47 protein-coding genes (1 of these 47 cut by a window edge) are annotated in these 57,523 nt (G+C 73.8%); 31 read left to right on the forward strand and 16 right to left on the reverse strand.

Annotation, left to right across the window (positions count from 1 at the left end):
• Positions 1-1,077 precede the first annotated feature (1,077 nt).
• Entirely contained in the window at positions 1,078-2,184 is a 1,107-nt protein-coding gene (locus O4J56_RS14975; protein WP_270686396.1) for an alpha/beta hydrolase family protein, read from the reverse strand.
• Positions 2,185-2,372: 188 nt separating this feature from the next.
• Positions 2,373-3,053, reverse strand: a complete 681-nt coding sequence (gene lexA, locus O4J56_RS14980; protein WP_270686441.1) for a transcriptional repressor LexA — start codon at positions 3,051-3,053, stop codon at positions 2,373-2,375.
• 323 nt (positions 3,054-3,376) lie between these two features.
• Here lexA and O4J56_RS14985 point away from each other — a divergent pair, with 323 nt between their 5' ends.
• The 6 genes from O4J56_RS14985 to O4J56_RS15010 all read left to right on the forward strand — a co-directional run bounded on the left by O4J56_RS14985 (position 3,377) and on the right by O4J56_RS15010 (position 9,411).
• The gene (locus O4J56_RS14985) at positions 3,377-4,015 is read left to right on the forward strand and encodes a LysM peptidoglycan-binding domain-containing protein (RefSeq protein WP_270686397.1); all 639 of its coding nucleotides are present in this window, start codon (positions 3,377-3,379) and stop codon (positions 4,013-4,015) included.
• 392 nt (positions 4,016-4,407) lie between these two features.
• On the forward strand, positions 4,408-4,965 hold the full coding sequence (nrdR, locus tag O4J56_RS14990) for a transcriptional regulator NrdR (RefSeq protein ID WP_270686398.1): 558 nt from the start codon (positions 4,408-4,410) through the stop codon (positions 4,963-4,965).
• 134 nt (positions 4,966-5,099) lie between these two features.
• Positions 5,100-7,904 carry a vitamin B12-dependent ribonucleotide reductase gene (locus tag O4J56_RS14995; RefSeq protein ID WP_270686399.1) on the forward strand — a complete coding sequence of 935 codons (2,805 nt, stop codon included), beginning with the start codon at positions 5,100-5,102 and terminating at the stop codon, positions 7,902-7,904.
• 135 nt (positions 7,905-8,039) lie between these two features.
• On the forward strand, positions 8,040-8,450 hold the full coding sequence (locus O4J56_RS15000; protein WP_270686400.1) for a prevent-host-death protein: 411 nt from the start codon (positions 8,040-8,042) through the stop codon (positions 8,448-8,450).
• 113 nt (positions 8,451-8,563) lie between these two features.
• Entirely contained in the window at positions 8,564-8,884 is a 321-nt protein-coding gene (locus O4J56_RS15005) for a hypothetical protein (RefSeq protein WP_270686401.1), read from the forward strand.
• 98 nt (positions 8,885-8,982) lie between these two features.
• Positions 8,983-9,411 (forward strand): CBS domain-containing protein, encoded by a 429-nt coding sequence (locus O4J56_RS15010; protein ID WP_270686402.1) that lies wholly within the window; start codon positions 8,983-8,985, stop codon positions 9,409-9,411.
• Positions 9,412-9,435: 24 nt separating this feature from the next.
• Here the strand turns inward: O4J56_RS15010 and O4J56_RS15015 are convergent, their stop codons facing one another.
• The gene (locus O4J56_RS15015) at positions 9,436-9,747 is read right to left on the reverse strand and encodes a hypothetical protein (protein WP_270686403.1); all 312 of its coding nucleotides are present in this window, start codon (positions 9,745-9,747) and stop codon (positions 9,436-9,438) included.
• A 138-nt stretch (positions 9,748-9,885) separates the two neighbouring features.
• On the opposite strand from O4J56_RS15015, the gene O4J56_RS15020 reads away from it, so the two are divergent.
• The 3 genes from O4J56_RS15020 (at position 9,886) to O4J56_RS15030 (ending at position 14,412) form a co-directional block, all read left to right on the forward strand.
• Positions 9,886-10,839 carry an ornithine cyclodeaminase family protein gene (locus O4J56_RS15020; protein ID WP_270686404.1) on the forward strand — a complete coding sequence of 318 codons (954 nt, stop codon included), beginning with the start codon at positions 9,886-9,888 and terminating at the stop codon, positions 10,837-10,839.
• A gap of 366 nt (positions 10,840-11,205) precedes the next feature.
• The gene (locus O4J56_RS15025) at positions 11,206-12,969 is read left to right on the forward strand and encodes an SPFH domain-containing protein (protein WP_270686405.1); all 1,764 of its coding nucleotides are present in this window, start codon (positions 11,206-11,208) and stop codon (positions 12,967-12,969) included.
• Positions 12,970-14,412, forward strand: coding sequence for an SPFH domain-containing protein (locus O4J56_RS15030; protein WP_270686406.1), 1,443 nt, complete (start codon positions 12,970-12,972; stop codon positions 14,410-14,412).
• Positions 14,413-14,657: 245 nt separating this feature from the next.
• On the opposite strand, the gene O4J56_RS15035 is transcribed toward O4J56_RS15030, so the two are convergent.
• The 3 genes from O4J56_RS15035 to O4J56_RS15045 all read right to left on the reverse strand — a co-directional run bounded on the left by O4J56_RS15035 (position 14,658) and on the right by O4J56_RS15045 (position 16,381).
• Positions 14,658-14,849, reverse strand: a complete 192-nt coding sequence (locus O4J56_RS15035) for a hypothetical protein (protein WP_017627238.1) — start codon at positions 14,847-14,849, stop codon at positions 14,658-14,660.
• Positions 14,850-15,033: 184 nt separating this feature from the next.
• On the reverse strand, positions 15,034-15,750 hold the full coding sequence (locus O4J56_RS15040) for a hypothetical protein (RefSeq protein ID WP_270686407.1): 717 nt from the start codon (positions 15,748-15,750) through the stop codon (positions 15,034-15,036).
• Between the two features lie 76 nt (positions 15,751-15,826).
• Entirely contained in the window at positions 15,827-16,381 is a 555-nt protein-coding gene (locus O4J56_RS15045) for a histidine kinase (RefSeq protein ID WP_270686408.1), read from the reverse strand.
• Positions 16,382-16,498: 117 nt separating this feature from the next.
• Here O4J56_RS15045 and O4J56_RS15050 point away from each other — a divergent pair, with 117 nt between their 5' ends.
• The 4 genes from O4J56_RS15050 to O4J56_RS15065 all read left to right on the forward strand — a co-directional run bounded on the left by O4J56_RS15050 (position 16,499) and on the right by O4J56_RS15065 (position 22,599).
• The gene (locus O4J56_RS15050) at positions 16,499-17,200 is read left to right on the forward strand and encodes a ribonuclease HII (RefSeq protein ID WP_270686409.1); all 702 of its coding nucleotides are present in this window, start codon (positions 16,499-16,501) and stop codon (positions 17,198-17,200) included.
• 1,314 nt (positions 17,201-18,514) lie between these two features.
• Positions 18,515-20,947 (forward strand): AAA family ATPase, encoded by a 2,433-nt coding sequence (locus O4J56_RS15055; RefSeq protein ID WP_270686410.1) that lies wholly within the window; start codon positions 18,515-18,517, stop codon positions 20,945-20,947.
• Positions 20,948-21,014: 67 nt separating this feature from the next.
• Complete coding sequence (locus O4J56_RS15060; RefSeq protein WP_270686411.1) at positions 21,015-21,737, forward strand: nucleotidyltransferase family protein; 723 nt, start codon at positions 21,015-21,017, stop codon at positions 21,735-21,737.
• A gap of 82 nt (positions 21,738-21,819) precedes the next feature.
• Entirely contained in the window at positions 21,820-22,599 is a 780-nt protein-coding gene (locus O4J56_RS15065; RefSeq protein ID WP_270686412.1) for a tyrosine-protein phosphatase, read from the forward strand.
• A 91-nt stretch (positions 22,600-22,690) separates the two neighbouring features.
• Here O4J56_RS15065 and O4J56_RS15070 read toward each other — a convergent pair whose 3' ends face one another.
• Complete coding sequence (locus O4J56_RS15070; protein WP_270686442.1) at positions 22,691-24,412, reverse strand: hypothetical protein; 1,722 nt, start codon at positions 24,410-24,412, stop codon at positions 22,691-22,693.
• 265 nt (positions 24,413-24,677) lie between these two features.
• Positions 24,678-24,935, reverse strand: a complete 258-nt coding sequence (locus O4J56_RS15075; RefSeq protein WP_270686413.1) for a hypothetical protein — start codon at positions 24,933-24,935, stop codon at positions 24,678-24,680.
• Between the two features lie 558 nt (positions 24,936-25,493).
• Between O4J56_RS15075 and O4J56_RS15080 the strand changes: the two genes are divergently transcribed.
• The gene (locus tag O4J56_RS15080) at positions 25,494-27,518 is read left to right on the forward strand and encodes a SpoIIE family protein phosphatase (protein ID WP_270686414.1); all 2,025 of its coding nucleotides are present in this window, start codon (positions 25,494-25,496) and stop codon (positions 27,516-27,518) included.
• Between the two features lie 351 nt (positions 27,519-27,869).
• Positions 27,870-29,579 (forward strand): RNA polymerase sigma factor, encoded by a 1,710-nt coding sequence (locus tag O4J56_RS15085; RefSeq protein WP_270686443.1) that lies wholly within the window; start codon positions 27,870-27,872, stop codon positions 29,577-29,579.
• Positions 29,580-29,945: 366 nt separating this feature from the next.
• On the opposite strand, the gene yaaA is transcribed toward O4J56_RS15085, so the two are convergent.
• Positions 29,946-30,743 (reverse strand): peroxide stress protein YaaA, encoded by a 798-nt coding sequence (gene yaaA, locus O4J56_RS15090; protein ID WP_270686415.1) that lies wholly within the window; start codon positions 30,741-30,743, stop codon positions 29,946-29,948.
• A gap of 414 nt (positions 30,744-31,157) precedes the next feature.
• Here yaaA and O4J56_RS15095 point away from each other — a divergent pair, with 414 nt between their 5' ends.
• Complete coding sequence (locus O4J56_RS15095; RefSeq protein WP_270686416.1) at positions 31,158-31,883, forward strand: GNAT family N-acetyltransferase; 726 nt, start codon at positions 31,158-31,160, stop codon at positions 31,881-31,883.
• Between the two features lie 114 nt (positions 31,884-31,997).
• Here the strand turns inward: O4J56_RS15095 and O4J56_RS15100 are convergent, their stop codons facing one another.
• A complete protein-coding gene (locus tag O4J56_RS15100; RefSeq protein ID WP_270686417.1) occupies positions 31,998-32,228 on the reverse strand; it encodes a DUF7455 domain-containing protein in 231 nt (76 codons plus the stop codon).
• Between the two features lie 408 nt (positions 32,229-32,636).
• On the opposite strand from O4J56_RS15100, the gene O4J56_RS15105 reads away from it, so the two are divergent.
• Both O4J56_RS15105 and O4J56_RS15110 read left to right on the forward strand, forming a co-directional pair.
• A complete protein-coding gene (locus O4J56_RS15105) occupies positions 32,637-34,742 on the forward strand; it encodes a DNA gyrase/topoisomerase IV subunit B (protein ID WP_270686418.1) in 2,106 nt (701 codons plus the stop codon).
• Positions 34,743-34,916: 174 nt separating this feature from the next.
• Positions 34,917-35,669 (forward strand): RDD family protein, encoded by a 753-nt coding sequence (locus O4J56_RS15110; protein ID WP_270686419.1) that lies wholly within the window; start codon positions 34,917-34,919, stop codon positions 35,667-35,669.
• Positions 35,670-35,787: 118 nt separating this feature from the next.
• Here the strand turns inward: O4J56_RS15110 and cds1 are convergent, their stop codons facing one another.
• The 4 genes from cds1 to O4J56_RS15130 form a co-directional block, all read right to left on the reverse strand.
• Positions 35,788-36,918: an L-cysteine desulfhydrase Cds1 gene (gene cds1, locus O4J56_RS15115; protein ID WP_270686420.1), complete on the reverse strand. Its 1,131-nt coding sequence runs from the start codon at positions 36,916-36,918 to the stop codon at positions 35,788-35,790.
• A 163-nt stretch (positions 36,919-37,081) separates the two neighbouring features.
• Positions 37,082-37,408, reverse strand: coding sequence for a tetratricopeptide repeat protein (locus tag O4J56_RS15120; RefSeq protein WP_270686421.1), 327 nt, complete (start codon positions 37,406-37,408; stop codon positions 37,082-37,084).
• Between the two features lie 208 nt (positions 37,409-37,616).
• Positions 37,617-38,120, reverse strand: coding sequence for a beta-class carbonic anhydrase (locus O4J56_RS15125; RefSeq protein ID WP_270686422.1), 504 nt, complete (start codon positions 38,118-38,120; stop codon positions 37,617-37,619).
• A gap of 62 nt (positions 38,121-38,182) precedes the next feature.
• Entirely contained in the window at positions 38,183-40,675 is a 2,493-nt protein-coding gene (locus O4J56_RS15130) for a DNA gyrase/topoisomerase IV subunit A (protein WP_270686423.1), read from the reverse strand.
• Between the two features lie 470 nt (positions 40,676-41,145).
• On the opposite strand from O4J56_RS15130, the gene mbhE reads away from it, so the two are divergent.
• The 8 genes from mbhE (at position 41,146) to O4J56_RS15170 (ending at position 49,558) form a co-directional block, all read left to right on the forward strand.
• The gene (mbhE, locus tag O4J56_RS15135) at positions 41,146-43,554 is read left to right on the forward strand and encodes a hydrogen gas-evolving membrane-bound hydrogenase subunit E (protein ID WP_270686424.1); all 2,409 of its coding nucleotides are present in this window, start codon (positions 41,146-41,148) and stop codon (positions 43,552-43,554) included.
• Positions 43,551-44,150 carry an MnhB domain-containing protein gene (locus tag O4J56_RS15140; RefSeq protein WP_270686425.1) on the forward strand — a complete coding sequence of 200 codons (600 nt, stop codon included), beginning with the start codon at positions 43,551-43,553 and terminating at the stop codon, positions 44,148-44,150. Before mbhE ends, O4J56_RS15140 begins: the two co-directional genes overlap by 4 nt.
• The gene (locus O4J56_RS15145; RefSeq protein WP_270686426.1) at positions 44,147-44,524 is read left to right on the forward strand and encodes a sodium:proton antiporter; all 378 of its coding nucleotides are present in this window, start codon (positions 44,147-44,149) and stop codon (positions 44,522-44,524) included. Before O4J56_RS15140 ends, O4J56_RS15145 begins: the two co-directional genes overlap by 4 nt.
• On the forward strand, positions 44,521-46,041 hold the full coding sequence (locus O4J56_RS15150; RefSeq protein ID WP_270686427.1) for a Na+/H+ antiporter subunit D: 1,521 nt from the start codon (positions 44,521-44,523) through the stop codon (positions 46,039-46,041). The genes O4J56_RS15145 and O4J56_RS15150 overlap by 4 nt, the downstream gene beginning before the upstream one ends.
• The gene (locus tag O4J56_RS15155; protein ID WP_270686428.1) at positions 46,038-46,628 is read left to right on the forward strand and encodes a Na+/H+ antiporter subunit E; all 591 of its coding nucleotides are present in this window, start codon (positions 46,038-46,040) and stop codon (positions 46,626-46,628) included. Before O4J56_RS15150 ends, O4J56_RS15155 begins: the two co-directional genes overlap by 4 nt.
• A complete protein-coding gene (locus O4J56_RS15160; protein WP_270686429.1) occupies positions 46,625-46,903 on the forward strand; it encodes a monovalent cation/H+ antiporter complex subunit F in 279 nt (92 codons plus the stop codon). The genes O4J56_RS15155 and O4J56_RS15160 overlap by 4 nt, the downstream gene beginning before the upstream one ends.
• Positions 46,890-47,276, forward strand: a complete 387-nt coding sequence (gene mnhG / locus O4J56_RS15165; RefSeq protein ID WP_270686430.1) for a monovalent cation/H(+) antiporter subunit G — start codon at positions 46,890-46,892, stop codon at positions 47,274-47,276. The genes O4J56_RS15160 and mnhG overlap by 14 nt, the downstream gene beginning before the upstream one ends.
• A gap of 101 nt (positions 47,277-47,377) precedes the next feature.
• Positions 47,378-49,558 carry a RecQ family ATP-dependent DNA helicase gene (locus O4J56_RS15170; protein ID WP_270686431.1) on the forward strand — a complete coding sequence of 727 codons (2,181 nt, stop codon included), beginning with the start codon at positions 47,378-47,380 and terminating at the stop codon, positions 49,556-49,558.
• 66 nt (positions 49,559-49,624) lie between these two features.
• Here the strand turns inward: O4J56_RS15170 and O4J56_RS15175 are convergent, their stop codons facing one another.
• Positions 49,625-50,122, reverse strand: a complete 498-nt coding sequence (locus O4J56_RS15175) for a hypothetical protein (RefSeq protein ID WP_270686432.1) — start codon at positions 50,120-50,122, stop codon at positions 49,625-49,627.
• Positions 50,123-50,227: 105 nt separating this feature from the next.
• On the reverse strand, positions 50,228-51,130 hold the full coding sequence (locus O4J56_RS15180) for a carbohydrate kinase family protein (protein WP_270686433.1): 903 nt from the start codon (positions 51,128-51,130) through the stop codon (positions 50,228-50,230).
• Positions 51,131-51,370: 240 nt separating this feature from the next.
• Here O4J56_RS15180 and O4J56_RS15185 point away from each other — a divergent pair, with 240 nt between their 5' ends.
• The 5 genes from O4J56_RS15185 to O4J56_RS15205 all read left to right on the forward strand — a co-directional run.
• Positions 51,371-54,088, forward strand: coding sequence for a bifunctional acetate--CoA ligase family protein/GNAT family N-acetyltransferase (locus tag O4J56_RS15185; protein ID WP_270686434.1), 2,718 nt, complete (start codon positions 51,371-51,373; stop codon positions 54,086-54,088).
• Positions 54,089-54,766: 678 nt separating this feature from the next.
• A complete protein-coding gene (locus O4J56_RS15190) occupies positions 54,767-55,360 on the forward strand; it encodes a DUF5998 family protein (RefSeq protein ID WP_270686435.1) in 594 nt (197 codons plus the stop codon).
• A gap of 31 nt (positions 55,361-55,391) precedes the next feature.
• Positions 55,392-56,525: an alkaline phosphatase family protein gene (locus O4J56_RS15195; protein ID WP_270686436.1), complete on the forward strand. Its 1,134-nt coding sequence runs from the start codon at positions 55,392-55,394 to the stop codon at positions 56,523-56,525.
• 99 nt (positions 56,526-56,624) lie between these two features.
• A complete protein-coding gene (locus tag O4J56_RS15200; RefSeq protein ID WP_270686437.1) occupies positions 56,625-57,113 on the forward strand; it encodes a peroxiredoxin in 489 nt (162 codons plus the stop codon).
• Between the two features lie 20 nt (positions 57,114-57,133).
• On the forward strand, positions 57,134-57,523 hold the 5' portion of the coding sequence (locus O4J56_RS15205) for an enoyl-CoA hydratase-related protein (RefSeq protein WP_270686438.1). The gene runs 402 nt beyond the window's last position; only the first 390 of its 792 coding nucleotides appear in the window; its start codon is at positions 57,134-57,136; the stop codon falls past the right edge of the window.

Below are 57,523 nucleotides of genomic sequence, written 5' to 3' on the forward strand. Positions count from 1 at the left end.
ATCAGGCGTCGGTTTTACGACCCAGGATGGCCCCGGGGTGCCCGAGGCGCCCGGAAGGCGGGTTCCGGTCGAGCCCATACCGGCCCGGCGCCCCGTTTGTCCGGTTCCAAGGGCGCCGAGTCCCCTGTGGCGCCCTGTTCGACGCCCGGACCGGCCTCGCGGGCGGCGCGGGTGCGCGGTCATCGCGATACCAGAACGGGATTCGGTCCCGGGAGGTCCCTAAACGGCGCACCGGGGCCGCTTGCCGGACCCGGTGTCACCGTGTGTAGCCGATATCGGCCCATGGTGGCCCGTGGGCGCGCGGCCGGAGCGGCCGGGCGGCCGTGTCGACGCCCCGGGTGGCGACCCGGTCCACGCAAACAGGGGTGAACCGGGCATCCTGTTCCCGAATCCTGTTCTGGTGTCGCCGTGTTCGTCGCCGCGGGGTCTTGGCGGGTGTCGCGGAGGGCGTTTCTCGTCCCTCTTCACCCTTAACGCGGAGTGTTTGCCCAGGTCGCGAGCCTGCTGGGGTTTGCCGTGCGGGACCGGCGGCCGCCGCGGGCGCGGGAGAGCGCGACCCCCGCCGACCGAGCCGCCCATCCGGACCATCCGGGGCCTGCCGGACGGCAGGCAGGGCCGGGGAACCACTGGCGTCCCGCCGTCGCCGCCATCAACGGTGACCACGCACACGCCCGCCGCTCGACAGCGCTGCCGTACGGGCTGCTGACCTGCGTCGTCGCCGCCCTTGCCACCCCACACTCCGGCGGGCCGCCGCCCGGCTGGGGCCCTCAAGTGGGGGACCTGCTCAGCCGCCCGCCCACCTGGACCGCGAGGGGCCGGACGGACGGCAGGCAGCGCCCGGGAACCGGCCGGCTGTCCCCGTCGCCGCCTCCCACGGTGACCGCCCGCACGCCCGGCGGACGACCACGCTGCGATGAGGGTCGCCGGCCTCTCCTCGTCGCCGCTTCGCCTGGTACTCTGCTGGCCTACCGCCCGGCTGGGGCCCCCGAGCGGGGGACCTGCTCAGCCGCCCGGCTCCCCGGACCGCGGGGGACCTGTCGCCTGGCAGGCGAGGCCCGGGAACCGCCTCTCCGGTGGCTAGCCGACCGTCTCGTCGAGGAACGACTCCACCGCCGGGGCCACCTCGTCGGCGAAGGGGCGGTCGGCGTCGGGGATCACGGCTCCCGGGCCGTCGTCGTACTCGCGGAACACGTGGTCCGCGCCCTCGATGTCCACGCGTTCGCGCTCCACGCCCGTGCGCCCGCCCGACTCCAGGCCCTCCATCAGGCGGTCCACCTCGGCCCCCTCCACCTGCGAGTCCTCGGTGCCCCACAGGACGAGGGCAGGCGTCCGCCCGGGCAGCTCCGCGGCCATCTCCTTGGGGTCCAGGGCGTCGATCTCCCGGAGGAACCGGGCGTTCTGCTCACCGAACAGGGGCGCCAGCCCCTCCGCCATGCCGCGCGGCGGGTCCTCCCCGGCGCGCAGGCGGGCGATGGCCAGGCGGGTGTCCGAGAGCAGCTCCTCGACGTCGGGCGCCGTCATCGCCCCCTGGCTCTCCGCGCGGCGCGCCTGATCGGTGATCTGCCGGTCGATCAGGTCCATGTAGCGGCTCCCGGGAGGGGCGGCCAGCACGAGCCCCGCGGGGGCGGGCCCCTCGACCGCCTCGGGCGAGCGGAGCGCGAAGAGCGCGCCCTCGCTGTGCCCGAGGACCAGCAGCCGGGACGGGTCCACCTCCGGCTGGTCGGCCAGCTCGGCGTAGGCGGCCGCCATCTGCGCCTCGAAGTCGTCGAAGCCGACGGCCCCGTCCTCGCCGCGCGACCCCGTGCCGGTCTCGCCGGAGCCGAGCTTGTCGTAGCGCAGCGAGGCCGCACCGGCCTGCGCCAGGACGCGGGCGAAGTTGAGGTTGGTGTCGGCGTCCGGGCGCCCCTCCCCGTTGCCGTCCCGGTCGGTGGGGCCGCTGCCGGAGATGATCAGGACGCCGGGCACCGGCCCGTCGGCGTCCGGCGGCAGCGCGAACGTGCCGTGCACGGTGTCCGGCCCGCTCTGGAACGACACGTCCCGCTCCACCGGCTCCGCCCCGGGAGGGGCGGCCCCCTCGCCGGAGCCGCCCGGGCCGCACCCCGCGGCCAGGAGCACGGCCGCCGCGGCGACGGCGGCGGCGCGCACGGGGGAGGAGGGCGGTGCGGCGGAGGATCGGCTCGGCATGGCCCCTACCGTATTGGCCCGCGCGGGGCGGGGCGGCCGGGGAGGGGCGCGACGGGGGCGCCCGGTGCGCCCGGGTATCCGTCGCATACCGAAACGGCGACGGCCCCGTGACGACCGGGGGAGGTCACGGGGCCGTTCCGAAGAGAGGCGAAGTCGTTATCCGGGGCCGGGGGAGCGCCCCGCGGCGGCTACATGCGCCGCATCACCGCGACCACCTTGCCCAGGATGGTGGCCTGGTCACCGTTGATCGGCTCGTAGGCGTCGTTGCGCGGCATCAGCCACACGTGGTCCTCCTCGCGCCGGAACACCTTCACCGTGGCCTCCTCGTCGAGCAGGGCCGCCACGACGTCCCCGTTCTCGGCCACCGGCTGCTGGCGCACCACGACCATGTCGCCGTCGGTGATGGCGGCGTCGATCATCGAGTCCCCGACCACGGTCAGCACGAACAGGCGGCCCTCGCCCACGAGCTGCCTGGGCAGGGAGAACACGTCCTCCACCGACTCCTCGGCGAGGATCGGCCCGCCCGCCGCGATCCGGCCGACCAGCGGCACGTGCGCGGCCCGCGCCTCATCGGCGCGGGGCTGCTCGCCCTCCAGGGCGTCCCAGGAGCGCACCGGGGGCTGGCCCGGGATGCGGATCTCGACCGCGCGGGGGCGGTTCTGGTCGCGGTGGAGGTACCCCTTGCGTTGCAACACCTTCAGTTGGTGCGCGACACTGGAGGGGCTCGACAGGCCCACGGCGTCGCCGATCTCCCGGATCGACGGCGGGTATCCGCGCTGCCGCACGTAGCGGTGGATGCAGTTGAGGACGCTCTGCTGGCGAGCCGTCAGCGCCGGCGCGTCCGCCTGCCCGCCCGCCGGGACCGGCACCGGTCCGAGCGGCTCCGCGCCGTCCCCGCCCGGTCGAGGTTCCTGGGTTCGGTGCTTCTCCTCCGGCACGGCCGGCCTCCTCGGCGGTCGGTAGTGGCGTGTTGGGCGTCGGGGGCCTGGCGTCCCGACCGTGGCACGTCGGCGCCGACGGCCGCGACCGCGTCCCCGGTGCGCCGCGCCGATGCCGAAGTGAGACACGTCCAACGGTAGTGCCTGCTCACGGCGATATCAAACAAACGTTCGAGATGGTGATGAAAAAATCCGGCCGGTGCGGTATTAGTCGAACATCAGTTCTAAGCGACTGGTGTTCGAAGGGGGCGAACATGTCCGATCCCTCGCCTGTCCCGAGAGCCGCGATCCCACGTCAGAGGAGGCCCGACGACGGGCCCGTCCTCTACGACTGGGCCGTGGAGGTCCCCGAGTGGAGACCCCGCCCGGCCCCGTCCTCCGCGCTGGCCGGGCTGCCCGAGCTGCCCCTGGGGGGTGGGGCGGCGGCCGGGCCCGACCCGGGCGCCGCCCCGGCGGGCACCCCCGGGGGCGCCCTCCCGGCCGTGCCCGGCCGGGTCGCCGTACCCTCGCGGCCCGCCGGGGCCGAACGCCCCGCGCGCCTGGCCCCGCGCACCGCCGCCGCGCTGCGCGGCCGGTGGGCCGGGCTGAGCCGCCGCGGCCGCGTGGCCGTCCTCTCACTCGCCTCGGCCGGCGCGGGCGGCGCCCTCTCGCTCGCCGTGCTCACCTCCGCGGCCGCAGGGGCTTCCGCCTCCGAGGCGGCCGCCGGGGCCGCCTTCGGCCGCGACCCGGCCCCGACGGTGGTCGTCCGGGACGGGGATACGCTGTGGGGCATCGCCGAGCAGGCGCGCCCCGGCGAGGACGTCCGCAGCACCGTGCACGCCATCGTCGAGCTCAACGACCTGCGCGAACCGGACCTGCGGCCCGGCCAGGAGCTGCGCCTGCCCGCACGGTGACCACCGCCCGGGGACCCCGCGATCGGGGTCCCCGGGTGTCGTTTCCCACGGGTCCCCGGCGCCCCCGCGGCGACACGCCCGGGGCGGCGCGCCGGTTCGCCGTCCCTGACCTGCGGATCCGACGCGACGCACCGCTGGAGGGCTTGCGTGCGGGTGCGACGCGATCGTAAGTTGACCACAAGATCTAGTGCCCGCCGCGGAAGAAGCAGCCTAGAAGTTGTGCTTTAGTAGGTGAGGCTCTTCGGGGGACCGACCCGCGCCGTTCGGGCGCTGGGGCCCCTTCGGCGAGCGTGCGCGACCCCGGCGGAGGCGCTCCGCGATCGGTGCGGCGCCCCGCGTCCGGGGCGGTGCGGGGGATGTCAGCGGGAGAGACGACTGGGAGGCGTGTCGGCATGCACTGTCCGTTCTGCCGCCATCCGGACAGCCGGGTGATCGACAGCCGGTCCACCGACGACGGATCGGCCATCCGCCGCCGCCGTTCGTGCCCCGAGTGCGAGCGCCGGTTCACCACCCAGGAGACCGTGCTGCTGATGGTGCAGAAGCGCTCGGGGGTCACCGAGCCCTTCTCCCGCAGCAAGATCGTCGCGGGCGTGCGGCGCGCCTGCCAGGGGCGCCCCGTCACCGAGGACGCCCTGGCCGTGCTGGGGCAGCGGGTCGAGGAGGAGATCCGGTGCCGCGGACTCGCCGAGATCCCCGCGCACGAGATCGGGCTGGCGATCCTCGGCCCGCTCCAGGAGCTCGACGAGGTCGCCTACATGCAGTTCGCGTCGGTCTACCGGGGCTTCGAGTCCCTGGCCGACTTCGAGAACGAGATCGCCCGGCTGCGCTCGGAGCGCACCGCGGACCCGGCGGGACCCGTGGGCCCCGGCGGCGCGGCGCGCGACGGGGGACCCGGAGCCGGCGGCGGGGGCGCGGAGGCCGAGCGCGCCGCGGAGCCCGCCGAGCGCTAGGCCGGGCCGCGGCCGCCGCCGGCGGCCGGGGTCCGCGGGGCGGCGGACGAGGCACAGAGGAAAAGGGCCCGGAGGCCCGCCGCAGGCGGCGGGGACGGGCGACCCGACATGAGGGCGAGAGCAGGGGGAGCAGAATGACCGAGACCACCGGCCCGACGACGCGCAAGGGTGGCGGAGGCCGGCGCAAGGGCCTGAAGATGCGGCGCGTCTTCACCACGCCCGGCGTCCACCCTTACGACGAGGTCGAGTGGGAGCGTCGCGATGTGGTCATGACCAACTGGCGGGACGGCTCGGTGAACTTCGAGCAGAAGGGCGTCGAGTTCCCCGCCGCCTGGTCGATGAACGCGACCCAGATCGTCGCCAGCAAGTACTTCCGCGGGGCGGTGGGCACGCCCGAGCGGGAGTGGAGCCTCAAGCAGCTCGTGGACCGCGTGGTGGGCATGTACACCGCCACCGGCCTGGAGCACGGCTACTTCGCGAGCGAGGAGGACGCCGAGGTCTTCGACCACGAGCTGAAGCACGCGCTGGTCCACCAGCTCTTCAGCTTCAACTCGCCGGTCTGGTTCAACGTGGGCACCGCCTCCAAGCAGCAGGTCTCGGCCTGCTTCATCCTGTCGGTGGACGACACCATGGAGTCGATCCTCGACTGGTACAAGGAGGAGGGGATCATCTTCAAGGGCGGCTCCGGGGCCGGGGTGAACCTGTCCCGCATCCGCTCCAGCAAGGAGCTGCTCTCCTCGGGGGGCACCGCCTCGGGCCCGGTGTCGTTCATGCGCGGCGCCGACGCCTCGGCCGGGACCATCAAGTCGGGCGGCGCCACCCGCCGCGCCGCCAAGATGGTCGTCCTCGACGTCGACCACCCCGACATCGAGGAGTTCATCGAGACCAAGTCGCGCGAGGAGCACAAGATCCGCGCGCTGCGCGACGCGGGCTTCGACGTCGACCTGGGCGGCGCCGACATGTTCAGCGTCCAGTACCAGAACGCCAACAACTCGGTGCGGGTCTCCGACGCGTTCATGCGCGCGGTGGACAACGGCACCGACTTCGGCCTGGTCTCGCGCACCACCGGTGAGGAGACCGGCAGGGTCGACGCCAAGTCGCTGTTCCGGTCGATGGCCAAGGCCGCCTGGGAGTGCGCCGACCCCGGCCTGCAGTACGACGACACCATCAACGACTGGCACACCGCCCCCGAGAGCGGCCGCATCAGCGCCAGCAACCCCTGCTCGGAGTACGTCCACCTGGACAACTCCTCCTGCAACCTGGCGTCGATCAACCTGCTCAAGTTCCTCAAGGACGACGACACCTTCGACATCGAGGGTTTCGCCCGCCTCACCGAGCTGGTGATCACGGCGATGGACATCTCGATCACCTTCGCCGACTTCCCGACCGAGAAGATCGGCGAGACCACCCGCGACTTCCGCCAGCTCGGCATCGGCTACGCCAACCTGGGCGCGCTGCTCATGGCCACCGGCCACGCCTACGACTCCGACGGCGGGCGCGCCGTGGCCGCCGCCATCACCTCGCTGATGACGGGCACCGCCTACAAGCGCAGCGCCGAGCTGGCCGGCGTGGTCGGCCCGTACGCGGGCTACGCCAAGAACGCCGACGCCCACAAGCGGGTCATGCGCAAGCACGCCGCCGCCAACGACGACCTGCGCACGGTCGGCGCGATGGACCGGTCGATCGCCGCGGCCGCCACCGAGGCCTGGCAGCAGTGCCTGAAGACCGGCGAGAAGAGCGGCTGGCGCAACGCCCAGGCCAGCCTGCTCGCCCCGACCGGCACCATCGGCTTCATGATGGACTGCGACACCACCGGCATCGAGCCGGACTTCTCGCTGGTCAAGTTCAAGAAGCTGGTGGGCGGCGGCTCCATGCAGATCGTCAACCAGGCGATCCCGCGGGCCCTGAAGAACCTGGGGTACCAGCAGGAGCAGATCGAGGCCATCGTCGAGTTCATCTCGGAGAACGGCCACGTGGTGGACGCCCCCGGCCTGCGCCCCGAGCACTACGAGGTGTTCGACTGCGCGATGGGCCGCCGGTACATCAAGCCGATGGGCCACGTGGAGATGATGGCGGCCGTCCAGCCGTTCCTGTCCGGCGCCATCTCCAAGACGGTGAACGTGCCCGAGGAGGCCACCGTCGAGGACTTCGAGCACATCTACTACGAGGGCTGGCGCCTGGGCCTGAAGGCGCTGGCGGTCTACCGCGACAACTGCAAGGTGGGCCAGCCGCTGTCCACGGCCGCCTCCGAGGACAAGGCCGCCGAGGCGCCCGAGCCGGAGATCATCGAGGTCGAGCGCCCGGTCCGGCGGCGCCTGCCCAAGAAGCGCCCGAGCCAGACGGTCTCCTTCAGCCTCGGCGGGGCCGAGGGGTACATCACCGCCGGGTCCTACCCGGACGACGGCCTCGGCGAGGTCTTCATGAAGCTCGGCAAGCAGGGCTCGACCCTGGCCGGGGTGATGGACGCCTTCTCCATCGCGATCTCCATCGCGCTGCAGTACGGGGTCCCGCTGGAGACCTACGTCGAGAAGTTCACCAACATGCGGTTCGAGCCGGCGGGCATGACCGACGACCCGGACATCCGCATGGCGCAGTCGGTGGTGGACTACATCTTCCGGCGGCTGGCCCTGGACTACCTGTCCTACGAGGAGCGCGCCGGGCTGGGCGTGCTGTCGGCCGAGGAGCGCCGCGCCCAGGCCGCGGGCGAGGACCCGGCCCAGGTGGCCGCGCAGGTGGAGTCCTACTCCCAGTCGGCCCCGCTGGCCAAGGGGCGCTCCGAGGAGCGCCCGGCCGCCCGCGAGGAGCGCGCCGAGCCGGTGAAGCCGAGCGAGGGCTTCGTCGCCGACGCACCGCTGTGCGTCACCTGCGGCACGAAGATGCGCCCGTCCGGCACCTGCTACGTCTGCGAGGGCTGCGGCTCGACCAGCGGCTGCAGCTGATGGAGCCGGTAGAGACGGCCTGATAGGCCCCATGTGCGGGGGCACCCGAGAAGGTTCGGGTGCCCCCGTTCTGCGTTCTCCGACACGTCGGCTCGGCTCGTGGCGCATGATGGCGGAGAGGACCTTGGAGGTGTCATGTCGGCCGTTCGCTTAAACGGCTTCACCGAAGCCCGCTCGCACCTGAAGGCGCTACTGGATGCCGCCGAATCCGGTAGAGCCGCCACGGTTCGGCGGGGTCTCAAGAGAACCGCGGTCGTTGATGCCGAGAGACTGCGCCACTTCCTGGGCCGAGCCCTTCCATCGCGTGCGCAGGTGGTCCCTGAGGAGGGAGGCTGGTCAGTCTGCATCGCGGGCCTCCCCGTCGCGGCCGATGCCGGCACCTTCGACGAGGCGCTGGACGAGATGGTCGATGCCCTCAGGGAGTACGCCGAGGACTGGCAGGACCACCTCCAGTCGGCTCCGAACCACAAGGAGAACTGGGGGCTGGTCCAGCTCGTCGAGCTGAGCGACGATGAGCACCTGCGGGAATGGGTGGTCGGACGATGACCTGGAGAAGGACGTGCTGCATCGGTGTCGGTGGAGAGGCGCCTTTTGAGACGGGCGTTCTCCGGTTCGAGTGTGAGCGGGAGGACACCTGCGCTTCGGTCCAGGGGGCGCCCATGCTTCGAGTCTTCAGTGCGTGCGTCCTCGCGCGACTTCAGATGGAGCAGGGAGACCAGGGGTGGCGCCTCTCCATCCGCGGTCTGCCTTACATCGGCGAGGGCACGAGCCCCCAAGAAGCGATCCTGCGCCTGGGGGACATGCTCGGTCGAGTGCCGACGGAATCCGGACCGGGACTCTGTCCCGTCGAGGCGGAGCGGGATGATGAGCGGCGCAGGCTTCAGGAACTCATGACCGTGATGGAGGCGGAACACGGCCCCGTCCCGGACGAGGTGCTCAGGGAAGCGGAGCGTGAGTGGTCGGATCTGGAAGGTCCGTGATCCGGTGACGCCGAGAACATGACCGTGCTCCACTCGTCCGCCGATTAGCCGTGGGCCTGCACGGGTAACCCACGGTCACCGATCGAAAGGTGGCCGCCATGCTGATCGCCGAGCTCCTTCGTGCCAAAGGCTCCGACGTGGTGACGGTCCGGCCCGGCACCACGGTGTCGGAACTCCTCGACCGGCTCGCCCGGCACAACATCGGCGCCGTCGTCGTCGCCGAGGCCGGCAGGGTCGCCGGCATCGTCTCCGAGCGCGACGTCGTGCGCCGCCTGGCCGAGCAGGGGGCGTCCCTGCTCGACCGGCCCGTCTCCGAGATCATGACCTCGGCCGTCATCACCTGCAAGACCTCCGACACGGTCGACGCGCTGACCGTGCTGATGACCGAGAACCGCGTCCGCCACGTGCCGGTGCTCGCCGCCGACGCGCTGGTGGGCATCGTCAGTATCGGCGACGTCGTCAAGAGCCGGATCCGCCAGCTCGAACTCGACCGCCAACAGCTCGAGGCCTACATCACCCAGGGGTGAGGCCCGCCCCCGGACGGGGCGCGCCTACTCCCCGCCGCCGGACCGCTCGCCGAAGGCCCACGCCGCGGCGGCGGTCCCGGCGGTCACCGCCAGCACCGACGGCCAGGAGCCGATCTTCTTGGCCAGCGGGTGGCTCAGCCCGAACGCGCCCAGGTACACCCCGGTCAGCGCGGCCGCCGTGCGCGGTCCCGCGCTGCGCCGCCAGGACGCGTAGGCCGCGGCGCCGCAGGCGGCCAGCACCACGCCGCCGAGCGGCCGCACCCCGGTGGCCCGGGCGGCGGTGTACCCGCCGACCAGTCCGGCGGTGGTGATCACGGGGCTGGGAACCGAGGGCATGGTGCACGCTCCTAGCTGCCGAACGGGTGCGTTCGGCGTTCACGCTATCCCTTCCGGCCGGCGCCCCCTTCCCGCCCCCGCCCGCCCGCGCGTCCCGGGTGGTTGCCTTCGCCGTCGAAAGGGGGAAACATCCTTTATGTGACACTCTTTCTCGGGCGATCGGACCTGCTGGGCGTGCTCGACCTGCACGCCTGCATCGACCGGCTCTGGGACGGCTTCACCAGCGACGCCGCCCCGGTCGACGCCCAGCGGGTGCGCACCGACCTGCCCGGCCCCGGCACCGCCACCGCGCTCATCCCCGGCCTGCTGCCGGGCGTGCCCGCCTACTCGGTCAAGGTCAACGCCAAATTCCCCGGTGCCCGTCCCGCCCTGCGCGGTGTGGTCTGCCTGCACGACCTGGGCAGCGGCGAGCTGCTGGCGCTGATGGACTCGGCCACCCTGACCGCCTGGCGCACCGGCCTGTCGGCCGCACTGGCCGCGCACACCCTGGCCCGCTTCGACGCCGAGGTGCTCGGCATCGTCGGCTGCGGCGCCCAGGCGGGCCTGTTCTCCCGCGGCATCATCGGCATGCGCCCGATCGCGCGCATGGTCGTCACCGACACCGACCGGGCCCGCGCCGAGGCGTTCGCCCAGCGGTGCGCCGAGGAGTTCGGCGTCCCCGCCGTGGTGGCGCCGGACGCACCCGCGGTGGCCGCCGAGGCCGACATCGTGCTCACCGCCACCTGGTCGCGCACCCCGCTGCTGCACGCCGCCGACGTGCGGCCGGGCACCCAGGTCACCTCGCTGGGCGCCGACGAGCCGGGCAAGGTGGAGCTGGCCGCCGACCTGCTGCGCGCCGCCCGCGTGGTGGTCGACGACGCCCGCCTGGCGCTGTCCTCGGGCGCCGTGGGCAACGCCGGGCTGGACGCCTCGGCCATCGACGCCACCCTCGGCCAGGTGCTCAGCGGCACCGAGCGCGGATCGCCCGGGCCGGACGGCGTGAGCGTGTACGCCCCCGTCGGGGTGCCCTGGCAGGATCTGGCCCTGGCCTGGTACGGCTACCGCGCCGCGGCCGACCGGGGCGCGGGGACGGCGCTGGACCTCCTGGCCTGAGAGGCCTGAGCCTGAAGGGAAGGACCGGGCGGGCGCCGGACGGCGCGGCCGTCGGGCCTCCCGTGTCGCGCCCTCGTACCGCGCCCCCCGTTCAGCGCCCCCCGTGCCACGCCTCGTGTGCCGCGCCTGTGCCGTCCCTGTGGCCCACGCCGACACGGCTCCGGCCTGCGGCGACATGGGTTTCGGACATACGGGCACAGGGCGCCCCGCGTGACCGCATTCGATATCCGATGGTCACCCTCGGGAGAGCGGCCCGTCCCCTCCCCTGTGGGAGGATGCGGCCACCTCGTATCGGACGGCGGAACCGCCGCGGCCGCCACGGCGTCGAAACCCGCAGGTCCGACAACACTTAAGGAGTCATCACCCATGTCCTTCGCACAGACGGTGCGCGGGGCCGCAGCCAGCGTCGTCCAGGGGGGCGACCCGCGCGAGGCGGTCTCCGACGCACTCCGCGAGGGGGCGGAGGGAATCGGGCTCGACCCGGGCGACTTCCTCGCCGCCCGGGACCAGGGCGCCTCCACCGGCACCCGCATCGAGCAGAACACCACGTCCCTGAACAACGCGGGCGAGGCGCTGAACCGCAGCTCCTTCGAGCGCGGCGCGAGCGGCCCCGTGCACGTCATCTGCCCGATGGTGATCCCGCGCGGCCGCACCTTCGTGGCCCTGCTGCCCTCCATCCTGCTGGCCGTGGCCGGGCTGCTGGGGCTGGGCGCCACCTCGCCGCTGTTCGGCTTCCTGCTCAACCCCTTCTTCGGCCCCCACTACTGGGTGGTCCTGGTGGCGTTCACCGCGTTCATGTGGTGGCGCCAGGGGATGGTCATGGTGCCCGACGGGTGCCAGGCGCTCATCACCCGCTTCGGGAAGCTGGAGGAGATCGTCGGCCCCGGCCGCGTCACCCTGCTCAACCCCTGGAAGCGCGTGTCCTACATCGTCAACACCACGCGCGAGTACCCGTTCAACGCCCCCATCCGGGAGGCGCCCACCAAGAGCGGCGTCAAGGCCTCGGTCGACCTGTTCGTGCAGTTCCGCATCGAGGACCCCGAGCAGTTCATCTTCGTGCTCGGCGCGGTGCAGGGCTTCCAGGAGAAGCTGAACAACGCCATCAGCGAGACCACCCGCAGCCTCATCTACGAGCAGGAGGCCGCGGACATCTACGACATGGTGGGCGAGAACACCGCGCGGCTGCTGGAGAACCTCAACACCCAGTTCCTCCCGGCGGTGCGGCTGACCAACGCCAACATCACCCACGCCGAGCCCTCCAGCCAGGAGTACCGGATGGACCTGGCGGCCACCGAGATGGTGCGGGTGGCCAAGGAGGCCTACACCTACGAGTACGAGCTCCAGCTCCGCAAGGAGCAGAACGAGGGCGACCTGAACAAGGAGCTCGCCTCGCTCAACGAGACGCTGTCGGCGATCCAGGCCGACATCGCCCAGTACCAGGCGCAGATGGACACCGCCCTGGAGCGCGAGACCAACCGCGCCCGCGCCGAGGCCCGCCAGCGCTTCGTCGAGGCCGAGAGCACCGCCAACGCCAACGCGGCGCTGCTGGAGGCCCAGGCCCTGGACATCCGCGCGGTCAGCGCCGCCGAGGCCCCGGAGATCCTGGACTACCGCTACCAGCAGGAGCTGCTGGACAAGCTGGAGGGGATCGCCGACAGCCTGCCGCAGGTGCTGCACATCGGCGACGGCGACGAGTCCAGCGTCAACTTCCTGCGGGTGGCCCAGAACATCATCGGCGAGTCGCAGGCCCAGCTCTTCTCCGACGAGGACATGCAAGCCATCCGCACCCGGATGGACGAGATCTCCGCCCGCATCGCCGAGCGGGAGGCCGAGATCGAGGCGCTGCTGGCCGAGGAGCGCACCACGGTCGCCGCGCCCGACCCCGAGGAGCACGACGTGCCCGGCGAGGAGCGGCTGGAGGAGATCCGCCGCTCGGTCGCCGACGAGGCGGTCGCCGAGCGCATCGACGAGGCCGTCACCGACGAGGCCCCGGCCGCGCCGCCCGCCCCGGAGCCGCCCGGCCCGGCCGCGCCCGCGCCGCCGCCGGCGGGGCCGCCGCACGACGCACCCCCGCCCCCGCCCTGGCCGCAGCCGGGGACCGGTGGGCCCGGACCGCAGGGAGGCCGCTAGATGTCCCAGCCGACGCAGGAGCCCCAGCGCGGCGGCTCCTCCATCAAGGAGTCGCTCGCCTCGTGGGGCGACATCGCCCGCCTGCTGCGCGGCGGCGACCAGGGCGCCCTGGTGCCGGTCGTCATCCCGCGCGACAACCGCGGCCTGAAGTGGACCATGCTGGTCTGGCTGGCGCTCTACCTGCTGCTGGCCGCCCTCATCGTGGCCGCCCTGGGCCAGCCGCTGCTCACCTGGCTGGCGGTGGTCTTCTTCGTGGTCGCCATCCTCGCCCTGGGCCTGGGCCTGCTCTGGTGGTGGCGCTCCTCCATCGTCGAGATCGAGCAGGGCACCGTGGGCGTGCTCACCAAGTACGGCGCCGTCTCCGGCACGCTCGACCCGGGCCGCCACTACCTGTGGCACCCCTGGGCGCGGGTGGACTTCGTGGTGGACACCTCCACCGAGATCCCCTACACCGCCCCGGTCGTGGCCTGCCCCACCCACGAGAACGTGCCGCTGAAGTCGATCGAGTTCTTCCTGAAGTTCCGCATCGTCGACGCGGTGGCCTTCGTGCGCACCATCGGCGCCAGCAACTTCGACCTGGTGCTCTCCAGCGCGGTGCAGGACGCGATCCGCCAGCGCAGCCGCCAGGTGCAGACCGAGAGCGCCTACGACCTGCGCGGCTCGGACGTGGCCGACATGCAGGACCTGCTCAACCGGCAGCTGCGCCGCTACGGCGTGGAGATCCGCGGCTGCAACATCCCGGACGTGCAGCTGCCCAACCAGTACCAGCAGCACCTGGCGACCCGGGAGCGGGTGGCCAAGGAGCTGGTCGCCTACGAGCAGGAGTGGGAGCTGACCCGCAAGCGCCGCATCGACACCCTGCTGATGGACATCGAGCGCTCCAAGAAGACCCGCGACGCCAAGATCGTCGAGGTCAACGCGGCCCTGAACAAGGCCCGCAAGGACGTGGCGCAGATGCTGGAGGAGCAGGAGACCGAGGCCCAGCGGGTCCGCTACGAGATCGAGACGCAGGGCCGGGCCGACCTGGTCGCCGCGCAGAACCAGGCCAAGGCCCAGCGCCGCCTGGCCACCTCCTACCGGGACAACCGGGCGGTGCTCCACTACGAGCTGGCGCGGCGGCGCCTGGAGGTCGGCGCCAAGCTGGCCGAGCACGCCCCGCAGCCGGTGGTGGTGCGCACCGACGGCGCCTCGGGCGACTCCTCGGCGCTGTCCACCCTGATGCTGGCGCAGATGCTGCCGGAGCTGGGCGGGCGCCGCCGGGCCCTGGGGGCGGGCGGCTCCTCCTCCGACGCGGGGGGCGACGCGTTCTCCGACGCCAAGGGCGCGGTCGCGGCCGCGGCCGGGCGCCAGCAGGAGATGGCCCGCCAGTTCCAGAAGGAGCAGAAGCAGGCCATGAAGGAGCAGTTCGAGCGCGGAGAGGGCTTCGAGGGGCGCGGCCGCTGAGGCCGTCCGCCGCTCGGGCGCCCACGGGCGCTCCGGACACGCCGCGGCCCTCCCGCGCCCTGTGCGGCGGGAGGGCCGTGGGGCCGATGGGGCCGAACGTTGGCCTGCGTATTACCCCGGCTTGAATCCGGCGCCGGTAGTGTCGGAGCCATCGGGGGGAGATTGTTCCCGGATTCCCACCGCCGCACAGGCGGGATCGGTCGAATCCGGGAACAATTATTTTCGGGGTGTTTCCCGGCGGCGGCTCAGGCCGCCTCGACCAGCGTCCGGTACCCGCTGTCGATGTCGATTCCGTGGCGGGCGGCGATCTCCACCAGGTCCTCGATCTCCGCCGCCTGCGCCAGGCACAGCTCCTCGTCGCCGCGTGCGTGCGCACGGCGCAGCGCCCGCGTGGCGTCGTAGATGCGCAGGTGCAGGGTGGTCAGGAACTCACTCATCGCCGATACCCGTCCCTTCCGGGCAAGTCCTTCTCCGTTGTTGGCACCACCATTTCTACCGGCGCCGGATAAAGCGGGGGTTAGAGGCGTGGAGACGGAGGAGAAAAGCGCCGGTGACATACGACACCGGCGCCGCGGGAACCTTCTGCCGGCGTCCGCGGGGAAACCCGCGGACGGGCGGGGATCAGTACGCGGTCCAGGCGTACCAGCCGTCGGTGATGTGCTCGTAGACGCGGTTGCCGTGCCCGCCGATGAACACGCCCTCGTCCAGCGGCTCGGGGCTGTAGGCCAGGCCCGACCGGTTCAGCAGGCCCGCGCCCTGCACCCCGTACAGGGTGGTGCCGTCCTCCAGCACGCCCACCGAGGTCAGCGGGTACAGCCCCGCCCAGTCGCCGTTCATCGGGACGGTGGTGGAGCTGTTGGCGGTGTCGCGCACCTCCATGAGCTGTTCGGCGGAGGCGGCGACCCGGCCCTGCAGCGGGATGTCGGCGACGGCCAGCACGATCGCGGCGGTGGCCACCAGGGGCGCGGCGATCCAGCGCATCCAGTAGCGCCGCACCATCGGGCGGGCCACACCCATGGCGATCCCCAGGCGCAGGGCGCCCATGGCGGCCAGGACGGCGCCGCCGCCCATGCCCAGGACGAAGGCGGGCAGGTGGCCGCCGGGCACGCTGTCCTCGTAGAGGAGGACCAGGCCGATGCAGGCGCACGCGGGCAGGTACAGCCGCCCGGGCGGGCGGGAGGACCAGGACACCAGGCGGCGGGCGAGCGTGGGCCGGTGGGCGATCCGCAGCAGCGGAGCGACCGGGTCGTCGCCGCTTCCGGCGCCGCTCGTGCCGCCGGTGCGTGGCTCGGAGCCCTGCGCCGGTGACGGACCGTGCTTGGGAGCCGAGGCGGTCATGGAGAGCGTTCCCCCAGGGTGGACGTGGTGAGTGGAATCGCACGACCGTCCGGGGGAGCGGGCCACCGGCGGCGCGTCAGGTGCGTGACGGCCGCGTCGTCGCGGCCCGCCCTTCAGGATAGGGGAGAGGCGGTGCTTCTTCGGGCCTTCGGGCACGACTGGGGAAGGATCCGCCCGGACCGCCCGCACGCGCGCGGGCGCGCTCGGAAGGGGCGCCCCGCACCCGCCGGGCCCCGCGGCGCGCGAGCCGGTCCAGCGCGTAGCGCCCCGGGGTGACGGCGGCCAGCAGGCAGGCGGCGGAGAGCAGCGCGAGCTGCGCGGCCCCGGCGTCGTCCGGGACCCCCGGAAGATCGGTCCGCCCGGCCCAGACCGCACCGGCCCCGGCGGCGGCCAGGAGGGCGGTGAGTCCACCGGCGATGGGCAGCCCCAGCCCGGCGGCGAGCATCGCCGCGCACGCCAGCTCCACTTGGGCCGCCGCCTCCCCGGCCCCGTCCGGTGGGCCCTCCGCGAGCCGCCGCAGCGCGTGCTCCGCGACCACCCAGGCGGCGCCGAGCCGCAATGCCAGCACCGCCGCGTCCCGGAGCCGCTCCCCGGCCCCCGCGCGGGCCGGTCCTCCGTCGGTGGTCCGCATCCACCGCCCCCTCTTCCACCGTCCGATCCCCAGGGAAACTACCCAAGGTGACGGCTGATGGCTCTGAGTCACACGCGGGGTGCGGTGAATCGCCCCGGAGCAGTAGGGTGGTGGGCCGTGGCAGCCTCGACACCCGCCCCGAACGAAGGGGTGCCCGTACCCGACTACCGGCTGGAGCAGGAGCTCGCCGGGGCCGGGGCGCGCACCGTGGCCGGCGTCGACGAGGTCGGGCGCGGCGCCTGGGCGGGGCCGGTGGTGGTGTGCGCGGCGGTGGCCGACGGCAGCCCCGCGCCGGAGGGCCTGACCGACTCCAAGAAGCTCACCCCCAAGCGCCGCACGGCCATGGCCGAGGCTCTGGGCCCCTGGGTGGCCGACCACGCCATCGGCCGCGCCGAGGCCGAGGAGATCGACGAGCTGGGCATGACGGCGGCCCTCCGCCTGGCGGCCCGCCGGGCGCTGGAAGGACTGCGGGAGCGCCCCGACGCGGTGATCCTCGACGGCAAGCACGACTACCTGGGCTCGCCGTGGGCGGTACGCACCCAGGTGGGCGCCGACCTGGCGTGCGTGAGCGTGGCGGCGGCGTCGGTGCTGGCCAAGGTGTACCGCGACGCGTGGATGGCGGACCTGGAGGAGGAGTGCCCCGGCTACGGCTTCACGACCGCCGCCGGGTACCCGTCCCCGGTGCACCGCGCCGCCCTCGCCGAACGCGGCCCGACCCGGTATCACAGGGTCAGCTGGTCGTTCATGGACGACCTGCCGAAGTGGACCCACCTGCGCAAACCCAAACCGGGCCCAGCAGGCCAGACGGCCCTCATCTGAGGAAGGCCGGACCGGGCAACGACGAAGGTCGGCGGCCCTGCATGCAGCGTTGTCGGGTGCGGCGCGTGTGCGTGGTCGCCGTGGTCGGCGGCGACGGGGTGAGCCGGGCGTTTTCCGGGCCCTGTCTGCCGGGCGCGAGCCTGCTCGCGGTCCGGGTGGGCGGGCGGCTGAGCAGGTCCCCCGCTCAAGGGCCCTGGCCGGGCGGTAGGCCACCTGGGTGTCGGGGAGGAGGGCGGCGACGAAGGTCGGCGGCCCTGCCTGCAGCGTTGTCGGGTGCGGCGCGTGTGCGTGGTCGCCGTGGTTGGCGGCGACGGGGTGAGCCGGGCGGTTCCCGGGTCCTGCCTGCCGGGCGCGAGCCTGCTCGCGGTCCGGGTGGTGGCGCGGTGGGCGGGGTGCGTGGTCGTCCGCGTTCGTGGCGGCCGCGGCGCCTGTGCCTCTCCTCGGGGACCGGCCGAACCACGCATACCGGGCATATCGGACGGCGGGTGGAGGGATCGGGCATCCCGCGTCGTGAAATCGACGCTTTTATGCAGATCAGGTGTCGATATCACCACTCAAGATGACCCCAGGGCGCCCGAGGTTCCCGGAAGGCGGGTTCCGGTCGATCCGCTACCGGCTCGGTGTCTGGTTTGCCCGTTTCTGAGGGCGCCGGGACCCCTCTAGCGCTCTGTTCGGCGCCCGGGGCGGCCTGGCAGGAGGCGCGGGCGTGCGTTCATCGCGATACCAGAACGGCGACCCCCGCACGCGCCTATCGGCCGACAGCGCTGCAGGTAGGGGCCGCCGACCTTCGTCGTCGCTGCCTTCCTCCCCGGCACCCGGGCGGCCCTTCGCCCGGCCGGGGCCCATACGTGGGGGACCTGCTCTGCCGCCCGGCCGCCGGGACCGCGAGGGGCCTGCCGCCCGGCAGGCAGGGTCGGGGAACCGCCCGGCTCACTCCGTTCGCCGCCACCCACAGCGACCACGCACACGCCTGCCGGTCGACCACGCTGGCGTAATGACCGCTGCCCCCTGTCGTCGCTGCCATCGACCCCGCGCTCCGGGGGCCTGTCTCCCGGCTGGGGCCCTTGAGTAGGGCACCTCCGGTGACCACGGAGTGAGGTGCCCTCCGACACCGCTCGGTCATGGATCGGCCCCTCCTCCGGTGGTGTTCCCGCGTCCTCACCGCGTGTGACCCGGCTATTGTCAGGCGGGTCGAACCGTGTCTTCGGCCCGGCGACACGCCGGGCGGGGGCGGGCCGGGCTGTTCTCCCGCCCCCGGCATTCGCGGCAGTATGGGACGGACCGCGGAGGCGACGGGATGAGGGAGGCACGGGTATGCCGCGCGAAGACCGGTCCCGCTCGGTCCGTACCGGGACGGCCGGATCCCCCCTGGAACGCGCCCGGGCCGCCTACCGCGCCCGGCCGCCCAAGACGCGATGGACCGCGGGGCTGGTCGTGGTCGCCGTCGCCGGGATCGCCGCGTTCATCGCGGGCCTGCCCGTCCTGGGCGGGATCACCGCCGCCGTGGCCCTGCTGGCCGTCGGCGCCGCCCTCATGCACTCCTCCGACGCCGTCGCCACCACCCTGGTGAGCATCGCCTGGCTGGTCGTCGCCTTCTTACTGCTGCAGATCCCCATCCCCGTCGCCGACCGCTCGGTCCTCCTCCTGCTCCCGCTCATCCCCCTCCTGGTCTCCCTGGCCGCCTCCCGCATCCGGGAGTTCCCCGTCTGGCACACCACCCTGCTGGCCCTGCTCGTCGCCCTCATCGCGGGCATGGGCACCGGCCTCGCCGGGATGATCGCCGGCGGCGCCCCGCCCGCGCTGGGCCCCCTCACCGCCGCCTGCGCGGCCGCCGCCGCACTGGTCTGGCGCGCCGTGGCCGCCTACCGCCTGCGCCGGGGCATGGTGCAGGTGGGCGCCGGGCCGTCCGGCCGGGACGGGGGCGCCGCCTCCGGCGCGGCGCCCGACCCGCGCACCGTCCGCGCCCGCGGCGCCCGCCCCGCCGCCGAGCGGGACACGGGCGCGGCCCCCGACGACGGCGGCGAGCCCATCCCGGTCGACGAGGCCCTGGCCCGGCTGGAGAACATGATCGGCCTGGACCCGGTCAAGCAGCAGGTCCGGGCCATCGCCGCCTCCATCGAGGCCGCCCGGCTGCGCGCCGACGCCGGGTACGCCGTCGACAAGCCCCTGCGCCACCTGGTCTTCTCCGGCCCGCCCGGCACCGGCAAGACCAGCGTCGCCCGCACCCTGGCCACCGTCTTCCACTCCTTCGGGCTGCTGCCCTCCGCCCGCGTGGTGGAGGCCCAGCGGGCCGACCTGGTCGGCGAGTACCTGGGCGCCACCGCGATCAAGACCAACGCCCTGGTGGACAGCGCCCTGGGCGGGGTGCTCTTCATCGACGAGGCCTACTCCCTGGTCAACGAGGGCGACGGGCAGCCCGACCGGTTCGGCAGCGAGGCCGTGCAGACCCTGCTCAAGCGGGCCGAGGACGACCGCGACCGCCTCGTCGTCATCCTCGCCGGATACGAGGAGGAGATGGACCGGTTCCTCGCCTCCAACCCCGGCCTGGCCTCCCGCTTCTCCACCCGGGTGACCTTCCCCAGCTACTCGTGCGAGGAGCTGCGCCGCATCTGCGAGCACCTCTTCGCCGCCCGCGGCGACCTGCTCGACCCCGACGCGCTGCCCGGGCTCCGCCGCCGCCTGGAGGAGGTCGAGCAGCGCGGCGCCGTCGACGAGCTGGGCAACGGCCGCTTCGCCCGCTCCCTGGTGGAGAAGGCCGCCGAGGCGCGCGACGTCCGGGTGGTGACCTCCGGGACCGCCGACACCCCCGCCCCCGACGACCTGGTGACCGTGCGCGAGCCCGACATCGCCGCCGCCTACGAGGGGCTCACCGCCCGCCTCCCCGGCTTCGGCGACGCCCCCGACCTGGAGGGCGCGCTGGCCGAGCTGGACGAGATGATCGGGCTGGAGCCGGTCAAGCGCCAGGTCCGCTCGATCGCCGCCCAGCTCCGCGTGGTCCGGCTGCGCGAGGAGCAGGGCCTGCCCACCCAGCCCCCCATGCGGCACTTCGTCTTCTCCGGTCCGCCCGGCACCGGCAAGACCAGCGTCGCCCGGGTGCTGGGGCGCGTCTTCGCCGCCCTGGGCCTGCTCACCCGCGCAGAGGTCGTCGAGGCCCAGCGCTCGGACCTGGTCGGCGAGCACCTGGGCGCCACCGCCATCAAGACCAACAAGCTCGTCGACCGCGCCCTGGGCGGGGTGCTCTTCGTCGACGAGGCCTACGCCCTGGCCAACCCGGGCTACAGCGGCGGCGACGCGTTCGGCGCCGAGGCCATCCAGACGCTGCTCAAGCGGGCCGAGGACGACCGCTCCCGCCTGGTGATCGTGCTCGCCGGCTACCCCAGGGAGATGGACCGCTTCCTGGCCAGCAACGCGGGCCTGGCGTCGCGCTTCAACGTGCGGGTCGGCTTCCCCAGCTACACCCCCGACGAGCTGTCGTCGATCGCCGACGCCGTCGCGGCCCGCACCGGCGACTCCTTCGACGAGGAGGCCCGCGAGGACCTGCGCAGCATCTTCGGCTACGTGTGCGAGGAGGGGTGGATCGACGAGCTGGGCAACGGCCGCTTCGCCCGCTCGCTCTACGAGAAGGCCTGCTCCCACCGCGACCTGCGGGTGGCCGAGGACCTGGGCGAGGCCGCCACCGCCGCGGAGCTCACCCGGGTGACCAGCGCCGACCTGCGCTCGGCCTACGAGGAGATCACCCAGCGGTGACGGGCGGCCCCTCCGGTGCCCCGGACGGCCCCGCCGCGCCGCCGCGGGCCCTGCTAGTGTCCGCTCCATGAACGCACCCAGCGCTCCGATCCGGGAAGCCGTCATCCTCGCGGGGGGCCAGGCCACGCGCCTGCGCCCCTACACCGACACCCGCCCCAAGGCGATGGTCGAGGTCGCCGACCGGCCCATCATCGACTACCAGCTGGAGTGGCTGGCCGGCCACGGCGTGGAGCACGTGGTGGTGTCCTGCGGCTACAAGGCCGACGTGCTGCGCGAGCACCTGTCCGCGCGCACCGAGGGCCCGGAGGTCACCCTGCTGGTGGAGGACGAGCCGCTGGGGCGCGGGGGTGCGCTGCGCTTCGCCGCCACCGGGCTGCGCGACTCCGGCGCCCCCTACTTCGCGCTCAACGGGGACGTGCTCACCTGGTTCCCGCTGGACGCGTTCACCGCCTTCCACCGCGAGAAGGGCGCCATGGCCAGCCTGGCCCTGGCCCAGTACCAGACGAGCTGGGGCATCGTGGAGGTGGACGAGGGCGGCACCATCGAGGGCTTCACGCAGAGCCCCATGCTGCCGTTCTGGATCAACGCCGGGGTGTACATCTTCGAGGCGGCCGCCACCGAGCTGCTGCCGGTGAAGGGCGACCACGAGTCGACCACCTTCCCGCGCCTGGCCGAGGAGAAGCGCCTGGCGGGGTACAGGATCGACGGCTTCTGGCGGGGCGTGGACACCGTGAAGGACGTCAAGGAGGCGGGCGAGCAGATCCCGGAGCTGTTCGCGCGCAAGGGCTGACCGCCCGCCGCCGCCCCCGGCCCCGCTCGGCCGCCCGCCCCTGCAGGGCAGGGCCGACGGACCGGGCGGTAGGCTCGGCCCGATGACGAACGACTCCGCCCTCGCCACCCTCCCCAACCTCCGCGACCTCGGCGGCTACCGCGCGGCCGACGGCGCCGTCGTGCGCCGCGGCCTGCTGTACCGCGCCGACGCCCTGGCCCGGGTGGACGACGGGGACTTCGCCGCGCTGTCCCGGCTCGGGCTGCGCCAGGTGCTCGACCTGCGGACCGCGCACGAGCGCGCCGCCGAGCCCGACCGGGTGCCCGAGGGCGCCGAGTACGCCGTGCTCGACGTGCAGGGCAACCACTCCACCGGCGGCGACCTGGAGCGCCTGCTGACCGACCCGCGGGCGGCCACCGAGGCGCTGGGCGGCGGGGGAGCGGCCGCGTTCATGCTGGAGGTCAACCGGGTCCTGGTGACCGAGCCGGACGCCAACGCCGCCTACTCGGAGCTGGTCCGCCGCGCCGCGACCGGGCCGACCGCCGCGGTGTTCCACTGCACCGCCGGGAAGGACCGCACCGGCTGGGGCGCGGCGCTGCTGCTGACCCTGCTGGGCGCGGACCGGGAGACGGTGTTCGAGGACTACCTGGCCAGCAACCCGCGCATGGGCCGGCTGCGCCGGGCGATGCGCCGCCAGGCCGAGCGCAACGGGGTCGACGGCGACCTGCTCGAGCCGATCGTCCAGGTGCGCGAGGAGTACCTGGCGGAGGCCTTCGCCGAGGTGGAGCGGGCCTACGGGACGTTCGACGCCTACGTGTCCAAGGGCCTGAAGCTGGCCCCGGACCTCATCACCACCCTGCGCGAGCGCATGCTGGAGGGCTGACGCCCGCCCCTGCGCCGTTGATCTCGGGGAAGTCGGGGTAAAAACGGACAGCATAAGCCCGACTTCCCCGAGATCAACGAGGTGCGGAGCGCTACAGGTCGTTCAGGTGATCGGCCAGGGCACCCGGGCGTCCCGAGCGGTCGGCGGCCTCCATGGCCGCGATCAGCGCCCGCAGTACCGCCGGGCGGCTCTCGCCCCGGTCCAGGAGGCGCTGGGCCGCCGCCCACAGTTCCGGCGGGTCGCCCTCCCACAGCCGTTCGGCCAACCGCTCGTGGGCGGCCAGCTCGGCTTCGGCCGCCGCCCGGTCCGAATCCCGCTCGGACGCCCGACCGGAACACCCCGTGCCGCCCCGCCCCGAACCCGACGCCGCACGGCGGTGGGCCCCGGTCCTCCCGCCGTCGACCGAGTGGCGGCCGCGCGGGCGCCCCTCGGGGTCGTCGATCTCGCCGAAGTGGTCCAGCTTGAGCAGCGCCCGCCGCCCCTGCGCGGTCGACGGGTCGAACGCCCCCTCGGCGTCGTCCAGCAGGTCGCCCGCCAGCAGCGGGAAGGCGAACATGCGCCGCGGCAGCGCCTCCAGGTCCCCGTCCGGCAGCAGCCGCCGCACCTCGCGGCGGCCCAGCCCGAGCGACTCGGCCGGGTCCCTGTAGGTCTCGGTGAACGGTCCGATCGCCTCCCACAGCGCGTCCAGCGCCGCCCCGACCGCCGGTTCGGGCAGCCCCCACCGGGGGCCCGCCCAGCGGATCCACGCGCCCAGCACGTGCGGCATCGCCTCGCACTCCTCGCGCAGCAGCACCACACGGCGCGGAAGCCAGGTGAGCAGGAACGCCTCCACCTTGCGGGGGCTCACCCGCAGCGGGCGCCCGCCGTCCACGTCGCACCCGTAGGCGATGATGTGGTCCACGCACCGGCTGGCGGCGTAGGAGTCGGACAGCTCGGCGGCGGTCTCCGAGGCCAGGAAGCGCGCCGCGAGGGTGGCCCGGTCGTCGCGCCGCCACACCGGCTCCGGCGCCGGGCGCCCCTCCCGGGGCAGCGCCCGCATCCGCGACCGCAGCAGCGCGTGCACCGAGCTGAGCGACCCGCCCAGCAGGTCGTCGCGCCGGGCGGCGGTGAGCCGCGCCGGGCGACCCGTGCCGCCCGCCACGACCCGGTCGGTGCGCCGCAGCGCCGCCTCCAGCAGCGTGCGCGCCCGGCCGGGGGAGATCCGGGTGAAGACCGCCATCGGGTTGTGCCCGGCCTCGGTGCGGGCGTGCTCCAGCAGGCGGCCCACCTTGCTCGTCACCCAGGCGTCCCGCAGCACGCCCCCCGCGTTGTGGTCGATGACGGCGATGAGCGCGTGGGTCGCCGACGCCTCGTCCGGCTCGCCGGGCGCGTCCGCGGCCCCGGACCCCGCGGCGGGCCCGTCCGCCGGGTCCTCCGCCTCGGTCGTCCGCCGGAAGGTGCACACCACCTCGTCGGCGTCGCCGAACCGGTCCCCGGAGCGGTACGCCGCCACCGGCCGGGCCGCGCCCAGCTCCCGCACCCACGCGGGCAGCGCCATGCCGTGGTCGGACAGGGCCAGCGCCCCCTGCCGGGCCAGCTCCCGGCGGTGCTCGGTCGGACCGAGCGCGGCGATCCCGGACAGCAGGGCCAGACCGGCCGGGCTGCGCGCGGCGGTGGCGCGCGCGATCAGCCCCTCGCCCAGGTGGCGCTCGACGTCGTCACCGCTCATCCCCGGCATGCTCCGGCCCCACCAGGCGCCCAGCATCCGGCTCAGCGCGAGCTCGGCGTCGAGCGGGTCGCGCATCGCCAGCAGGGCGCGGGCCACCCGGAGCATCTCGTCGAAGACCGGCTCCGGGGCGGCTCCGGAGCCCGGGGGAAGGGGAGGTACGGACACCTGCCCGAGCCTATGGCACATGCCGCGGCCGCACGCCGCCGATGAACAGGACCGCGGAAAGGCGGGGCGTCCGGTGTCCGCCGGGGCGGTGGGAGAGGGGCCGGGGCTCCGGCGGCGGCCCCGTGCGAATGCCGGAGGGATCGCGCGGGAAACGTGCGTGAACGACGGCGGTGCGGCGCCCGTCCCCGGAGGCGCCGCGGCCGGTTCAGTCCAGCGTGTCGTGGTCGGGCAGGCGCGGCGGCGCCAGCCTCCCCGACGGCGGCTGGGACATCACCATGGCCTGGAGCCGTTCCCGGGCGACCCGCTCCACCAGGACCGGGGTCGCCTGGAAGCCGAGGTGCTCGGCGCAGTTCCAGGCATCGCAGACGCAGCGCTCCACGAATCTCGGGGACAGGGAGCCGAACTCGTCGTTCAGGCGCCGGGCGACCTGTTGCAGCCCGGTCGCGGGAAAAGTCTGGAGCATCCTCGCTCACGCCTCTCGCCGGCGGTGGTCGGACGGTGACCACCATCCATTTCATCCGCGCGGGAGGGAGTGTCAAGACCCGTCGGGGCAGACCTTGCCCAGCCTTTAAGCCCTGCGGGCGAACCGGTGGGGCGCGCGGGGCGCGGTCGGGCAGGAGGGGTTTCGGTCGTGGCGGTCCGAACCGTTGCGACGGCCCCCTCCACCGCGGCGTGCGGGGGGCCCACGGGACAGGGCGAAAAAAGGGGGGCCGAAAAACCGGCAGGGGAAGGCGGGGAGAAAAGGGACGGCGTATCATCTGTCCTCTGCAGTCGCCCCCGACTTTCCGTCGCCGTCCGGCCCGCCGGACCGATGTGGCTTATGCTGTGGCGGTGGCGGCGACCGAGCCGCGCCGCATCGCCCCTCGGGCGGGGCCCTCCGCCCCGTCCGCCGAGCGCGGCCCGGCCGGAGCAGATGTGCACGTGTTTCCGGCGCTCGCGCGCGCGAGCCCCCGTCCAACGGGGGAAGGACCCCCCGGAGGTGTCACTGGTGAGCACCGAGACGTCCGTTCCGCTCCCTCGCATGTCCGGACTCGGCCCCTCCGACTCGGCGCTGCTGGACACGATCCTCAAGGAAGCCCCGATCGGCTTCGCGCTCTTCGACTCCTCCTGCCGCTTCCAGCGGGTCAACCCGTCCCTGGCCGCCGTGTACGGGGTGGACGAGCAGGACTGCCTCGGACTGCGCCCCGCCGACGTGCTCGGCCCGGCCGACGCCGCCGCCCACGAGACCGCCCTGGCGGCCGTCATCACCGGCGACCGCGACCTGTGCGGCGAGCACCGCTTCCCCGCGGCCGGGGACGGCGGCCACTGGGCGCTGTCCTGGTTCCCGGTGCACGACGGCGCCGGCGACGTCGACGGGGTGGCCCTGATCGCCGTCGACCTGGGCGAGAAGAACGGCCGCCGCCGCACCGAGGAGCGCTACCGGGCCCTGCTGGCCGCCACCAACCAGGTGGTGTGGACCGCGTGCACCGACGGCCTGGTCACCGAGGACTGCCCGGAGTGGCGCGCGGTCACCGGCCAGTCGGAGGAGGAGTACCGGGGCCGGGGCTGGCTCGACGCCGTCCACCCCGACGACCGCCCGCGGGTGGAGCGCGCCTGGGACGACGCGGTCGCCGACCGCACCCTGTTCGACGAGACCTTCCGGGTGCGCACCCGCTCCGGCGACCACCGCCACTTCCGCTCCCGCGCGCTGCTGATCGGCGACGGGGCGGCCTCCGAGTGGGTCGGCCACAACACCGACGTGACCACCCAGCACGAGGGCGACGAGATGCGCCAGCGCCTCACCCAGCAGCTCGGCGAGGCGGCCCTGCGCACCGTGCGCCTGCAGAAGGCCACCGCCGACCTGGCCGAGGCGCTCACCGTCGCCGAGGTCGTGCAGGCCATGGCGGAGATCGGCCGCTCGGCCGTGGGCGCCGACCGCACCCGCGTGGCCGAGCTGGACGACGGCCGCACCCGGCTGCGGGTGATCGGCGAGTCCGGGGTGCCCGAGCGCGCCCGCTCCGCCGGGGCCGGGCAGGACGCCCTGATGGGGCTGGCCGTGCGCGACCTGCGCCCGCGCTTCGCCGGACGGCCCGAGGAGCTGCGCGCCCTGCTGGAGGAGGAGGAGCACGAGGCCGCCGCGGAGGAGCCCGCCCCCGGCGAACGTGCCTGGGCCGCGCTGCCACTGCTCAGCGGCGGCAAACCGATCGGCGCCCTGGGCTTCTCCTACGCCGCCGCGCGCGACGTGCCCGACGAGGAGAAGGTCTTCCTGGAGGCGCTGGCCGGCCAGTGCGCCCTGGCGCTGGAGCGGGCCAAGCTCTTCGAGCGCGAGCACCGCACCGCCGAGGCGCTGCAGGCCAGCCTGCTGCCCGAGGACCTGCCGGAGGTGCAGGGCGTGCGGATGCGCGCCTTCTACCGCTCGGGCACCCAGCACGTGCAGGTCGGCGGCGACTGGTACGACGCCTTCCCGCTGCCCGACGGCCGCGTGGCCGGGGTGCTGGGCGACGTCATGGGCAAGGGCATCAAGGCCGCCACCGGGATGAGCCGGGTGCGCAACGCGCTGCGGGCGCTGGCCTTCAGCATGCCCGAGCCCGCCGACGTGCTCACCGGCCTGGACCGCATGTTCGACGCCACCGAGGGCGCCGACCAGGTGACCACGCTCGTGTACTTCGTGCTCGACCCGGAGACCGGCCAGATCGACCTGAGCAACGCCGGGCACCTGCCGCCGCTGGTGGTCACCGAGAGCACCGAGCCCTGGCTGCTGGAGACCGAGCCCGACACGCCCCTGGGCGTGCGGGCCGAGCGGGGCCATCATAAGTTTTTCGTCCAACCCGGTAACACCGTGGTGCTCTACTCCGATGGACTTGTTGAGAACCGGAGGCGGTCCGTCGCGTCCGGGCTGGAAGAATTGGTCACCGTTGCGTCTCAGGCGCCGCCGGAGGTGGTGGGGGATCCACAGCACATGCTCCAGTACCTTGTGGAGGGCATGCTCGCAGGGTATGAGCAGGACGACGACGTCACGCTGCTCGCCGTCCACCTCCCGGTGATCGAGGCCGCACCGGAGGCGTAGACCGTAAGAACAAGTCCGACACCTAAGGTGGAGGAACCATCATCCCCGCTCACGCGGGGGGTGGGGTCAGGACCCGACAGTGGGATCGGATCCGTGCGGCCGCGGAGAAAAATCCTACTGGGCGGATGGGCCCAAACGCTAGAGAGGGCGCATACGCTGATAGGGAATCGGCAACCCCGCCTCGCGGGCGGGGACGATCCCGGGCAACAGCCGGGGGGCGGTGGCTCCGCCTCCCACAGGTCTTCGGACCGCCGGGTCCAGCAATCTCGCCACACGTCCGTTCGAGAGGTGTTTGTGTCACCTGCCAGTTCGACCCGCTCTAAACAGCCGGAGTCGCTGCAAGAGCCCGTCATCCAGCAGCTGATCGAGCGTGGGCGGTCCCAGGGGTACCTTGAGCCCGAGGACGTGCGCCGTGCCTTCGAAGAGGCCGACATCCCGATGTCCCAGGCCCAGGCCGTGCTGCGCAGCCTGACCAAGGAGGGCGTCACCCTCGTCGTCGGTGCCGAGGAGTCCGCGCCCTCGCGCCGCAAGTCCGCGCGCCGCAAGAACGCGGCCCCGAAGAAGCCGGCCGCCCGGTCCTCCTCCGCGCCGTCCGCCTCCTCGGCCCAGCCCTCGTCGGCCTCCGCGTCCGGTTCGGCCTCCCGCACCACGCGGCGCGCCGCCGCGGCGCAGGAGCAGCCCGAGACGGTGACCGCGGTCGTGGACTCCGGCGCCGCCGAGGACGCCCCGCGCAAGCGGGCCGCCGAGGCCGATGAGGCCCAGGCGCGCCCGGCGAAGAAGGCGGCCGCCAAGAAGGCCGCGGCCAAGCCGGCGGCCAAGGCCGCGCCCGCCGCCAAGAAGGCGGCGGCCAAGGGCGGGGCGAAGAAGAAGGACGAGCCCGCGCTGGAGGTCGCCGAGGACGACGGGGACGACCTCGACCTCGAGGTCGCCGACTCCGAGGAGATCGAGGACACCGGCGCCGAGCTGGAGCTGGTCGAGGACACCGAGGACAAGCCCGAGCCGGTCGGCGGGCCGATCGCCCCGGCCGGGGGCAAGCCCGAGGTCGTCGGCATCCCGGAGAAGGCGGCGGCCAACACCTCCGAGGACGAGGCCTTCGTCCTCTACGACGATGACGACGACGCCCCCGCCGCGCAGGTGGTGGCGGCCGGCGCCACCGCCGACCCGGTCAAGGACTACCTCAAGCAGATCGGCAACGTGGCGCTGCTCAACGCCGAGCAGGAGGTCGAGCTCGCCAAGCGGATCGAGGCCGGCCTGTTCGCGGAGGAGAAGCTCGCCGAGGAGCGCGACGTCCTGAGCGACGAGTTCCTCGACGAGCTGGAGTGGATCGCCGGCGACGGCGCCCGCGCCAAGAAGCACCTGCTGGAGGCCAACCTCCGGCTGGTCGTCTCGCTGGCCAAGCGCTACACCGGCCGCGGCATGCTCTTCCTGGACCTGATCCAGGAGGGCAACCTGGGCCTGATCCGCGCCGTGGAGAAGTTCGACTACACCAAGGGCTTCAAGTTCTCCACCTACGCCACCTGGTGGATCCGCCAGGCCATCACGCGCGCGATGGCCGACCAGGCGCGGACCATCCGCATCCCGGTGCACATGGTGGAGGTCATCAACAAGCTGGCCCGCGTGCAGCGCCAGATGCTGCAGGACCTCGGCCGCGAACCCACTCCGGAGGAGCTCGCCAAGGAGCTCGACATGACCCCGGAGAAGGTCGTGGAGGTGCAGAAGTACGGCCGCGAGCCGATCTCCCTGCACACCCCGCTGGGCGAGGACGGCGACAGCGAGTTCGGCGACCTCATCGAGGACTCCGAGGCCATCCAGCCGGGCGAGGCGGTCAGCTTCACCCTGCTGCAGGAGCAGCTCCACTCGGTGCTCGACACCCTGTCCGAGCGCGAGGCGGGCGTGGTCTCCATGCGGTTCGGCCTCACCGACGGCCAGCCCAAGACCCTCGACGAGATCGGGAAGGTCTACGGGGTCACGCGCGAGCGGATCCGACAGATAGAGAGCAAGACGATGTCCAAGCTGCGGCACCCGTCGCGGTCCCAGGTGCTTCGCGACTACCTGGACTGACCTCGTCTGAGGAGATGCGGCGCCGCGGGCGCCGGCCGTTCACCCCGGCCGGCGCCCGCGATGCCGTCGGCTTCGGCGGTGCGCCCGCGGACCGCGCGTCCTGCGACCCGGGTGTGGCGAGGCCCGGGAACCAGGCGCCGCGGTGCGCTCCGCCGAGGCGGATGTCGTTCACGTCCGTCATTCCGATCCAGCATCTTGCCGTTCACGATCCTCGCGGAGAGGGCGTATGGACGGGATAAAGCGTCGATACGGCTTCGTTACGCCCTCCCGTCGCCCTCCACCACCCTCAACCCTGGCGATGATCTCGACAGAAGTGCTGCCGAACGAGCGATTTTGACAGCACTTCCGTCGAGATCATCGCGGGGGTCAGTCGCGGATGACCACGTCCAGCGTCGACGGGCGCCCCGCCTTGGCCGGGGCCGTCAGCTCGGCGGTGTGCCCCAGGTCGTTCAGCGCCTCGGCCAGCTCCGCAGGCGTCTCCGGCGCCCGTCCCTCGGCGAGCAGGGTGTGGGCGATCGCCCCGCGCGTCGCCTTGGCCATGTGGCTGACCACGCTGCGCTTCACCTCGCCGCCCTTGACGGTCTCCTTCAGCACCCGCACCGTCGCCGTTCGGTCGGCGACCTCCCCGGAGGGCTTGAACGCCGCCGCGTACGTCGATGAGCGGCAGTCGACGACGAGCCGCCCCTCCGCTCGCTTGGCCACCGCGTCGGTCAGGTGCGAGCGCCAGAAGGTTCCCAGGGCTCCCACGGGAGGCAGCTTGACGCCCATCGACAGGCGGTACGGGGGCAGCGGGTCGCCGACCCCCACCGCACCCCACAGCCCGGAGAACACCAGCACGGAATCACGCATGCGCTCCGCCGCCGGGCCGGACAGCAGCTCGCCCAGCCGCAGGTTGTCGTAGAGAACACCGGTGTACAGCCGCGCGGCGGGAAGCGTTGGCGCCGTGCGCAGCGCAAGGTTCCGGCCGACGGCGTCGGCCTGGCCTGGCGTGAGGCCGAGGACCTCCATGGCCCGCTCGCGGGGGCCCGAGCACACGGCCTCCAGGGACTCCAGCACCGCCTCCCGAGCCCCGTTCACCTCGGGCAGCGACAGCTCGGCGAGGTCCAGCGCGGGACCGTCCCCCTCGGTCGCCTTGCCTTCGGACGGGGGCAGCAGGATGAGCATGGACTCCCTCTCACAGCGAACCGGGCGGTGCCCGATGGCGGCCGCCCGGTGGTCGTCGACCGCCGGTCAGGCGGTGTGGGCTCTCAAAACCCTGATCGTAGTGCAGTGATGCCAGTGCGCCTCTCACGGGGACCGGCGGGGCCGGTAGTTCCGCTTGTCACTCAAGAACTCCAAGTCGAGTCCTCCACTGTCCGCGAGGGCCTGAAGCCCTCGGAGTGCGGCCGAGCGCTCTCGGCGAAGTCGGGCCTCCTCTTCGGTGATCTCCTCGTCATCGTGCGAGGGAGAGTCCTCGTCCGTCGGGCCACCGGACATCTGCTCCGGCAATCCGTCCTCCCAGGGAGTCGGCACGAAATCCTGATGACCCTCTGTGTAGCATCCCGACCCGCGCGATGAACGGCTTTCGAGGGAGAGCGCATGACCATCGGCACATGGGCGGCGAGGCTGGCCGAGGACTGGCCGGCCGCTGAGGTCGAGGTGCGGGGCGGCTGGCGCCTCGGTGCGGACGGCGGTGTCACCCGCCGTGCCAACTCCGCGCTCCCGGTCGGGCCCGAGCCCCGTATCGAGGCCATGGAGGCGTTCTACCGCGAGCGCGGCATCACCCCCTGCGTCCAGGTGTGGAGCGGCGACCCCGGCACCGACGAGGCCCTCGTCGCCCGCGTCGACGCCGCGCTCGAAGCGCGCGGCTACCGGGCCGAGCAGAGCACGCTCCTGATGACCAGGCCGCTCGGCGCCGCCCCGGCCCCGCCCGAGGGCGTCGACGTGCTTCCCGGACCCGACGAGCGGTGGCGCGCCGTGGCGGACGCCTCCGGCGAGAGCCCGACCCGCACGCAAGGCGCCCTGCGCATCCTCGGCCGGGCCCCCGTCGTCGGGTACGCGGTCGACGCGGACGGCGCCGCGCGGGGGAGCGTGGCCGTCGGCGGCGGCCGCTGCGGGATCTTCACCATGACCACGGTGCCCGCCGAGCGCGGGCGCGGACGGGCGGGGCGCATCATGGACGCCCTCCTCGCCTGGGCGCACGCCAAGGGCGCCCACGAGGCCTATCTGGTGGTCGAGGCCGACAACGCCGCCGCCGTGCGCGCCTACGGCCGGGCCGGGTTCGTGAAGGTGGGCGGCTACCGCTACCGGGTCGCGCCGGGCTGATCCCGTGTGACCGCGGTGCGCAGGCGTGCGGTCACGGTGCGCACCGCCCCCGGAACGACACCGAGGCGGCGGCCCGGTCGGGCCGCCGCCTCAGGTCTGCCAGGGGTGGAGTTCCTAACGCTCCTCATCGGGGGACGTGGCCGGGGTCTCCTGCAGCCGGCTGGTCTCGTCCTGGATCTCAGCGGCGATCTTGCGGATCTCGTCGTCGTGCTCGCGCATGTGGTGAGCGCAGAACAGCAACTCTCCGCCGGAGTTGAGAAGCACCCGGACGTAGGCCTGCGCACCGCAGCGGTCGCAGCGGTCGGCGGCCGTCAGCGGCTGAGTGGGGGCAAGGGTTCCAGTCACTTCGCCTTCCTCAATGCTCGGCGTTAGTCACCTCAGACAACATCTAACCGGCCCCCGACGTTCCCAACCTGGTCTTCTGTACGCCGACAGCGGAATCGGACGGCCCCCGGCCCGGGATGCGGACCGGCGACACGCCGTGCGGGGCGGGCGATGCCGCGGCCGGAGGCCCGTGGTAGAGAGGTGGTAATGTCGCTTGGGCCCGGCCGCGCGCCGCCGCCCGCACGCGCCCCGCCGCACCGCCGCGGTCGGGGGAGGCCGAGGTCGGCCCGGCGATGTCCCCGCGCGCGGATAGGCTGGCCCGAGCCCCGGCGCCCGCGGGGAGAGGCCTCCCCGCCCGCCCGCGCCCCGCGCACGCAACGCCCCGGAGGGCGTCCGCGTGCCCTGTCCGACGAAGCAGGAGACGTCCAGGTGACCGCCCTTACCGCCGCCGTCCACGAGCCCGAGGATTACTCCGCACGGCATCTTTCGGTCCTGGAAGGCCTGGAGGCGGTCCGCAAGCGCCCCGGCATGTACATCGGCTCGACCGACAGCCGCGGGCTCACCCACTGCATGTGGGAGATCATCGACAACTCGGTCGACGAGGCCCTCGGCGGCTTCTGCTCGCGCATCGACGTGGTGCTGCACGCCGACGGGTCGGTGGAGGTGCGCGACGACGGCCGCGGCATCCCCGTCGACGCCGAGCCCAAGTCCGGGCTGTCCGGCGTGGAGCTGGTGATGACCAAGCTGCACGCCGGGGGCAAGTTCGGCTCGGGCTCCTACACCGCCTCCGGCGGCCTGCACGGCGTGGGCGCCTCGGTGGTCAACGCCCTGTCGGCCCGCCTGGACGTGGAGGTCGACCGGGACGGGCGCACCCACTCCATGAGCTTCCGCCGGGGCATCCCCGGCTCCTTCTCCGACGCCGGGCCCGACGCCGCCTTCTCCGCCGGCTCCGGCCTGCACAAGGGCAAGAAGATCGCCAAGAGCGCCACCGGAACGCGCGTGCGCTTCTGGGCCGACCGGCAGATCTTCCTCAAGGAGGCCGACATCGCCCGCGAGGCGCTGCTGGACCGGGCGCGCCAGACGGCCTTCCTCATCCCGGGGCTGACCATCGCCGTGCGCGACGAGCGCACCGAGGGCGAGCCCCCCTTCACCGAGGAGTTCCGCTTCGACGGCGGGATCGGCGAGTTCTGCTCCTTCCTCGCCCCCGACGAGCCGATCTGCTCGGTCCTGCGCTTCCAGGGCCAGGGCCACTTCACCGAGACGGTGCCCGTCCTGGACGAGATGGGCCACATGACCCCCACCGACGTCGAGCGCACCCTCGACGTGGACGTCGCGCTCCGGTGGGGGACCGGCTACGACTCCACCGTGCGCTCCTTCGTCAACGTGATCGCCACCCCCAAGGGCGGCACGCACCTGGCCGGGTTCGAGCGCGCGCTGGTGCGGGTGGTCAACGACCAGCTCCGCGCCACCAAGCTGCTCAAGGCCAACGACGACGCCGTCACCAAGGAGGACGTCCTCGAGGGCCTGACCGCCGTGGTGACGGTGCGCCTGCCCGAGCCGCAGTTCGAGGGCCAGACCAAGGAGATCCTGGGCACCTCGGCGGCCTCGCGCATCGTGTCCCAGGTGGTCGCCAAGGAGCTGAAGGAGTTCCTGGCCTCCACGAAGCGCGCCGAGAAGCAGCAGGCCCGCACGGTGCTGGAGAAGGCCGTCAACGCCGCCAAGGCGCGCCTGGCCGCCCGCCAGCAGCGGGAGACCCAGCGCCGCAAGAACGCGCTGGAGAGCTCGGCGCTCCCGGCCAAGCTGGTGGACTGCCGCAGCGAGGGGCTGGACCGCAGCGAGCTGTTCATCGTCGAGGGGGACTCGGCGCTGGGCACCGCCAAGCTCGCCCGCGACTCGGAGTTCCAGGCGCTGCTGCCGATCCGCGGCAAGATCCTCAACGTGCAGAAGTCCTCGGTGGGGGACATGCTCAAGAACGCCGAGTGCGCGGCCATCCTGCAGGTCATCGGCGCGGGTTCGGGCCGCACCTTCGACCTGGACGCGGCCCGCTACGGCCGGGTCATCCTGATGGCCGACGCCGACGTGGACGGCGCGCACATCCGCTGCCTGCTGCTGACGCTGTTCTACCGGTACATGCGCCCGATGCTGGAGGCCGGGCGGGTGTACGCGGCCGTGCCGCCGCTGCACCGGATCGAGCTGACCAACGTGCGCAAGAAGCGCGGCGCCAAGCCCGAGGACCGCTACATCTACACCTACTCCGACGCCGAGCTGCAGCGGACGCTGCTGGAGCTGGAGAAGAAGGGCAAGACCTGGAAGGAGCCGGTGCAGCGGTACAAGGGCCTGGGTGAGATGGACGCCGACCAGCTCGCCGAGACCACGATGGACCCGCGCCACCGCACCCTGCGCCGCATCCGGGTGGAGCACGCCGAAGAGGCGGCCAAGGTGTTCGACCTGCTCATGGGCAACGAGGTCGCCCCGCGCCGCAAGTTCATCGCCGACGGCGCCCAGGAGCTGGACCCCGACCGCATCGACGCCTGAGCGCGCACGGCGCCCCTGCGCCCGGCCGCCCGTGGCCGGGGGCAGGGGCGCCGCCGTGTTCGGCCCGCCCCCGGCGCGGATGCGCCGTTTTCACGCTCGGTCGTGTTTGAATCACCGTAAGTGACGCAACTCGCCCGGACCCGGGCGGGGAGAACCGCGAAGCGACGGTGAGCGATGAGCGACGGTCAGCAGTATCCGGAACCCGGGGGCCAGGACCGGCCGCCGCAGGGCGGTGGGCCCGGGCAGGGCGGCCCTCCGCCTCCCGGCTCCACGCCCCCGGGTGGGCAGAGCCCCTACGGCGGCCCCGGTGGCCCCGGCGGACCGGCCGGACCCGACGTCCCGTCCGGGCCGCAGCAGCCCCAGCCGCAGCAGTGGGCCCAGGAGCCCCCCGGCCACGGGGCCGGACAGCCGGCCTACGGGGCACCCGGCCCGGCCCAGCAGGCCTACGGCGGCTACGGCCCGCCCGCCGCCGCGGGCGTCCCGGGCGATGTCGACGTGGTGGGGCGCCGGGTCGGGCAGTACATCATCGACGGCATCCTGTCGTCGATCATCCCGCTCGTGGCCATGGCCGTGCTGCTGCCGCTGGCCTTCATGCCGACCGAGCCGGACGGATCGCCCAGCAACCCCGGCCTGGCCGCGTTCCTCACCATCCTGGTGATCGTGCTGTGGGTGCTCATCTACATCGGCTACTGGGTGGTCTGGCCCGCCAAGGCCGGAGGGCAGACGCTGGGCATGAAGATGCTCGGGCTGCGGGTCGTCTCCGCCGACGGGTCCGAGGCGACCATGGGGCAGCACTTCCTGCGCTGGCTGCTGCTGATCGTGGACGGCATCTTCTACGGCCTGGTGGGCCTGATCGTCATCCTGGCCAGCCAGGGCAACCAGCGGGTGGGCGACATGGTCGCCAAGGCCTACGTGGTGCGCGCCTGAGGGGCCGCCGTCCCCACAGGCGCGCCCGCCCGCTCGATGATCTCGGGAGGAACGACGCTGCCGGCGCGGTTTCAGGGTCGCTTTTCCCGAGATCAACGCGGGTTCGGCCGCTGCGGGGTCACTCCGCGGGCGGCTCCCAGTCGCCGGTGGCCAGGAACCGCTCGATGGCGGCGGTGTAGGGCTCCAGCTCCATCCCCTGGCGGGCCACCCACGCGTCGTCGTAGTAGCTGTGCCGGTAGCGCTCGCCGCCGTCGCAGATGAGCGTGACGACGCTGCCGCGCACCCCCTCGCGCAGCATCCGGGCGACCAGCTGCCAGACGCCCCACATGTTGGTGCCGGTGGACCCGCCTGCGCACAGGCCGGTCACCCGGTCCAGGTGCCGCATGGCCGCGATGCTCGCCGCGTCGGGGACCGGCACCATCACGTCGATCACGTCCGGAACGAAGCTGGGCTCCATGCGCGGCCGCCCGATCCCCTCGATGCGCGAGGGCATGCCGGTGGCGTAGTCCGCGGCCCCGGTGACCCATCCGGGGAAGAACGCCGAGTTCTCCGGGTCCACCACCGCCAGCCGGGTGTGGTGCCGCCGGTAGCGCAGGTAGCGGCCGATGGTCGCCGACGTGCCGCCGGTGCCCGCGCCCACCACGATCCACTCGGGGACGGGGTGGCGCTCCATGGAGAGCTGGTCGAAGACCGACTCGGCGATGTTGTTGTTGCCCCGCCAGTCGGTGGCCCGCTCGGCGTAGGTGAACTGGTCCATGTAGTGCCCGCCGGTCTCGGCGGCCAGCCGCTCGGCCTCGTCGTACATCTCCGGGGGCTTGTCCACGTAGTGGCAGCGCCCGCCGTAGCGCTCGATGAGGGCGATCTTCTCGGGGCTGGTGGAGCGCGGCACCACCGTCACGAAGTCCACCCCGATGAGCCGGGCGAAGTAGGCCTCGGAGACGGCGGTCGACCCGGAGCTGGCCTCGACCACCGTGGTGCCCTCCCGGATCCAGCCGTTGGCCAGCCCGTAGAGGAACAGCGACCGGGCGAGCCGGTGCTTGAGGCTGCCGGTGGGGTGCACCGACTCGTCCTTGAGGTAGAGGTCGATGCCCCACGCCTCGGGCAGGGGGAAGGCGTGCAGGTGGGTGTCGGCCGACCGGTTGGCATCGGCCACCACCTTGCGCACCGCCTCGTCGACCCAGCCCCGGGTACGCGCGCACGAGCGGTCCACGGGCCCGTTGCCGGGGCCGTGGGCAGAGGATCCGTCCATGCAGGGAAGCCTAGCGCCGACCCTCTCCGACGTGCGGCGGCGGCCGGGCGGGCCGGGTGCGGAGGCCGGGCGCGGAAAAGGGCTGGGCCCCTCGCGCGGAGGGGCCCAGCCCTTGGGGTCGGGGGCGGCCGGAGGGCCGGCCGTCGCGGTGGGGCGCGGCGCGTCAGTCGAGCGACCCGCCCGACATGGCGGCGTGCATCCTGCGGTGGGCCGCGGCCTCGTCGTCGCGGCTCTGCCGTTCCAGCGACCGGGCCAGGGCGATGTGCGCCCAGCTGTCGCAGGGGTCGAGTTCGATGATCCGGCGGAAGGTCCGCTCGGCCTTCTGCAGCTGCGCGGAGTGGAAGTAGGCCCGTCCCAGAAGCTCCAGGACCGAGCGGCTCTCGGGCTCTTCGTCGGCCAGTGGTGCGAGGACCCGGGCGGCGGCGATCGGGTCGCCCATCTCGAAGTAGAAACGGCCGACGGTGAAGGTCTCGTAGGTGGAACCCTGCATCAGCGCACCTCTCATGGGTTGTCCGCCGTCGGGCGTCACAACCACCGCGCGCAGCGCCGTATTCCCAGCTCCTCACGGGGGAGCGGGGCGCGTGGGCAGGGGTGCGAAGGGCCGGGGCCAGGGGGGCCGACGGGCGCCGGGGCGCCCCGCGCGGTGCGGGGACGCCCCGGCGGGGCGGCGGAGCGCGCTCCCGGCGCCGGGCCCGCCCTCAGGCGTCGACCAGCTGCACGCGGCCCGTGTCCACGTCGTACAGCGCCCCCGCGACCGGCAGGTCCTTCGGCAGCAGCGGGTGGTGCCGGATGCGCTCCAGGTCGTGCTTGAGCGCCCCCATCTGGTCGTTGTCGGTGTGGAACTCCAGGCTCCGGGTGTCCACCCCGTACTGCTCCTGGATCAGGTCGTGCACCTCGTCGTCGCCGGACACCGAGGCCATCTTGCACTTGGTGTGCGGCAGCACGAGCACCCGCTCGACCCCGAGCAGGTAGACCGCCAGCACCAGCGTGCGCAGGGTGTCGTCCGTGACGCGGGCGCCGGCGTTGCGCAGGATCTTCGCGTCGCCGGGCGTCAGCCCCAGCATGTCCAGCGGCTCGATGCGCGAGTCCATGCAGGTCACCAGCGCGAGGCCGCGCGCGGCCATCGGCTTGAGCCCGGCCAGGTCGAACTCGCGCGCGTAGGCCTCGTTCGCGCCGATCACGTCGTCGAAGGCGTTGCCCATAGCGGACTCCTCCCATGGGTGTGTGCCCGGCCGCCCCTCACGGCCGGGCGTGTCCGGTCGCGTCATTCCCCGGTGCGCTCCAGGAACCCGGTGTCGTGCTGCCCGCTGCCCACCGTGGCGATGGCGCGCATCAGCGGCTCGCCGGAGCCGTCGCGGCGCGGGTCCATGTCCGGCAGGCGGACCGGGCCGCCGTCGGCCCGCGAGGCCCGGGCCGGCGCGCGGCCGATCCAGGCGAACACCAGGGCGTCCTCGCCCTTGAGGAACCTGTGGCAGCGTACGCCGCCGGTGGCCCGGCCCTTCACCGGGTAGGCCTCGAACGGGGTCACCTTGGCCGAGCCGCCCTCGGCGGCGACCAGCGCACCGTCCCCGGAGGCGCCGGCGACGGTCACCACGACCGTGTCCTCGGGGACGGCGACCGCGCCGAACCAGAGCACCCGCGCGTCGTCGGCGAGCTTGACGCCCGCCACCCCGGAGGCCGGGCGGCCCTGCTCGCGCACGGACGAGGCGCTCAGCCGCAGCAGCTGGCCGGAGGAGGTGACGAACGCCAGGTCCTCCTCGCCGGTGGCGAGCTGCACGGCCCCGGCCAGGCGGTCGCCGTCCTTGAGCGCGATGACCTCGAAGTCGTCCTTGTTGGCGGGGAAGTCGCGCGCCACCCGCTTGACCACGCCCTGCTCGGTGCCCAGCGCCAGGCCGGGCCCGTCGCCGTCCATACAGGCCAGGGCGATCACCCGCTCGTCGGGCTCCAGGGAGACGAACTCCTCCACCGGCAGGCCCGAGGCCAGCGGCGGTGCGTCCTCCCCGGCGTCGGGCAGCTCGGGCACCTCGACCACCGGCAGCCGGATGGCCCGCCCCAGGTCGGTCACCAGGCCGATGTCGCCGCGCAGCCGCGCGGGCACCGCGCAGGCCACCGCGTCGTGCTTGGTGCGCAGCCCGTCGTAGATCCGCGGCACGGCCGCCCCCTTGCTGCGGCCGAGCATCCCGTCGGCGCTCAGCAGCACCGCGCAGGGGGCGTCGTCCACCTCCAGCGGGACCGCGGAGGTGCGGGCGGCGCCGTCGGCCTCCAGCAGCACGGTGCGGCGCGGCGTGCCGTACTCCTTGGCGACCTCGGCCAGCTCCTTGGAGACCGCCTTGCGCAGCTTGGCGTCGGACTCCAGGATCGCGGTCAGCTCCGCGATCTCCTTCTTGAGCTGCTCGGCCTCCTTCTCCAGCTCCAGCCGGTCGTACTTGGTCAGGCGGCGCAGCGGGGTGTCGAGGATGTAGCGGGCCTGGGTGTCGGACAGCTCGTAGGTGTCCATCAGGCGGGTGCGCGCGTCGGCGGTGTCCTCGGAGTCGCGGATCAGCGCGATGACCGCGTCGATGTTGAGCAGGGCGACGAGCAGGCCGTCGATCAGGTGCAGCCGCTCGCGGCGCTTGGCGCGCCGGTGCTCGCTGCGCCGCCGCACCACCTCCAGGCGGTGGTCGACGAAGACCTGCAGCAGGTCGCGCAGGCCCAGGGTGCGCGGCTCGCCGTCGACCAGGGCGACGTTGTTGATGCCGAACGACTCCTCCATGGGCGTGAGCCGGTACAGCTCGGCGAGCACGCCCTCGGGGTTGAAGCCGTTCTTGAGCTCGATGACCAGGCGCAGGCCCTGGTTGCGGTCGGTCAGGTCCTTCAGGTCGGCGATGCCCTGGAGCTTCTTGGCCTGCACCAGCTCCTTGATGCGCGCCACGACCTTCTCCGGGCCGACGCTGTAGGGCAGCTCGGTGACGACCAGGCCCATGCGCCGGGGGGAGACCTTCTCGATGGAGACGGTGGCGCGGGTGCGGAAGGTGCCGCGGCCCTTGGCGTAGGCGTCGCGGATCCCGTCCAGGCCCACGATCGTGCCGCCGGTGGGCAGGTCCGGCCCGGGGACGAGCTCCATGAGCTCCTCCAGCGGGGCGTCCGGCTTGGCCAGCAGGTGCCGGGCGGCGCCCACGACCTCGCCCAGGTTGTGCGGGGCCATGTTGGTGGCCATGCCCACCGCGATCCCCGAGGCGCCGTTCACCAGGAGGTTGGGGAAGGCGGCGGGCAGGACCTCGGGCTCGTTCTCCTGGCCGTCGTAGTTGGGCCGGAAGTCGACGACGTCCTCGTCGATGGAGGTGACCATCATCTGCGCGGCCCGGTCCATGCGCGCCTCGGTGTAGCGCATGGCGGCCGGGGCGTCGTCGCCGCCGAGGGAGCCGAAGTTGCCGTGCCCGTCGACCAGCGGGACGCGCATGGCGAAGGCCTGGCTCATCCGCACCATGGCGTCGTAGATGGCGGCGTCGCCGTGCGGGTGGAGCCGGCCCATGACCTCGCCCACCACGCGGGCGCACTTGACGTGCCCGCGGTCGGGGCGCAGCCCCATCTCGCTCATCTGGTAGAGGATCCGCCGCTGCACCGGCTTGAGCCCGTCGCGGGCGTCGGGCAGGGCGCGCTGGTAGATCACCGAGTAGGCGTATTCGAGGAAGCTGCCGCGCATCTCCTCGGAGACGTCGATGTCGATGATCTTCTCGGCGAGCTCCTCGGGCGGAGAGGGAGTGCTTGAACGGGCCATGCCGCCAATTCTGGCCCGACCCGGGGACCATCGCGAACCGGGGCGCTCCGTGCCGCCCCGGGAGTGGGGCGCAGATCACCGTTAGGGTTCCGTTAACGCCCCATTGCGGTGGCGCTTCGCGGGGGCGGCTCCGGGGGGTACGGGCTACGTTGTGTGACCTCCGCGCAGGTGGCGCCGGTGGCCGGGGGAGGGGTGCCGATGCCCGGGCGGCGGGGTGATATCTCCCACGTGCGATTCGGGAATGCGGCGCCGGGCGGAACGGGCGTCCCTGGGGAACGCGCTGGTGACGACCGGAAATCACCGAGAGTAACTATTTCGCATCGCGGAAAATTTTGGGCGAATGTTACACGGCATCGCGTGGGAGTCAAGCCGGACGCATCCGCCGCCGCTAACCTTGGTGTCCCCGAAACCGCTCCGCCCCGCCGACCCGTGCCCCACGCCGCCCGACCCCGCCGCCCACTCCGAGGTCCATGCTGCTGCCGCTGATCATCGCCCTCCACGCCGCCGCCGCGGCCGTGCTGCCCCCGCTCGTCCGCGCCTTCGGCGCACGCGCCCTCCTCGCCGCGAGCGCCCCCCTCGTGCTCGCCGCCGCCTGGGCGCTGGCCCAGGCCCCCGCCGTCCTCGCCGGAGACCCGGCCGACTCCCGCCTGTCCTGGGTCCCCGCGCTGGGGATCGACCTCGACTTCCGCCTCGACGCCCTCGCCCTGTCCATGGTGCTGCTGGTCAGCGGGGTGGGAGCGGTCATCTTCTGGTACAGCGCCGGGTACTTCCACCGGAGCGAGCGCGGCCTGGGCCGCCTCGCCGCCACCATGACGCTGTTCGCCGGGGCCATGCTGGGCGTGGTCACCGCCGACAACCTGTTCGCGCTCTACGTCTTCTGGGAACTGACCTCGGTCACGTCCTTCCTGCTGGTCGGGCACGACGACCGCAGGGAGGGCGCGCGCCGCGCCGCCCTGCAGGCCCTGCTGACCACCGCCGGGCTCGGCCTGCCGATGCTCATCGGGTTCGTCCTGCTCGGTCAGGCCGGCGGCACCTACCGGATCTCCGAGCTGGTCGCCTCGCCCCCCGACGGCCCCGCGGCCACCGTGGCGCTGGTGCTCGTGCTGGCCGGGGCCTTCGCCAAGTCCGCCCAGGTGCCGCTGCACTACTGGCTGCCCGGCGCCATGGTCGCGCCCACCCCCGTGAGCGCCTACCTGCACGCCGCCGCCATGGTCAAGGGCGGCGTCTACCTGGTGGCCCGCCTGGCCCCCGGGTTCGCCGACACCGACCCCTGGCGCGCGCTGGTGCTGGCGTTCGGCCTGGCCACCATGCTCCTCGGCGGATGGCGCGCGCTGCGCCAGGACGACCTGAAGCTGCTGCTCGCCTACGGCACCGTCAGCCAGCTCGGCTTTCTGATGCTGTTGGGCGGCATGGGATCCCACACCTCCGCCATCGCCGTGGAAGGGGCCCTGCTCGCCCACGGCCTCTTCAAGGCCGCGCTGTTCATGACGGTCGGCGTGATCGACCACCAGACGGGCACCCGCAGCATCGCCGCCCTGACCGGGCTCCGCCGCCGCATGCCCGTCCTGGCGGCGGCCGCCGGTGCTGCTGCCGCCTCCATGGCCGGCCTGCCGCCGCTCCTGGGGTTCGCGGCCAAGGAGGCCGCCCTGGAGGCGTTCCTGCCCGGCCACGCCCCCGAGCTGCCGACCGCGGCCTCCATCGCCATGCTCACCGGGATCGTCCTGGCCTCGGTGCTCACCTTCGCCTACAGCGCGCGCTTCTGGTGGGGGGCGTTCGCGGTCAAGCCCGGTGTGGAGGAACCGCGCTTCCAGCGCCCCACGGCGGCCTTCGTCGCCGCGCCCGTCGCCCTCGGAGCGCTCGGCCTGGTGCTCGGCGCCTACCCCAAGGCGCTCGACCCGATCGCGCAGGCCTACGCCGCCCCCTACGACGACCACGGCGCCCCCTACCACCTGGCGCTGTGGCACGGCCTCGGCGCGCCGCTGCTGCTCACCGCCGTGGTCATCGCCGCCGGTGCCGCCGTGTTCCACTGGCGCACGGTCGTCGACCGCGTCCAGGCGGCGCTGCCCCGCGGCCCCAACGCCGAGATCGGCTACCACTTCACCGTGCACGCCGTCTACGCCGTCGCGCTGAGCGTCACCCGCCGCCTGCAGACCGGTTCGCTGCCCGCCTACCTCGGCATCATCCTGGCGACGCTGCTGGCGCTGCCCGGCGTGCGCCTGGTCCGCGCGCTGGCCGCCGGCGAGGTCGCCCTGCCCGCGGGCAACGACCTGCGGCTGTGGGACACGCCCCTGGAGGCGCTGGTGGCCGTGGTCATGGCCGTCACCGCCATCGCCGCGCTGCGCGAGCACCGCAGGTTCGCCGCGCTGATCCTGCTCAGCGCCACCGGGTTCGCCATCGCCGGGCTCTTCGTCCTGCACGGCGCCCCCGACCTGGCCCTGACCCTGGTGCTGGTGGAGACGCTGACCACGGTCATCCTCGTCTTCGTGCTGCGGCGCCTGCCCGCCACCTTCTCGGTGCGCCCGCCCGGGTGGCCCAAGCGGCTCATGGTGCTGCTGTCCGCGGCCGCCGGGGCCTTCGTGGCGCTCGCCCTGTGGCTGGCCACCTCCGCCCGGACCGAGCCGCCCGTCGGCGCCTCCTACGCCGGGTCCGCCCAAGAGGCCGGGGGGCGCAACCTGGTCAACACGATCCTGGCCGACTTCCGGGCCCTGGACACCTTCGGCGAGGTGGTGGTGCTGGCCACCGCCGCCGTCGCGGTCGCCTCGCTGGTGCTGCTCAACCGGCGCGACCGGGTCATCGACGAGCCCGCCGCCGAGGCCCCCCAGGCGGTGCCCGGGGTGCCCGGCCCACCCGCGAGCGACGAGGAGGGGAGCGCCCGATGAGCGAGGTCTCCGACTCCGGCCCCGCCCCCGCGGGCGCCGGCACGCCCCCCGAGGGCTGGGAGGCGCCCCGCGAGCGCTGGCTGAGCACCGTCGTCAGCCCGGCCTTCGGCCCCCGGTCGGTGCTGCTGGAGGTGGCCGTCCGGCTGCTCGTCCCCTCGGTGCTGGTCTTCTCGGTGTTCCTGCTGGTCGCCGGGCACGACCGGCCCGGCGGCGGGTTCGCCGGGGGGCTGGTGGCCAGCATGGCGTTCGTGCTGCGCTACATCGCCGGCGGCCGCCACGAGCTGGCCGCGGGCATGCCGCTCAGGCCCAACACCCTGCTGGCGGGCGGGCTGCTGCTGTCCGGGGTCACCGCCGGGCTGCCGCTGCTCGGCGGCGGCGAGCTGCTGGAGGTCGTGAAGCACACCGCCGAGCTCCCGGTGTTCGGCAAGGTGAAGTTCGCCAGCTACCTCGCCTTCGAGGCCGGCGTGTTCCTCATCGTGGTCGGCCTCGTGCTGTCGGTCGTGGCCGCCCTGGGCGCGCGCATGGAGGCCGAGGAGGAGGAAGTGCGCGCGGGGCGCCGTCGCCGCCGCGCCCGGAGCAAGGGAGGGCCCAGATGACACCGGCACCGAGCCTCGTGCTGATCCTGGCCGTGGGCGTCCTCTATTCCTGCGGCTTCTACCTGCTGCTCCAGCGCTCCCTGATGCGCGTCGTCTTCGGCATCCTGCTGCTGGGGCACGCCGCCAACCTGTCCCTGATGCTCACCGACAAGGCCATCACCCTGCCGCCCCTGCTGCCGGGCGAGGCCTCGGCGATGAGCGACCCGCTGCCCCAGGCCATGGCGCTCACCGCCATCGTCATCACCTTCGGCGTGACCACCTTCCTGCTCGCACTGGCCTACCGCGTGTGGCTGGGCGACGGCGACGACGAGGTCCCCGACGACCTCGAGGACCGCCGCATCGGCCGCCTCCAGGAACCGGAGGAATCGGCGTGAGCACACTCCTGGCGATCCCCTTCCTCGTCCCCGTGCTGGGCGCCGCCGCGGCGCTGCTGCTGCGCTCCTACCGGCGCGGCCAGCAGGGCGTCGCCGTGGTGACCCTGGCCCTGGTCGTGCTCGCCTCCGCCGAGCTGGTGCGGCGCACCGCCGACGGGGCGGTGCTCACCGCCCAGGCGGGCGGCTGGCCCGCGCCCCTGGGCATCACCATCGCCGCCGACCCGCTGACCGCACTGCTGCTGCTGGTCTCCTCGGTGGTGCTGCTGGTGGTGCTGCTGTACGCGATCGGGCAGGACACGGCGGGGCTCAGCCGCGCCACCCCCGCGGTCTTCCACCCCATCTACCTGGTGCTCACCGCCGGGGTCTGCCTGAGCTTCCTGGCCGGGGACCTGTTCAACCTCTTCGTCGGCTTCGAGATCATGCTGACCGCCAGCTACGCGCTGATCACCCAGGCGCCCACCCGCGCCCGGGTGCGGGCCAGCATGATCTACACCGTGGTCAGCCTGACCTCCTCGATCCTGTTCCTGACCGGGATCGCGCTGGTCTACGGCGCCACCGGAACCGTCAACCTCGCCGACATCGCGGTGCGCCTGGGCGGCGCCCCCGACGCGCTGCGCGCGGTCCTGGCGCTGCTGTTCCTCGTGGTGTTCGGGATCAAGGCCGCCATCGTGCCCATGCACTTCTGGCTGCCCGACAGCTACCCGGTGGCCCTGACCCGCATCTCGGCGATCTTCGCCGCGCTGCTGACCAAGGTGGCCGTGTACGCCGTCATCCGCACCCAGACACTGCTGTTCGCCCGGGACGACATCTCCCCGGTGATCATGTGGCTGGCGATCGCCACCATGATCGTGGGCATCCTCGGCGCCCTGGTGCAGGACGACGTCAACCGGATCATGTCCTTCGCGCTGGTGAGCCACATCGGGTTCATGCTCTTCGGGCTGGCGCTGGGCAGCGCCGCCGGGCTGGCCGGGGTCATCGTCTACCTGGTCCACCACATCGTGGTGCAGGCCGGCCTGTTCCTGGTCAACGGGCTGATCCGGCAGTACGTGGGGCACACCTCGCTGCGCGCGCTGCGCGGGCTGACCGCGGTCTCCCCGGTGCTGGCGCTGTTCTTCTTCCTGCCCGCGATGAGCCTGGCCGGGCTGCCGCCGATGTCGGGCTTCGTGGCGAAGGTGGCGCTGTTCGAGGCCGGGGCCCAGGCGGGCGGGTGGCTCGCCTGGACCGGCGTGGCCGCCGGGGTCGCCACCAGCCTGCTCACCCTGATGGCGATCTTCCGGGTGTGGGTGCGGGCGTTCTGGGGCGTCCCGCTGCCCGACGTCGTGGAGGCGGGTGAGCGCCTCCAGGGCCGCCGCTCCGGAGGCGCCCTGCTGATGGCGGGCGCCACCGGCGCCATGGTCGCCCTGGGCCTTGCCCTGGCCGCCGCGTCCGGGCCGCTCACCGCCCTGGCCTTCACCGCCGCCGAGGACCTCGTCAGCGGGCAGGCCTACCTGCAGGCCGTCCTGGGAGGTGCATCGTGAACGCGCTGAGCGGAACCGCCGTGCGCATGCTGGGCCGCCTGCCCATGGTGCTCTGGCTGACCGCCATGTGGGCGGTGCTGTGGGGCGACGCCAGCCCCGGAACGCTGATCGCCGGGTTCGCCGTGGGGGCGGGGTGCTACGCCGCCGCCAAGCTGCCGCACCTGCCGGTCCGGCTGCGCTTCCGCCCGCTGTGGGCGGCCCGGCTGGCCGGACGCATCCTCCTCGACCTGTTCACCTCCAGCGTCCAGATGGCCTACTACGCCCTGGACCGCCCGGGCCGGGTGCGCGGGGCGATCGTGGCGGTGCCGCTGCGCACCGACTCCGACCTGCTCATGGCCATGGTCAGCGGCGGGCTGTCGCTGGTCACCGGGAGCCAGACCATCGAACTCGACCGGGAGGGCGGCGTGATCTACGTGCACGGCATCCCCATCCGCGGGGAGGGCGACGTGCCGCGGCTCCGCCGCGACGTGCGGCGGATGGAGGAGCTGTTCGTGCGCGCGTTCGGCTCCACCGCCGACATCGCCGACTTCGAGGCCACCGAACGCGCGATGGACGCGGCCCGCACCGCGGGGAAGGGGGAGTCGTGAACGCTCTGGACGTGTCCTTCGCGGTGACCGGGGCGATGCTCGCGGTGGCGGTGCTGCTGGCCGTCTACCGGCTGGTGCGCGGCCCCTCGGTGCTCGACCGCGTGATCGGGCTGAGCACCGTGTCGGTGCTGCTGGTGTGCTTCATCGCGCTGGAGGTGGCGGTGCGGGGCGACACCTCCTATGTGGGGGTGATGGTGAGCATCGCCCTCCTGGGGTTCATCGCCACCCTCACCGCCGCGCGCTTCGCCGAGAGGAGGGCCCATGACCGCGGCTGACTGGGCCACCGCGATCCTGCTGCCCCTGGGGGCGCTGTTCGCTCTGACGGGGACCATCGGCATGGTGCGCTTCCCGACCCTGCTCGGGAGGATGCACGCCTCGACCAAGCCCGACACGGTGGCGCTGCTGCTGATCCTGGCGGGGGCGGCGTTCCAGCTCCCGGACGTGCGCACCGCGCTGCCGCTGGCGCTGGTGGCCGTGTTCCAGTTCATGACGATGCCGGTCCTGGCGCAGACCCTGGGCAGGGTGTCCTACAGCCGCGGGATGGTGGTCGCCGAGCACCTGGTGACCGACGAGCTGGAGGAGGCCCTGGAGAAGCGCCGGGCCGAGACGGGCGAGGCCGGGAGGGAGCCCGGCGGCGGGCGGGACTGACGCCCCGGAGCGCCCCGGAGCGCCCCGTAACGCCCCCTCGTCCGTCCACAGGACCGCGATGGCGCCCCGGGCGCCGCCCCCGCTCTGGTAGCAAGGAGGGCATGGTGCCCTCCGACGACCCCGCCGCCACCGCCGCCCCGGACACCCCGGACGCCCCGGACGCCCCGCGGTCCGGCCCCGCCCTGCGCGAGGCCGCCGAGTCCCACCTGCGCGCCCTGGCCGGGGAGCACGCCCGGCTGCGCGAGGACCAGTGGACCGCGATCGCCGCCCTGGTCGAGGGGCGGCGCCGCGCCCTGGTGGTGCAGCGCACCGGCTGGGGAAAGTCCGCGGTCTACTTCGTGGCCACCGCGCTGCGCCGCGCCCAGGGCGCTGGGCCCACCGTGATCATCTCCCCGCTGCTGGCGCTGATGCGCAACCAGATCGCCGCCGCCGAGCGGGCGGGGATCCGCGCCCGAACCGTCAACAGCTCCAACACCGCCGAATGGGACGAGGCCTACGCCGCCATCGAGGCCGGCGAGGTCGACGTGATCCTGGTCAGCCCCGAGCGGCTGAACAGCCCCGACTTCCGCGACCGGGCGCTGCCCCGGCTGGCCGCCGGGGCCGGGCTGGTGGTCGTCGACGAGGCGCACTGCGTCTCCGACTGGGGGCACGACTTCCGCCCCGACTACCGGCGCATCCGCACCCTGCTGCGGGAGCTGCCCGCCGGAATCCCGGTGCTGGCCACCACGGCCACCGCCAACGCGCGCGTCACCCGTGACGTGGCCGAGCAGCTCGGCGCGGGCGACGGCGAGGAGCCGCTGGTGCTGCGCGGCGCCCTGGACCGGGAGAGCCTGCGCCTGGCCGCGGTCGAGCTGCCCGACGGGGCCTCCCGGTGGAGCTGGCTGGCGCAGTACCTCCCCGAGCTGCCCGGGTCGGGCATCATCTACACGCTGACCGTCGCCGCCGCCGAGGAGACCGCGGCCTTCCTGGCCGAGTGCGGGTACGAGGTGCGGTCCTACACCGGCCGCACCGAACCCGAGGAGCGCCGCCGCGCCGAGGAGGAGCTGCTCGGCAACAAGGTCAAGGCCCTGGTCGCCACCAGCGCGCTGGGGATGGGGTTCGACAAGCCCGACCTGGGGTTCGTGGTGCACATGGGCGCCCCGCAGTCGCCCATCTCCTACTACCAGCAGGTGGGGCGCGCCGGGCGCGGCGTCGAATCGGCCGAGGCGATCCTGCTCCCCGGCCGGGAGGACCGGGAGATCTGGGCCTACTTCGCCGGGCTGTCCTTCCCCGCGGAGGAGACCGTGCGCCGTGCGCTGTCGGCCCTGCGGGAGGCCGGGGGGCCGGTGTCCCTGCCCCGCCTGGAGACCGAGGTGGACTTGGGCCGCTCCCGCCTGGAGCAGATGCTCAAGGTGCTCGACGTGGACGGCGCGGTGCGCAGGGTGCGCGGCGGCTGGGAGGCCACGGGGGAGCCGTGGGCCTACGACGCCGAGCGCTACCGGGCGGTGGCCGCCGCGCGCGAGCGCGAGCAGCAGGCCATGCTCGACTACATCGGCCACGGCGGGTGCCGGATGGAGTTCCTGCGCCGCCAGCTCGACGACCCCGAGGCGGCGCCGTGCGGGCGGTGCGACAACTGCACAGGGCGCGGCTGGTCCGCCGACGTCGACGCCGACCGCCGCCGCGCGGCCGCCGCCCACCTGGACCGGCCGGGCGTGCCGGTGGCGCCGCGCCGCCAGTGGCCGACCGGGATGGCGGCGCTGGGTGTGCAGGCCTCGGGCAAGATCCCGGACGGGCAGCGCGCGGCCGAGGGACGGGCGCTGGCGCGCCTGACCGACATCGGGTGGGGGACAGCCCTGCGCCGCCTGCTCGCCGACGGCGCCCCGGACGCCCCCGTGGACGACACGGCCTTCAAGGCGGTGGTGGACGTGCTGGCGGCCTGGCCGTGGGAGCGGCGCCCGGTGGGCGTGGTGGCGATGCCCTCGCGCACCCGCCCGGCCATGATCGCCGACCTGGCGTCCCGGCTGTCCCGGGTCGGGCGCCTGGCCCCGGTGGGGACCCTGGCCTACACGGACCCGGACGGGCCCGGGCCGCGGCGGCACAACAGCGCGCAGCGGCTTGCGTCGGTCTGGAAGGCCCTGGAGGTGCCGGACCAGGTCCGGGGCGCGCTGGCGGCGCTGGACGGCCCGGTGCTGCTGGTGGACGACCACACGGACACGGGCTGGACGTTCGCCGTGGCGGCACGCCTGCTCAAGGAGGCGGGCGCCCAAGAGGTGCTCCCGCTGGCGCTGGCGTCGACGTCCTAGGGGCGTGTGGATCATGGCCGCCGTCGCGCATCGGGCCGTGGCCCACGCGGAGGGGGGCGCCCGTTTCTAACCGCCCGGGTCGTCGTCGATTCCTCCGCCCTCCCAGGGGCCCCGGAGCGGGACCAGGCAGTACCACGCCAGGAAGACGGCAGTGGCGCCCAGGGCCCCTCCCATGACGAGGTCGCCCTTGACGAGGGAGACGACCGCGACCACGGCCATGACCAGTCCCAGCGGGACCAGGACGGCGAGCGTGAGCCAGAAGACGACCCGCTTCATGCCGCGAGCGACGCTCCGGACGGATTCGGCCACCGCCTCCCCGGGGTCGGGCGCCTCCCCATGGAACGCCACCCCCGCAGGAGGCGCGTCCGCAGGAGGCGCGTCCGTCGGCGGCCTGGGCGGGAGCCGACCCACCAGGGCGCGCACGCCCTGCCAGACGGAGCCCGCCGTTCCGAACCACAGGGCGACCGTGGCGATCCAGAAGGGCGACCAGTACAGCGCGAGCAGCGCGCACACCCCCGCGAGTCCGAAGAGCGGGAGCGCCGCGGCCAACCGGGCCTTCACCATGCGTGTCCTCCAGGGGGCGACACCCGGATTGACGCGTCGACACGGCGCCACGGTTCCTCCGGCGGCCGAGAAGCCCGATCCGCGCCGCCCCTAGAGCGACACGCCCTAGACGTCGCCCAGGTCGGGGCGGGCGCCCGGCATGTGCAGCGCGCGGGCGGCCAGGTGCTGGGCGCGGGCCAGGGCGTCCTTGGGGTGCTTGCCGGTGAGCCACAGCGGAAGGAACCCCGCCATGAACGCGTCGCCCGCGCCGATCGAGCCCGGGGACGGCTCCACCGGCTCGGCCGGGACGCGGACGGTCTCGTCGCGGCCCTTGGCCGCCCACAGCGCGCCCTCGTCGCCGAGCTTGATCACCACGGCGGGGAACCAGGCGGTGAGCACCTTGGCGGCGGCCTCCGGGTCGTCCCGGCCGGTCAGCACCTCGGCCTGGTCGGTGTTGGCGAACAGCAGCCGCGCGCCGTTGGTCCAGTCGAGGAAGTTCTCGGCCCCCGCCCGCTTGAGCGGGGCGTGCGAGCCGCCGTCGACCGAGATCGACATCCCGGTCTCGCGCGCCATGCGCAGCGCCATCCGGGCGGCCCGCCGGGAGTCCTCGTTGATCAGCGTGTACCCGGACACGTGCAGGTGCCCGTCGGGGGCGAACACGTCCCGCGGCAGGTCCTCGGGCTGCAGGCGGGCGTTGGCGCCCGGGTCGCTGAGCATGGTGCGGTCGCCGCGGTGGGTGATCATCACGACACAGGTGCCGGTCGGCCGCTCGGGGTCCATCACCAGGCGCGAGTCGACCCCGTAGCCCATCAGCTCCATCTCGCGGGTACGGCCGGTGATGTCGGAGCCGCGCCGCCCCACGAACGTGGAGTCGGCGCCCTCCAGCGCCAGCCAGGCGGCGACGTTGGCGCCCGAGCCGCCGCCGTAGGTCATGACCGAGGCGGGGGTGTCGCTGCCGCGTGCGAGCGGGTAGAAGGCCCGCGCGACCGAATCGGTCATGAGGTCACCGATCACGACGACTCGTGCCATTGCGTCCACCACCACCTTGCGTCCCCGCCGAACGGGGGAGAACTGCCCAACCGTACGCGCCTCCCGGCCCGCCGGCGCCCCGGTCCCCCGACCCCGCGCGCGCGGGCTTGCGAGCGTATGGACAGAGACGTTAACAGGTTCTCCGGTACGAGGAGGTAACGAAGAGGCACCGCCCGGACGTCCTCTGAAACGGGTGCGGCGTTCCCCACACCGGGGCCGATCTCCCTTAGGCTCAAATCCGTGCAGCCATACCCGAACCACTGGGAAGCCGACGTAGTACTCACCGACGGCGGGACGGCCCACATCCGCCCGATCACGCCCGACGACGGCGACCTGTTGCGCGCCTTCCACGCGCGCCTGTCGCCCGAGACCATCTACTACCGCTTCTTCGCGCCCTACCCCCGCCTGTCCGACCGCGACGTCAAGCGCTTCACCCACGTGGACTACGACGAGCGGGTCGGCCTGATCGCGACCATCTCCGGCGTGATGGTCGCCGTCGTGCGCTACGACAAGATCAGCGAGGACGAGGCCGAGGTGGCCTTCCTCGTCGAGGACGCCCACCAGGGGCGCGGCCTGGCCTCCGTGCTGCTGGAGCACATCGGCGCCGCCGCCCGCGAGCGGGGCGTGCGCCGCTTCATCGCCGACGTCCTGCCGGAGAACCGGCGCATGATCAACGTCTTCCGGGAGGCGGGCTACACCGCCCAGCAGACCTTCGACGAGGGCGTCATCCGCCTCACCCTGGACCTGGAGCCCACCGACCACTCCGAAGAGGTCATGCGCGCCCGCGAGCAGCGCGCCGAGTCGCGCTCCATCGCCCGGCTGCTCTTCCCCGAGTCGGTCGCGGTCATCGGCGCCAGCCGCACCGCCCACACCGTCGGGCAGACGGCGCTGCGCAACCTCCTCGCCGGCGACTTCCAGGGGCCCGTCTACCCGGTGCACCCCGAGGCGCGCGCCGTCGCCGGGGTGCGGGCCTACCCGAGCGTGCTCGACATCCCCGACCCGGTCGACCTGGCCGTGGTGGCGGTGCGCGCCGACATGGTGGCCGACGTCGTCCGCGAGTGCGCCCGCAAGGGGGTGCACGGGCTGGTCGTGGTCACCTCCGGGTTCGGCGAGGTCGGGCCGGAGGGCAAGGCCCGCCAGGACGAGCTGGTCACCACCGCGCGCGCGGAGGGCATGCGGGTGGTGGGCCCCAATGGCCTGGGGATCGCCAACACCGACCCGGCCGTGTCGCTCAATGCGACCCTGTCGCCGTACGTGCCGCCGCGTGGGCCCATCGGCTTCTTCTCCCAGTCCGGCGCGCTGGGGCGGGCCATCCTGCAGCGGGTCTCCGAGCGCGGCATCGGCCTGTCGACGTTCGTGTCGGCGGGCAACCGGGCCGACGTGTCCGGCAACGACCTGATCCAGTACTGGCAGGAGGACCCGGCGACCGAGGTCGTGCTCCAGTACCTGGAGTCCCTGGGCAACCCGCGCAAGTTCACCCGCCTGGCGCGGCGGCTGGCCCAGCACAAGCCGGTGGTGGCGGTGCGCAGCGGCGGCTCCTCGGGGGTGCCCACCGGGCACGCCGCGGGGGCGCTGTCGCTGCCCGACTACGCGGTGACCTCCCTGTTCGAGCAGGCCGGTGTGGTGCGCGTGGACGACATCACCCAGATGTTCGACGTCGCCCAGCTCTTCGCCTACCAGCCGCTCCCCGCCGGGCCGCGGGTGGCCGTCCTCGGCAACTCCGACTCGCTGGGGCTGCTGGTCAAGGACGCCTGCGTGCGCGAGGGGCTCAAGCCCCACGACCCGGTCGACCTGGGGCCCAAGGCCACCGCCGCGGACTTCGACCAGGCCCTGTCCAAGGCGCTCGCCGACGACGCGGTGCACGCGGTCATCGTGGTGTTCATCCCGGCGCTGACGCCCATCTCCGACGACGTGGCGGCGGTGATGCGCTCCAAGGCGGCCACCTCCGACAAGCCCATCCTCACCACCTACCTGGGCCACCAGGGGCTCCCCGAGGAGCTGCGGCAGGTCAACGAGAAGGGCGAGACCGCCCGCGGGTCGGTGCCCTCCTACCTCGCCCCGGAGGACGCGGTGCGCGCGCTGGCGCACGCCACCCGGTACGCCGTCTGGCGCGAGCGGGACCCGGGCCGCCACCCCGAGCTGGCCGACGTGGACGGGGCGCGCGCCCGCGCCGTCATCGACCGGGCGCTGGAGCGCGGCGGCGCCGAGGAGGCGCGGCCGGTGTGGTTCACCAGCGAGCCGGTGCACGGCGAGGAGTCGGCGGTGCCCCCGGAGACCGCCCGCGAGCTGCTGTCCTGCTACGGCATCGACGTCTGGCCCGACGTGCCGGTCTTCGACGCGGACGGGGCGGTCGCGGCGGCGGAGGGGCTGGGGTACCCGGTCGTGGTCAAGGCCAACGCGCCCGACCTGCGGCTGCGCGCCGGCGGCACCGGCATCCGCGCCGACCTGCGCACCCCGGACGACGTGCGGGGGGCCTTCACCGCGCTGCACGGCCGACTCGGCGACGAGGCGATGCTGGTCGTGCAGCGGATGGTGGTGCCCGGCGTGCCCACGGTGATCCGGGCGGGGGACAACCCCTCGTTCGGCGCGGTGGTGGGGTTCGGCCTCGCCGACGTGACCGCCGAGCTGCTGGACGACCGGGCCTTCCGCCTCGCGCCGCTGACCCACGCCGACGCCGGCGACCTGGTCCACGCGGTCCGGGCGGCGCCGCTGCTGTTCGGCCTGCCCGCCGGGGCCACGACGCTGGCGGAGCAGCCGAACGTGGAGGCACTGGAGGAGCTGCTCGTGCGGGTGTCCCGGTTGGCGGACGCGTTCCCGGAGATCGGGCACATGGACCTGGACCCGGTGACGGTGAACGCCGAGGGGGCGCACGTCCTGGGCGCGCGGGTGTGGCTGCGCGAGGCCCCCGACATCCGCCCGGACTCGGGCCCGAGAAGGCTGCGCGGCGTGGCGTTCTAGGTCCCGTCCGGAGTTCCCTTCACCCGGCACCTCAGACGTTGATCTCGACGGAAGTGCTGCCGAATCCGCCGGAATGACAGCACTTCCGTCGAGATCATCGACGAGGGGGCGCCCGCTCGGCGGAGCGCCGCCGAACTCCGGACAGGACCTGGCGGACGCCGCCCAGGGGGCCTCCGGCCCGGATCCCCGTTGATCTCGGGAAAAGCGCCCCTAAAAGCGGCCCGGTAGCGTCGTTTCTCCCGAGATCAACGCGGAGCACACCCGCCTCCACGGTGGCGGTTCCGCCGCGCGGGACGGCGGGCCACCGTGTCCGGCCGCCTCGGGATCAGGCGGGCTCGGGCTGCGGTTCGGGCTCGGGAGGGAGTGGGCCCGGCCCCGGATCCGGCCCGGGTCCGGGGCCCGGTTCCGGGTCGGGCACGGGCGGCTCCGGCGGGACGGGTGTGGGGCCCGGCGGGGTCGGCCCCGGCCCCGGCGGCGGCGGTTTCGGCAGCGGCGGGACCGTTCCGCGGGGCGCGGGCCCGCGGGGCGTCCGGAATCGGATGCGCGCAATCGCCTTCATGCCCCCGCCCGTACCCGCCCCGCCCGGGTGTTACCCATGGGGCGCCCCGCCGCCCCCACCCAGCCGCGACCGCGCCGACCAGGGTGCGATCTGTCCTCGGGAGAGGGCAGGATGGGAGTATGAGGAAAACGCGTGCCGTGTCCACCGACTGGCGCTCGGAGATCGAGCGCAGCGGGTACTACCCCGGCCTGGTGACCGACGCCGTCGCCGCCGCCCTCGGCAGCGAGAGCGCCGACGCCTTCGTCGTCCACCACGAGGCCACCTTCGACCCCGCGATGGAGATGCGGCGGCACATCACCGTCCTGCTGCTCACCGCGACGCGTCTGGTGGTCTGCCACACCGACGAGCACCCGGCGACGGAGGGCGCCGACCGGCCGCAGGCCTCCACCACCACCGACGCCATCCGGCTCGACAACATCCAGTCGGTCGCGCTGACCCGGGTGGTCGCCGACCCCGCCAACCACGTCGCCGGGACCCTGCCCGCCGAGCTGGTCCTGAACATCAGCCTGAGCGTGAACTGGGGCGCCGTCGCCCACGTGGACCTGGAGCCGGCCGCCTGCGCCGACGAGACCTGCGAGGCCGACCACGGCTACACCGGCGCCATCACCGCCGAGCCCCTGACCCTGCGGGTCAGCCAGGCCGCCGACGGGCCGGAGGCCGTCGCCACCATGCTCAACTTCGCCTCGGTGCTGGCCGAGGCCGCCTCCCGCTGAGGCGGCCCGCCCCGGAGCCTGGAGGAAGCCCGTGACCACCCCCTTCGACGCCCCCGGCTACGGCACCGGGTCCCTGGCCGACCTCGCCCCGTCCGTGCTCGCCTCGCTGGGGGTGGACGGCGAGCCCGGCGTGCTCGGCCTGCCCCCGGCGCGCCGGGCCTGCGTGCTCCTGGTGGACGGCCTGGGCTGGGAGGCGCTGCTCGCCCACCGCGAGCGCGCCCCCTTCCTGTCGTCCCTGATCGGGGGGTCCGCGCCGATCACCGCGGGCTTCCCCACCACCACGGCGACCAGCCTGACCTCCTTCGGCACCGGGCTGGCGCCCGGGCACCACGGGATCGTGGGCTACAAGGTCGCCGTGCCCGGCGAGGACACCGTCCTCAACCAGCTGCGCTGGGACGCCGACGTCGACCCGGAGTCCTGGCAGCCGCGCACCACCGTGTACCAGCGCGCCGAGCGGGCCGGGGTGGCCACCGGGTACGTTGCCGCCGGGGCCTACGAGGGCAGCGGGCTCAGCCGCGCCTCGGCCCGGGGCAGCCGGTACCTGCCGGCCAACGACATCACCGAGCTGGCGGTGCGCGCGGGGGCGGCGATGTCCACCGGGGAGCGGTCGCTGGTCTTCGTCTACCACGCCGACCTGGACGCCTACGGGCACATGTTCGGCATGGACTCCGACTACTGGCGGCTGCACCTGGGCCATGTCGACCGGCTGGCCGAGCAGGTCGCCGAGGCGCTCCCGCCGGACGCGGCGCTGTACGTGACGGCGGACCACGGCATGGTCGACACCGGCCCCGGCTGCCGGATCGACGTGGAGGCCGACCCGGACCTCGTGCGGGGGGTGCGCGTGCTCGCGGGGGAGGCGCGCGTGCGGCAGGTGTACACCGTCCCGGGCGCGGCCGGCGACGTCCGGGACGCCTGGGCGGAGCGCCTGGAGGGGCGCGCACGGGTGATGACCCGTGAGGAGGCGGTCGCGGCGGGCCTGTTCGGCAGCGTGGACGACGGGGTGCGGGAGCGCATCGGCGACGTGCTGGCGGTCGCGACCGGGTCGTGCGCGCTGGTGGCGCCCCGGGCGGAGCCGGTCGAGAGCGCCCTGGTGGGCCAGCACGGCTCGCTGACCCCGGAGGAGCTGAGGGTGCCGCTGCTGAGGTACACGACCATCGGCGAGTGAGCCCGCAGGGCCGTGGGCCGGCCCCGGCTGCGGCCGAGGGGGCGGCCCGGCTGCGGCCGAGGGTGGTGGCCGGGCGGCGGGTGGGCTAGATTGCGCCCCGTGGTTGATATCGGCGACACCGCGCCCGGGTTCTCCCTCCCCGACCAGAACGGGCGCGTGCGCGACCTCGACGGGCTGCTGGCACAGGGGCCCCTGGCGCTGTTCTTCTACCCCGCGGCGATGACGCCCGGGTGCACGGCGGAGAGCTGCCGCTTCCGCGACCTGTCGGAGGAGTTCGCCCGGATCGGCGCCGGATGCGCGGGGATCAGCGCGGACGCCGTCGAACGGCAGAGCGCCTTCGCCGGGATGCACGGGTTCGGCTTCCCCCTCCTCTCCGACGCCGACGGGACGGTCGCCCGCGCCTACGGCGTCCGGCGCGCCGCCCCGGGGCTGTCGGCGCTGGCGCCCACCCGCCGGTGCACCTTCGTCATCGGCGCCGACCGCCGGATCCTGCACGTCGTCAGGAGCGAGATCCGGATGAACGCCCACGCCGACGGGGCGCTGGCCGCGCTGCGGAAGGCGGACGGCGCCGGGGCCGCGGGCGGATGAGCGCAACGGAAGGAGACCCGATGGCCGAGGCCGACGGCGGCGGACCGCCCGTACGGCGCACCACCGAGCGCGGGATCGCGACGATCACCCTGGACTCCGAGCGCAACCGCAACGCCCTGTCCGCGCCGCTGCGCACCGCGCTGCTCGCCGGGCTGCGGGCCGCGATGGCCGACGAGGACGTGCGCGCGGTCGTGCTGACCGGGGCCGGGAGCGTGTTCTGCGCGGGCGCCGACCTCAAGGAGGTCGCCGAGCGGCTGGCGGGGCGCGACCCCGACCCGGGGGCGCCCGGCATGGGGGAGATCTTCTCCGCGATCATGGACGCGCCCAAGCCGGTGGTCGCCCGCCTCAACGGGACGGCGCGGGCGGGCGGGCTCGGCCTGGTCGCGGCGGCCGACATGGCGATCGCGCCG

The sequence above is a fragment of the Nocardiopsis endophytica genome (genome assembly GCF_027706725.1).
GTDB lineage: Bacteria > Actinomycetota > Actinomycetes > Streptosporangiales > Streptosporangiaceae > Nocardiopsis_A > Nocardiopsis_A endophytica.

Excerpts from the sequence above, each read along its gene's own strand:
- O4J56_RS15030 (WP_270686406.1), top strand. The coding sequence starts at position 12,970 with ATGTCCCAGCCGACGCAGGAGCCCCAGCGCGGCGGCTCCTCCATCAAG.
- O4J56_RS15070 (WP_270686442.1), bottom strand. The coding sequence starts at position 24,412 with ATGCTCCGGGTGGCCCGCGCCCTGCTGGCGATGCGCGACCCGCTCGAC.
- O4J56_RS15120 (WP_270686421.1), bottom strand. The coding sequence starts at position 37,408 with ATGCAGGGTTCCACCTACGAGACCTTCACCGTCGGCCGTTTCTACTTC.
- cds1 (WP_270686420.1), bottom strand. The coding sequence starts at position 36,918 with ATGGACGGATCCTCTGCCCACGGCCCCGGCAACGGGCCCGTGGACCGC.
- O4J56_RS15075 (WP_270686413.1), bottom strand. The coding sequence starts at position 24,935 with ATGCTCCAGACTTTTCCCGCGACCGGGCTGCAACAGGTCGCCCGGCGC.
- O4J56_RS15015 (WP_270686403.1), bottom strand. The coding sequence starts at position 9,747 with ATGCCCTCGGTTCCCAGCCCCGTGATCACCACCGCCGGACTGGTCGGC.
- O4J56_RS15110 (WP_270686419.1), top strand. The coding sequence starts at position 34,917 with ATGAGCGACGGTCAGCAGTATCCGGAACCCGGGGGCCAGGACCGGCCG.
- O4J56_RS15180 (WP_270686433.1), bottom strand. The coding sequence starts at position 51,130 with ATGGCACGAGTCGTCGTGATCGGTGACCTCATGACCGATTCGGTCGCG.
- O4J56_RS15175 (WP_270686432.1), bottom strand. The coding sequence starts at position 50,122 with ATGGTGAAGGCCCGGTTGGCCGCGGCGCTCCCGCTCTTCGGACTCGCG.
- O4J56_RS15045 (WP_270686408.1), bottom strand. The coding sequence starts at position 16,381 with ATGCGGACCACCGACGGAGGACCGGCCCGCGCGGGGGCCGGGGAGCGG.
- O4J56_RS15095 (WP_270686416.1), top strand. The coding sequence starts at position 31,158 with ATGACCATCGGCACATGGGCGGCGAGGCTGGCCGAGGACTGGCCGGCC.
- O4J56_RS15170 (WP_270686431.1), top strand. The coding sequence starts at position 47,378 with ATGGTGCCCTCCGACGACCCCGCCGCCACCGCCGCCCCGGACACCCCG.
- O4J56_RS15080 (WP_270686414.1), top strand. The coding sequence starts at position 25,494 with ATGTCCGGACTCGGCCCCTCCGACTCGGCGCTGCTGGACACGATCCTC.
- mbhE (WP_270686424.1), top strand. The coding sequence starts at position 41,146 with ATGCTGCTGCCGCTGATCATCGCCCTCCACGCCGCCGCCGCGGCCGTG.
- O4J56_RS15140 (WP_270686425.1), top strand. The coding sequence starts at position 43,551 with ATGAGCGAGGTCTCCGACTCCGGCCCCGCCCCCGCGGGCGCCGGCACG.
- O4J56_RS14995 (WP_270686399.1), top strand. The coding sequence starts at position 5,100 with ATGACCGAGACCACCGGCCCGACGACGCGCAAGGGTGGCGGAGGCCGG.
- O4J56_RS15125 (WP_270686422.1), bottom strand. The coding sequence starts at position 38,120 with ATGGGCAACGCCTTCGACGACGTGATCGGCGCGAACGAGGCCTACGCG.
- O4J56_RS15010 (WP_270686402.1), top strand. The coding sequence starts at position 8,983 with ATGCTGATCGCCGAGCTCCTTCGTGCCAAAGGCTCCGACGTGGTGACG.
- O4J56_RS15190 (WP_270686435.1), top strand. The coding sequence starts at position 54,767 with ATGAGGAAAACGCGTGCCGTGTCCACCGACTGGCGCTCGGAGATCGAG.
- O4J56_RS15060 (WP_270686411.1), top strand. The coding sequence starts at position 21,015 with ATGAACGCACCCAGCGCTCCGATCCGGGAAGCCGTCATCCTCGCGGGG.
- O4J56_RS15145 (WP_270686426.1), top strand. The coding sequence starts at position 44,147 with ATGACACCGGCACCGAGCCTCGTGCTGATCCTGGCCGTGGGCGTCCTC.
- O4J56_RS15065 (WP_270686412.1), top strand. The coding sequence starts at position 21,820 with ATGACGAACGACTCCGCCCTCGCCACCCTCCCCAACCTCCGCGACCTC.
- O4J56_RS15005 (WP_270686401.1), top strand. The coding sequence starts at position 8,564 with ATGCTTCGAGTCTTCAGTGCGTGCGTCCTCGCGCGACTTCAGATGGAG.
- O4J56_RS15055 (WP_270686410.1), top strand. The coding sequence starts at position 18,515 with ATGCCGCGCGAAGACCGGTCCCGCTCGGTCCGTACCGGGACGGCCGGA.
- O4J56_RS15130 (WP_270686423.1), bottom strand. The coding sequence starts at position 40,675 with ATGGCCCGTTCAAGCACTCCCTCTCCGCCCGAGGAGCTCGCCGAGAAG.
- yaaA (WP_270686415.1), bottom strand. The coding sequence starts at position 30,743 with ATGCTCATCCTGCTGCCCCCGTCCGAAGGCAAGGCGACCGAGGGGGAC.
- mnhG (WP_270686430.1), top strand. The coding sequence starts at position 46,890 with ATGACCGCGGCTGACTGGGCCACCGCGATCCTGCTGCCCCTGGGGGCG.
- O4J56_RS14985 (WP_270686397.1), top strand. The coding sequence starts at position 3,377 with ATGTCCGATCCCTCGCCTGTCCCGAGAGCCGCGATCCCACGTCAGAGG.
- O4J56_RS14975 (WP_270686396.1), bottom strand. The coding sequence starts at position 2,184 with ATGCCGAGCCGATCCTCCGCCGCACCGCCCTCCTCCCCCGTGCGCGCC.
- O4J56_RS15000 (WP_270686400.1), top strand. The coding sequence starts at position 8,040 with ATGTCGGCCGTTCGCTTAAACGGCTTCACCGAAGCCCGCTCGCACCTG.
- O4J56_RS15025 (WP_270686405.1), top strand. The coding sequence starts at position 11,206 with ATGTCCTTCGCACAGACGGTGCGCGGGGCCGCAGCCAGCGTCGTCCAG.
- O4J56_RS15035 (WP_017627238.1), bottom strand. The coding sequence starts at position 14,849 with ATGAGTGAGTTCCTGACCACCCTGCACCTGCGCATCTACGACGCCACG.
- O4J56_RS15040 (WP_270686407.1), bottom strand. The coding sequence starts at position 15,750 with ATGACCGCCTCGGCTCCCAAGCACGGTCCGTCACCGGCGCAGGGCTCC.
- nrdR (WP_270686398.1), top strand. The coding sequence starts at position 4,408 with ATGCACTGTCCGTTCTGCCGCCATCCGGACAGCCGGGTGATCGACAGC.